Annotated in this window: 42 protein-coding genes (2 of these 42 cut by a window edge); 30 read left to right on the forward strand and 12 right to left on the reverse strand. The window is 72.9% G+C overall.

Annotated features, from left to right (window positions below; all coding sequences use genetic code 11):
- The 3 genes in view from Sco07f_RS09095 to Sco07f_RS09105 are tightly spaced (at most 25 nt apart) and all read left to right on the forward strand, a layout consistent with a single transcriptional unit that may run on beyond the window.
- Positions 1–1310, forward strand: partial view of a beta-ketoacyl [acyl carrier protein] synthase domain-containing protein gene (locus Sco07f_RS09095; protein WP_280524561.1) — the 3' portion only. It extends 1729 nt beyond the left edge of the window; 1310 of the gene's 3039 nt are visible here — the last part of the coding sequence; the start codon falls outside the window, past its left edge; the stop codon is at positions 1308–1310.
- On the forward strand, positions 1307–2482 hold the full coding sequence (gene redW, locus Sco07f_RS09100; protein WP_108987492.1) for an L-prolyl-[peptidyl-carrier protein] dehydrogenase: 1176 nt from the start codon (positions 1307–1309) through the stop codon (positions 2480–2482). The genes Sco07f_RS09095 and redW overlap by 4 nt, the downstream gene beginning before the upstream one ends.
- Positions 2483–2507: 25 nt before the next feature.
- The gene (locus Sco07f_RS09105) at positions 2508–2828 is read left to right on the forward strand and encodes a RedY/HapK family protein (RefSeq protein ID WP_108987493.1); all 321 of its coding nucleotides are present in this window, start codon (positions 2508–2510) and stop codon (positions 2826–2828) included.
- Positions 2829–2904: 76 nt separating this feature from the next.
- On the opposite strand, the gene Sco07f_RS09110 is transcribed toward Sco07f_RS09105, so the two are convergent.
- The 7 genes from Sco07f_RS09110 to Sco07f_RS09140 all read right to left on the reverse strand — a co-directional run bounded on the left by Sco07f_RS09110 (position 2905) and on the right by Sco07f_RS09140 (position 8704).
- The gene (locus tag Sco07f_RS09110) at positions 2905–3507 is read right to left on the reverse strand and encodes a response regulator transcription factor (protein WP_244942012.1); all 603 of its coding nucleotides are present in this window, start codon (positions 3505–3507) and stop codon (positions 2905–2907) included.
- A gap of 304 nt (positions 3508–3811) precedes the next feature.
- Positions 3812–4984 carry a nitroreductase family protein gene (locus Sco07f_RS09115; RefSeq protein WP_108987494.1) on the reverse strand — a complete coding sequence of 391 codons (1173 nt, stop codon included), beginning with the start codon at positions 4982–4984 and terminating at the stop codon, positions 3812–3814.
- 25 nt (positions 4985–5009) lie between these two features.
- Positions 5010–5807, reverse strand: coding sequence for a 4'-phosphopantetheinyl transferase family protein (locus Sco07f_RS09120; protein WP_007445084.1), 798 nt, complete (start codon positions 5805–5807; stop codon positions 5010–5012).
- The gene (locus Sco07f_RS09125) at positions 5794–6684 is read right to left on the reverse strand and encodes a DUF6206 family protein (RefSeq protein ID WP_108987495.1); all 891 of its coding nucleotides are present in this window, start codon (positions 6682–6684) and stop codon (positions 5794–5796) included. The genes Sco07f_RS09120 and Sco07f_RS09125 overlap by 14 nt, the downstream gene beginning before the upstream one ends.
- 7 nt (positions 6685–6691) lie before the next feature.
- A complete protein-coding gene (locus tag Sco07f_RS09130) occupies positions 6692–7132 on the reverse strand; it encodes a DUF6041 domain-containing protein (RefSeq protein WP_108987496.1) in 441 nt (146 codons plus the stop codon).
- A gap of 106 nt (positions 7133–7238) precedes the next feature.
- Complete coding sequence (locus Sco07f_RS09135; RefSeq protein ID WP_007445087.1) at positions 7239–8462, reverse strand: beta-ketoacyl-[acyl-carrier-protein] synthase family protein; 1224 nt, start codon at positions 8460–8462, stop codon at positions 7239–7241.
- Complete coding sequence (locus Sco07f_RS09140; protein WP_007445088.1) at positions 8459–8704, reverse strand: acyl carrier protein; 246 nt, start codon at positions 8702–8704, stop codon at positions 8459–8461. Before Sco07f_RS09140 ends, Sco07f_RS09135 begins: the two co-directional genes overlap by 4 nt.
- A gap of 369 nt (positions 8705–9073) precedes the next feature.
- Between Sco07f_RS09140 and Sco07f_RS09145 the strand changes: the two genes are divergently transcribed.
- From Sco07f_RS09145 to Sco07f_RS09210, 14 genes are all read left to right on the forward strand, one after another.
- Positions 9074–10081 carry a beta-ketoacyl-ACP synthase III gene (locus tag Sco07f_RS09145; protein ID WP_108987497.1) on the forward strand — a complete coding sequence of 336 codons (1008 nt, stop codon included), beginning with the start codon at positions 9074–9076 and terminating at the stop codon, positions 10079–10081.
- Positions 10082–10152: 71 nt separating this feature from the next.
- On the forward strand, positions 10153–10416 hold the full coding sequence (locus Sco07f_RS09150; protein WP_007442211.1) for an acyl carrier protein: 264 nt from the start codon (positions 10153–10155) through the stop codon (positions 10414–10416).
- Positions 10413–12323 carry an aminotransferase class I/II-fold pyridoxal phosphate-dependent enzyme gene (locus tag Sco07f_RS09155; protein WP_108987498.1) on the forward strand — a complete coding sequence of 637 codons (1911 nt, stop codon included), beginning with the start codon at positions 10413–10415 and terminating at the stop codon, positions 12321–12323. Before Sco07f_RS09150 ends, Sco07f_RS09155 begins: the two co-directional genes overlap by 4 nt.
- A gap of 113 nt (positions 12324–12436) precedes the next feature.
- The gene (gene redM, locus Sco07f_RS09160) at positions 12437–14035 is read left to right on the forward strand and encodes an L-proline--[L-prolyl-carrier protein] ligase RedM (protein ID WP_108987499.1); all 1599 of its coding nucleotides are present in this window, start codon (positions 12437–12439) and stop codon (positions 14033–14035) included.
- A 27-nt stretch (positions 14036–14062) separates the two neighbouring features.
- Positions 14063–20971: a type I polyketide synthase gene (locus Sco07f_RS09165; RefSeq protein ID WP_244942013.1), complete on the forward strand. Its 6909-nt coding sequence runs from the start codon at positions 14063–14065 to the stop codon at positions 20969–20971.
- A gap of 3 nt (positions 20972–20974) precedes the next feature.
- Positions 20975–22018, forward strand: a complete 1044-nt coding sequence (locus Sco07f_RS09170; protein WP_108987501.1) for an NAD-dependent epimerase/dehydratase family protein — start codon at positions 20975–20977, stop codon at positions 22016–22018.
- Positions 22005–22847: a thioesterase II family protein gene (locus Sco07f_RS09175; protein ID WP_087789294.1), complete on the forward strand. Its 843-nt coding sequence runs from the start codon at positions 22005–22007 to the stop codon at positions 22845–22847. The genes Sco07f_RS09170 and Sco07f_RS09175 overlap by 14 nt, the downstream gene beginning before the upstream one ends.
- On the forward strand, positions 22835–23923 hold the full coding sequence (locus Sco07f_RS09180) for an SAM-dependent methyltransferase (protein WP_108987502.1): 1089 nt from the start codon (positions 22835–22837) through the stop codon (positions 23921–23923). Before Sco07f_RS09175 ends, Sco07f_RS09180 begins: the two co-directional genes overlap by 13 nt.
- 22 nt (positions 23924–23945) lie before the next feature.
- Positions 23946–26783 carry an undecylprodigiosin ligase RedH gene (gene redH / locus Sco07f_RS09185; RefSeq protein ID WP_087789292.1) on the forward strand — a complete coding sequence of 946 codons (2838 nt, stop codon included), beginning with the start codon at positions 23946–23948 and terminating at the stop codon, positions 26781–26783.
- A gap of 83 nt (positions 26784–26866) precedes the next feature.
- Positions 26867–28087: a Rieske 2Fe-2S domain-containing protein gene (locus Sco07f_RS09190; protein WP_108987503.1), complete on the forward strand. Its 1221-nt coding sequence runs from the start codon at positions 26867–26869 to the stop codon at positions 28085–28087.
- A 42-nt stretch (positions 28088–28129) separates the two neighbouring features.
- Positions 28130–28810 (forward strand): DUF1295 domain-containing protein, encoded by a 681-nt coding sequence (locus Sco07f_RS09195; protein ID WP_007445195.1) that lies wholly within the window; start codon positions 28130–28132, stop codon positions 28808–28810.
- Between the two features lie 109 nt (positions 28811–28919).
- Complete coding sequence (locus Sco07f_RS09200) at positions 28920–29807, forward strand: lysophospholipid acyltransferase family protein (protein ID WP_108987504.1); 888 nt, start codon at positions 28920–28922, stop codon at positions 29805–29807.
- A gap of 366 nt (positions 29808–30173) precedes the next feature.
- Entirely contained in the window at positions 30174–32246 is a 2073-nt protein-coding gene (locus tag Sco07f_RS09205; RefSeq protein WP_007445199.1) for an APC family permease, read from the forward strand.
- 60 nt (positions 32247–32306) lie between these two features.
- The gene (locus tag Sco07f_RS09210; protein ID WP_108987505.1) at positions 32307–33671 is read left to right on the forward strand and encodes a class I SAM-dependent RNA methyltransferase; all 1365 of its coding nucleotides are present in this window, start codon (positions 32307–32309) and stop codon (positions 33669–33671) included.
- A gap of 242 nt (positions 33672–33913) precedes the next feature.
- Here Sco07f_RS09210 and Sco07f_RS09215 read toward each other — a convergent pair whose 3' ends face one another.
- The gene (locus tag Sco07f_RS09215; RefSeq protein ID WP_244942014.1) at positions 33914–34849 is read right to left on the reverse strand and encodes an MBL fold metallo-hydrolase; all 936 of its coding nucleotides are present in this window, start codon (positions 34847–34849) and stop codon (positions 33914–33916) included.
- A 372-nt stretch (positions 34850–35221) separates the two neighbouring features.
- On the opposite strand from Sco07f_RS09215, the gene Sco07f_RS09225 reads away from it, so the two are divergent.
- From Sco07f_RS09225 to Sco07f_RS09235, 3 genes are all read left to right on the forward strand, one after another.
- A complete protein-coding gene (locus Sco07f_RS09225) occupies positions 35222–35428 on the forward strand; it encodes a hypothetical protein (protein WP_087789287.1) in 207 nt (68 codons plus the stop codon).
- Positions 35415–36806, forward strand: a complete 1392-nt coding sequence (locus Sco07f_RS09230; protein WP_108987507.1) for an amidase — start codon at positions 35415–35417, stop codon at positions 36804–36806. The genes Sco07f_RS09225 and Sco07f_RS09230 overlap by 14 nt, the downstream gene beginning before the upstream one ends.
- Positions 36807–36963: 157 nt before the next feature.
- A complete protein-coding gene (locus tag Sco07f_RS09235) occupies positions 36964–37578 on the forward strand; it encodes a TetR/AcrR family transcriptional regulator (RefSeq protein ID WP_439959686.1) in 615 nt (204 codons plus the stop codon).
- Positions 37579–37868: 290 nt separating this feature from the next.
- Here the strand turns inward: Sco07f_RS09235 and Sco07f_RS09240 are convergent, their stop codons facing one another.
- The 3 genes from Sco07f_RS09240 to aztA form a co-directional block, all read right to left on the reverse strand.
- A complete protein-coding gene (locus Sco07f_RS09240) occupies positions 37869–39053 on the reverse strand; it encodes a PP2C family protein-serine/threonine phosphatase (RefSeq protein ID WP_108987509.1) in 1185 nt (394 codons plus the stop codon).
- 172 nt (positions 39054–39225) lie between these two features.
- Positions 39226–39807, reverse strand: coding sequence for a GNAT family N-acetyltransferase (locus Sco07f_RS09245; RefSeq protein ID WP_054102243.1), 582 nt, complete (start codon positions 39805–39807; stop codon positions 39226–39228).
- A 193-nt stretch (positions 39808–40000) separates the two neighbouring features.
- Positions 40001–40744 carry a zinc ABC transporter ATP-binding protein AztA gene (gene aztA / locus Sco07f_RS09250; protein WP_108987510.1) on the reverse strand — a complete coding sequence of 248 codons (744 nt, stop codon included), beginning with the start codon at positions 40742–40744 and terminating at the stop codon, positions 40001–40003.
- A gap of 14 nt (positions 40745–40758) precedes the next feature.
- Here aztA and aztB point away from each other — a divergent pair, with 14 nt between their 5' ends.
- From aztB to Sco07f_RS09295, 9 genes are all read left to right on the forward strand, one after another.
- Entirely contained in the window at positions 40759–41655 is an 897-nt protein-coding gene (gene aztB, locus Sco07f_RS09255) for a zinc ABC transporter permease AztB (RefSeq protein ID WP_108987511.1), read from the forward strand.
- A gap of 10 nt (positions 41656–41665) precedes the next feature.
- Positions 41666–42913, forward strand: coding sequence for a hypothetical protein (locus Sco07f_RS09260; RefSeq protein ID WP_108987512.1), 1248 nt, complete (start codon positions 41666–41668; stop codon positions 42911–42913).
- Positions 42910–43869, forward strand: a complete 960-nt coding sequence (aztC, locus tag Sco07f_RS09265; RefSeq protein ID WP_108987513.1) for a zinc ABC transporter substrate-binding protein AztC — start codon at positions 42910–42912, stop codon at positions 43867–43869. The genes Sco07f_RS09260 and aztC overlap by 4 nt, the downstream gene beginning before the upstream one ends.
- Positions 43870–43956: 87 nt before the next feature.
- Complete coding sequence (gene aztD / locus Sco07f_RS09270; RefSeq protein ID WP_108987514.1) at positions 43957–45159, forward strand: zinc metallochaperone AztD; 1203 nt, start codon at positions 43957–43959, stop codon at positions 45157–45159.
- A 145-nt stretch (positions 45160–45304) separates the two neighbouring features.
- Positions 45305–45526: a ferredoxin gene (locus Sco07f_RS09275; protein ID WP_108987515.1), complete on the forward strand. Its 222-nt coding sequence runs from the start codon at positions 45305–45307 to the stop codon at positions 45524–45526.
- A gap of 130 nt (positions 45527–45656) precedes the next feature.
- On the forward strand, positions 45657–47243 hold the full coding sequence (locus tag Sco07f_RS09280) for an ABC transporter substrate-binding protein (protein WP_108987516.1): 1587 nt from the start codon (positions 45657–45659) through the stop codon (positions 47241–47243).
- Positions 47240–48190: an ABC transporter permease gene (locus Sco07f_RS09285; RefSeq protein WP_108987517.1), complete on the forward strand. Its 951-nt coding sequence runs from the start codon at positions 47240–47242 to the stop codon at positions 48188–48190. Before Sco07f_RS09280 ends, Sco07f_RS09285 begins: the two co-directional genes overlap by 4 nt.
- A complete protein-coding gene (locus Sco07f_RS09290) occupies positions 48187–49047 on the forward strand; it encodes an ABC transporter permease subunit (protein ID WP_108987518.1) in 861 nt (286 codons plus the stop codon). Before Sco07f_RS09285 ends, Sco07f_RS09290 begins: the two co-directional genes overlap by 4 nt.
- The gene (locus tag Sco07f_RS09295; protein WP_108987519.1) at positions 49044–50687 is read left to right on the forward strand and encodes an ABC transporter ATP-binding protein; all 1644 of its coding nucleotides are present in this window, start codon (positions 49044–49046) and stop codon (positions 50685–50687) included. The genes Sco07f_RS09290 and Sco07f_RS09295 overlap by 4 nt, the downstream gene beginning before the upstream one ends.
- Positions 50688–50749: 62 nt before the next feature.
- Here Sco07f_RS09295 and Sco07f_RS09300 read toward each other — a convergent pair whose 3' ends face one another.
- The gene (locus tag Sco07f_RS09300) at positions 50750–52414 is read right to left on the reverse strand and encodes a (2,3-dihydroxybenzoyl)adenylate synthase (RefSeq protein WP_108987520.1); all 1665 of its coding nucleotides are present in this window, start codon (positions 52412–52414) and stop codon (positions 50750–50752) included.
- Positions 52415–52598: 184 nt separating this feature from the next.
- Between Sco07f_RS09300 and Sco07f_RS09305 the strand changes: the two genes are divergently transcribed.
- Positions 52599–57671, forward strand: the 5' portion of a protein-coding gene (locus tag Sco07f_RS09305) for a non-ribosomal peptide synthetase (RefSeq protein WP_108987521.1). Its footprint extends 1680 nt past the window's final position; only the first 5073 of its 6753 coding nucleotides appear in the window; the start codon lies at positions 52599–52601; its stop codon lies beyond the right edge, outside the window.

Below are 57671 nucleotides of genomic sequence, written 5' to 3' on the forward strand. Positions count from 1 at the left end.
GGGACCGGATCGGGCCGCTGCCGCCCGAGTCGTTCGACCGCGACCTCTACCACGCCCCGGGCGCGCTCGCCCGCGGCCGCAGCTACACCGACCTTGGCGCACCCGTCCCCGTGCCGTCGGCGCCGCCCCCCGGGCTGCGCATCCCGCCGCACCGGTACGCCGCGATGGACGCGGCCCAGCGCCTCGGACTCCACGTGGCGACCGAGATGTTCGCCCGCCACGGGCGCCCGTCGCACACGCTCGAGGGCGTCGGAACCGTCGTCGTCGGCAGCAACCTGGGCCTGTCCAGGGAACGCCGGCTGCACACCGGCCTGTGCCTCGACGACCTGGAGGCGGACGTCCGCTCCCTCGCCGCGCTCGGCGCACTGGGGCCGGACGAGGTCGAGGCGCTGACCAAGCTGGTGCGCGACCGGTTCACGGATCCCGGCCCGGTCGACCTGCCGACCACCTGGGACGGCTGCGTCGCCAGCGGCATCGCGGCCCTGATCGGCAACGAACACCGCCTGGACGCCGTGCCGGTGGCCGTGGAGGCCGCCTGCGCCTCCTCGCTGGCGGCGCTCGACGTCGCCGTGGGACGGCTGCGCTCCGGCGCCGCCGACTACGCCGTCGCCGGGGGCGTCGAACTGCCCTGCAACGCCCGGGACATGGTGCTCTGCTCCGCGCTGGGCCTGCTGTCGCACAGCAGGATCACCCCCTTCGACGCGGCCGCCGACGGCTTCACCCCGGGCGACGGCTGCGCGCTGTTCCTGCTCAAACGCCTGACGGACGCCCGCCGCGACGGCGACCCGGTGTTCGGTGTGCTCCGCGCGGTCGGCGCCTCCAACGACGCGAAGTCGCTGATCGCCCCGGACGTCGACGGCCAGACACGGGCCGTGCGGCAGGCCTTCGCCCAGGTGGACTTCGGCCCGGACGAGGTGGACTACCTGGAGGCCCACGGCACCGGTACCCGGCTGGGCGACCGGGTGGAGGTCGCCGCCGCCGCACAGGTGTACGGCACCGGCCGGCGCAGCGCGCCGCTGCACATCGGGTCCGCCAAGTCGTTCCTCGGCCACACCTTCGCGGCGGCCGGCGCGGCCGGACTGCTGCGCACCCTCCAGGCGTTGCGGCGGGCCACCCTGCCGCCCAGCGTCAACCTGAGCGAACTCAGCCCCGACCTCGCCCTGGCCGCCGTACCGGCGCGGGTGGCGACCGAGGCCCTGCCCTGGCCCGCGGGGCACGACCGGCCGCGGCGCGCCGCGGTGAGCGCGTTCGGAACCGGCGGCATCAACTACCACCTGCTCCTCGAGGAAGGCACGGACGCAACGCGATGAACTTCGATTTCGAGGCCGGGTTCGACGCCGAGACGGCGGAGATGCGCGACATGGTCGTGCGCTTCGCCCGGCGCGAGCTGGACTCTCCCGGTTGCTTCGCCGACGCCGAGGACTTCCGGCGGCGCTGGCGGCTGGCCGGCAAACAGGGCCTGGTGGGCACCACCGTGCCGGGCGAGTTCGGCGGCAGCGGGCTGGACGCGGTGGCCGCGGCCGCCACCATGGAGGCGCTCGGGTACGGCTGCACGGACACCGGCTTCGCCTTCTCGGTCGCCGCGCACCTGTTCGCCGCCGTCATGCCGATCGTCGAGTTCGGCACCGAGGAGCAGCGCGGCGCATGGCTGCCGGCCCTCAGCTCCGGCGAGCGGATCGCCGCGCACGCCATCACCGAGCCGGAGGCCGGGTCGGACGCGCTGCATCTGCGCACCCGCGCCCGGGCCGTCGACGGCGGCTACGTCCTCAACGGTGCCAAGTGCTTCATCACCAACGCCCCGGTGGCCGACGTGTTCGTGGTGCAGGCCGCCACCGACCCGCGGGGCGGCTTCTTCGGGCTGACCACCTTCCTGGTCGAGGCGTCCACCCCCGGGCTCACGGTCGGGCAGCCGTACGACAAGGTGGGGCTGCGCGGCTCCCCGACGGCCGACGTCCACTTCGACGACTGTCCCGTCCCGGCCGGAGCGGTGCTGGGGGCGGAGGGCGCCGGGGCGAGCATCTTCACCGGGTCGATGAAGTGGGAGCGCACCTGCCTGTTCGCGGCCTACCTCGGAGCGATGCGCCGGGTGCTGGAGTCCACGGTGGAACACGCCCGGGACCGGGAGCAGTTCGGCACGCCCATCGGGGAGTTCCAGGCGGTCAGCCACCGCATCGTCGACATGCTGGGCCGCTACGAGGGGGCCAGGCTGCTGCTCTACCGCGCGGCGCGGTCACTGGCCGACGGCACGGCGGACGAGATCGGCCCGGCCCTCGCGAAGATCGCGGTCAGCGAGGCGGCCGTGCAACTCGGACTGGACGCCGTCCAGTTGAGAGGCGCGCTGGGGGTGATGGACGGGGAGGCCGAGTCCCTGCTGCGGGACGCGCTGCCCGCCCGGATCTTCTCCGGCACCAATGAGATCCAGAAGAACAACGTCGCGCGAGCGCTGGGCCTGGGGCGCCGGCGTCCCGCGGCACGCCGCTGACCGCACAGCCAGGGAGCTGCGAGACATGGACGTCATCATCCACCGAATCCGTCTGCGCGACGGAGTGGACCCGGCCCGCTTCGAGGCCTGGGTCCGGGACGCCGACTACGCGACCTGTCCCCGGCTGCCCAGCGTGCGCGCCTTCGGCGTGCACCGGGTGAGCACGGAACGGGACGCTCCATTCCACTACTTCGAGATCATCTCGGTGAGCGCACTGGACGCATTCTCCCAAGACATGAAATCGGAGGCCTTTCAGGGTTTGGCCGACGCATTCGACACGATGGCCTCGGTGGTCGAGGAGATGAGCGGCGAACGCGTGGAACCGGGCTACCGGGCACTGCCCTGACGTGACCCGTCCGCTAACGCGGCACGGAGTACGAAGGGGCCGTACGGCGACGAAACCGTACGGCCCCGCGGGGCTCTCAGCGGGACGGGGAGCCGTAGCCCGGGCAGCTGCCCAGGAGCCCCGACTCGTAGGCGATGGCGACGGCCTGTGCGCGGGTCGCCGCACCCAGTTTGCGCAGGACCCGGTGTACGTGGGACCTGACCGTGGTGGCCGAGACGGACAGGGCGCCGGCCATCTCGGTGTTCGTCTTTCCCTGGGTCAATAAGACGAGCACTTCTGTTTCCCGAGGTGTCAGCTCCGGACGCAGATTCTTCGGCGCCTTGCTCCGCCAATAGCGAGTGAGGGCTTCCTGGGCCTCTTCGGGAGCGATAATGGCGTTCACTTCTGTGACGGTTTTGATGACGTGCACCAATTCTTCGACCGAGGTTTCCGCGGACAATACCGCGCGTACGCCCACGCGCAGCGCCTCGAATGCGCGGTGGGTGTTCTCCGGTTTGGTCAGCAGAATGGTCTTGGCGAGTCGGGCGAGTTCCGTGAGCTTGTCGATGTGATCCACGGTCACCAGGGGCGCGACGGCGATGAGTACGTCGGGACCGGTCTCCGTGGCGGTGCTGAGCGAGCCGCGCAGGGTGGTCTCGACCTGCACCTTCAGTTGGTGTCGCTCCAGCAGTGCGCGCATTCCCTCGCCCAGGATGACGCGGTCGCAGCACACCAGGACACGGGTTGTCATACGTGAGCTTTCGGCCGGGAAGGATGTGAATGGCACGGGCGGCGCGGGTCGGGCCCGGCGTTGCCGGGTCGGTGGCACACGCCTTTCTTCGGCATTCCCCCGATATGCGTCATGCCGCCAAACGTAGCACGCATGTGCGTACTTGGAGAGTGGCTTGCGATAGCCGGGTGAGAGCCTGGTACGAAGCTGTTTCACCCTGATGAAGATCTTGTCGGGAATGGTGTGAATGCTGCTGGTCCCGTGCCGGTCCGGCTCAGAACGCCACGTGTCCGGCGGCGTCGGCGCGCCGGTGGGAGCGCGGCGCGGGAGCGCCGGCCACACCGACCCGGCTCACGAAGAAGGTGCGGCCGGGCAGGGACAGTTCCCGCTCCAGCCGGGCGCGCAGGTCCTCGTGCTGGATGACGATGCTGACGGGGTGGAGGGACAGTCCGTGCCGGGTCGCCCGCCACCAGTAGTCGGCCAGCCGGGCTCCGCCCCGGAGCAGGTCCGCACGTCCGGGCGCCCGCCCGGCGAAGCCCATGGTCACCACGGCCGGGGTGCGGCGCACGAGGTCGGCGAGCCCGGCGGCCAGCACCCGGTGGTAGCCGACCTTGCCCAGCAGGTTCATGGTGACCGGCGCCAGCGCGCAGCGCATCGCGGCCCGGCGCGGCCGGGACATCGGGCCGAAGAGCTGCTCCGGCGTGAACCCGTCCCCCCGCGCGGCCGCGTCCGCGAGGTCCCGGCGCAGGAAGGAGTGGGTCTCCCGCCAGGCGGCGCGATGCCCGAAGTCGCGCCCGGCGTGCCGCGCGACGAAGGCCGCGAACGCACGCAGGTCCCGCGGTCCGGTCAGGTGCCGGACGTGGACCGGGTCTGCTCCGCCCTCCGCCGCGTCGGTTTCCGCCAGGTCGCGCAGCAGCCCGGCCGGGACCGGCTGCGGCCGGTAGGGCCCACGGTGGGTGCGGCGGGCGAGCGCGGTCTCGTGGAGGTCGCCCAGCCGTTCCCCGCCCGGCGCCCCGCGACGCAGCGCCACCACGCACAGCGGCGTCCACGCCGCCGGCCACCCGGCACCGAACGGAGAGCCGCCGCCCCCCAACGGCGTGCCGTCGTCCAGGACGCGTGCCGCGGTGGTCGTCCAGCCCTGGGCGGCCAGCCCGCGGAGCAGGATGCGCCAGTAGAGGCCGCAGCTCACCTCCATCTCCACGGCGTGTGCGGCGAGTGCCGTCAGCTCCCGGCCGCGGTCCAGGGCCAGGACCAGGTACTCGTCCGCGTCCTCGCCGGTCAGATCCGCCGCGGCCCGGCGCGCCGTCCCGGTCGTGGCCCGGCCGAGGCCCCACGGCTGGCAGTTGTGCGAGGAGGGGCTCAGCGCCGCCGGTTCCGCCGCCGCCTCGAGCGCCTGGGTGAACGTGGACACCGGCGTGGCGGTCCGGTCCGTCCTGCGGGTCGTCATGACGTCTCCTCTTCGAAGGCCGGGGTCATCGCCCCACGAGGGCCAGGTGGTGGCCGTGGACCGCGCCGGCCCACCCCGTCGGCCGCCGCGTCTCGGCGGTGGGGGCGTGGCGCAGCAGCCCGCCCCCCGGCCGCCAGGTGAAGCGGCCGTCCGGCAGCCACCCGGTCAGCGCCACCTCACGGGCGTCGACCCGCAGTCCGAAGCCGTAGTACTTGAGCACGGCCTCCTTGCACGTCCAGCGCAGCGCCGCCGGCATGGCCGCCAGCCGCCGGGCGTGCGGCGACGGCGCCCGCGGGTCGCACTCCAGGTCGAGCACTCTGGCCAGGGTCGGCGGCATCGGCCGGTCGTGCTCCAGGTCGACGCCGATCGCATGCGGTCCGCACACGGCGAGCGCGAAGTCCCCCGAGTGCGTCAGACCCACCTCCACGGGGGCGTCCACCACCGGCCGGCCGGCCTGGATGCCCCCGACCACGGTGCGCACCTCGACGGCGCGGGGTTCCCGGGCCGAGTCCCAGTGCCGTCGGCCGTGCGCGCTGACGGCGTGTTTGAGCGCGAGCCGGCCGGCCAGCCACTCGTGCCGCCGGCGCGGGGCGCGCAGCGAGGCCGCCTGTTCCGTCTCGGCCGGCGTCAGATACCGCTCCCGGAGCGCGGCGAGGGCCTCGGGACCCTGCCCGCGCAGCCAGCCGATGGACACCACGGCGAGGGTGAGCCGCCGCGACGCCGGCGTGAGGTGCGTGACGCGCAGCGGACGGGACACGTCGAGCACCACCTGGCCCGCGAGGCCGTCCGCCTCCGGGACCGCCGCGGTCTCACCGCGCGACATGACGGGGCAGCAGGAAGGGGTACGGGCGGTGCAGAACCCTGTTGTGGACGAAGCGGTCCGCCCGGCGCAGCCGCTGGATGAGTTCCCACATCCGCGCGTCGTCACGGTAGTAGGCCGCGATCTCCCCGGTGCCCAGCGGCTCATCCAGGCGGGCGTTGGCCTGCTCGACGAAGCGGGGGACCAGCCGTTCCAGGCGCTCCTTGTGCAGGTTGCCGAGGAAGTCGAGGACCACTCCGCGCGGCGTGTAGAACTTGTCGAAGATCGACTTGGTCATCGCCAGCCGCACCAGGTCCCGCAGCAGCCACGGCAGGGAGGTGAAGAACAGCGGCACGTCGAGGAGTTCACGCTCGCGCTCGTCGCGCATGAGCGGGGTGGTCACGTCGAGGTAGACCAGCTCGCCGTCGACCTCGATCCAGTTGGAGGCCTGTCCGTCGAGCCCCAGACGGGGAGTGACGGTCGCCTCGACGCGGTCCAGGAACCGCTCGAAGAACCCCTCGCACCACGCGTCGCCGGAGGTGTGCAGCAGCCGCGAGCACAGCCGCTCCTCGGGCAGCGCCTCCTGGACGCAGTAGGCGACGGCCCGGCCGCCCGGCAGCGGTCGGTGCCACATGCGGGTCTCGGCGACCGTGACGCCGCCCTTGTCCAGCCGCGTGATGTAGTCGTCGACCAGCGCCGAGTGCCGGTCCAGCCGCCCCCGGGACGGGAAGACCGGAAGCCGCTTGCACGCGAACGAGCCCGCGTCGGTCTCCAGCCGCAGCACCAGCGTCACCTCCCCGTAGCCGAGAATGGTGAGGTTCCGGTCGTCGGTGGTGCGCAGCGCCCGCGTGACCTCGTCCTCGAGGACGTCCAGCGCGTCGGAGGGAACGGAGAAGGTCATCGCCGGGTCACCGGGCTTCCGGGGCCGAGCCCGCCGGGGCGGCGGCATCCGTGCCCGGCGACGTGTGGTACCGGTACAGGAGGTAGATCGCGGCGGCGAAGAACGCGGCGTCCATCACCAGGATCTCGGGGACACTGCTCACCAGGATCACCACGAACAGCACCAGCATCAGCAACTGGCCGTAGAGGGCGGCGATCACGAGACCCCGGCGGTTCCACAGCAGGGCGAGGCCGGCCGAGACCATCGCGACGGCGACGAACCACATCACGCCGGTGGGGTACCGGTCCAGCCAGTCGACGGGGCCGGAGATCACGGTTCCGTCGTTGGCTTCCGAGGCGTCGTCGAGGCGCCCTTCCACCGACTCCAGTTGCGGGAAGAACTTGCCTATCCCCGCGAGGATGTAGAGGGCGCCGACGACGCGCTGGAGGATCAGGTTTCTTCCGGTCACGGGACAGCTTCTTCCGGAGGTTGACGAGGGGCGTCCCGAACGGCGGGACACTCGTGAGGGGTTCGGGGTTCGGAGGCTGCGGGCCGGGGGAGCGTGGCCCCGGCCGTCACGGGGAGGCGAAGACCAGGACCGCGTTCTGCCCGCCGAAGCCGAAGGAGTTGCTCATCGCCAGCTCCACCTTCTGCTCCCGCGGAGCGCCGGCGACCACGTCCAGCTCGACGGCGGGATCCTGCCGCCGCAGGTTCGCCGTCGGCGGGACGGTGGACCGTTCGACGCACAGCACGGTCAGCGCCGCCTCGATGGCACCGGCGGCGCCCAGCGTGTGCCCGAGGACACCCTTGGTCGAGGTGACGGTCGCCCCGTCGCCCAGCAGCCGGCCCAGCACCGCGGCCTCCACCGCGTCGTTGAGCGGGGTCGAGGTGCCGTGCGCGTTCACGTGGTCGATGTCGCGGCCGCTCACGCCCGCCTGCCCCAGGGCCGCCTCCATCGCCCGCAGCGCGCCGGCGCCCTCGGGATCCGGTGCGGTGACGTGGTGGGCGTCGGCCGACGCGCCGTGACCCACGAGCCGGGCGCGGACCGTTGCCCCGCGCGCCTCGGCGTCGGCGGTCCGCTCCAGGACGAGCATGCCGCTGCCCTCGCCGATCACGAAGCCGTCCCGGTCCGCGTCGAAGGGCCGGGACGCCGCGGCCGGTTCCTCGGTCCTGCGGGACAGCGCGCCCATCTGCGCGAAGCCCGTGACCATGAGCGGGCTGACCCCGGCCTCGCTGCCGCCGGCCACGACGATGTCGCACGTCCCGTCCTGAAGCAGCCGGGCCGCGGTGCCGAGCGCGGTGCCGCCCGAGGCACAGGCGGTCGCGGTCACCAGGTTGGGGCCGAGGGCCCGCAGATCCATCGCGAGGTGCCCGGCCGCCATGTTGGGCACCAGCATCGGCACCAGCAGCGCGGAGACCGCCTCGGGACCGCGCTCCAGCAACCGCCGATGCTGCGTCTCCCACGTCGACACGCCGCCCAGGCCGCAGCCCACGACGACACCCACCCGGGCGCCGTCCCAGGTCCGCGGATCGAGGCCGGCGTCGGCCACGGCCTCCCGGGCGGCCACGATGGCCAGCTGCACGAAGCGGTCGTGGATCAGGACGCTGCGCCGGTCCACGTGGCGCGCCGGCACCAGGCCCGGCACCGCGCAGGCGATGTCCACGGGCAGTCCGGCGAGCCGGTCGTCCCTGGCTCCCGCCGACTCCCCGCGCAACACCCCTTCCCAGGTGGCGTCGGTGCCCAGGCCGGCCGCGGTCACCAGACCGAGCCCGGTCACGGCGACGGAGCGGTCGGTCATGACGCCGGGGCCGCCGTCTCGTTGTCGACCAGCGCCACCGCGTGGGCGATGGTGTCGGTCGGGACCGCGGCGTCGTCGCTGATCTTCACACCGAACTCGGACTGGATGACGAGGAGCAGTTCCACGAGGAACAGCGAGTCCATCTCCAGCTCTTCGAAGGTCACGTCCGGACGGATCGCAGCGCGGTCCACCGCGAAACCGTCGACCAGCAGATCAACGAGCCTGTCGTAGGTGGTGCTCATCAGTGTGGTCCGCCTTTCCTGGGTGGATCGGTCGCCGAACGCCGTCCCGGCCCGCCGACGGGGTGCTGCGGGGGCGGGTGCGGCGGCGATGCGACGCTCCGGCAAGTCTGGGACGGCGCGCTGACGGCCCGCTGACGGCTCGCTGACCCCCGGGCGGCGCCGGCCGGGCGGGAGCCGCGGTCAGCCGGCCGTCAGCGCCCGGTCAGGTGCCCCGGCCAGACTCGGGGCGGCCGGGGTGCCCGAGTTACTCCCCGCACCCGCCGGCCGCTAAACCGTCCATCACGCGAGGAGCACACACGTGGTTTCCCGTCTCCGCCGCCGCACGTCCCGGCAGCCCGCACACCGGAGCCGCTCCGTGGGCGGTGTCCGGTGACCCGGGCGTCCGTGGTGGCCGGCATCGGCTCCTGTCTGCCGTCCCGGTGCGTCACCAACGCCGAGCTGGAACGGACCATGGACACCTCGGACGCCTGGATCCGGGCCCGCACGGGAATCGCGCAGCGCTACGTCGCCGAGGACGGCACCCACACCTCCGACCTGGCGGTGGGCGCCGCCGAGCGGGCGCTGAAGTCCGCGCGCCTGACCCCGGACGCGGTCGACGCGGTCGTCGTGGCCACCACCACCCCGGACCGGCCCTGCCCGGCGACCGCGCCGACGGTGGCCGCCCGGCTGGGGACCGGCCCGATCACGGCGTTCGACGTGGCCGCGGTGTGCTCCGGATTCCTCTACGGGCTCGCCGCGGGGTCCGGTCTGATCGCCTCCGGTGCCGCGGAACGGGTCCTCGTCGTCGGCGCGGAGACGTTCTCCCGCATCCTCAACCCCGCGGACCGGTCCACCTCGGTGATCTTCGGTGACGGCGCGGGCGCCGTCGTGCTGCGCGCCGGCGAGGCGGACGAGACCGGCGCCCTCGGTCCGCTGCGGCTGGGCAGCGACGGCACCGGCGTGGACCTGATCACCGTGCCGGCCGGCGGCCCGCCGCGGCCGGGCGAGGCGGCACCGGCCGACTCCGCCGACCGCTACTTCACCATGGAGGGCAAGCGGGTCTTCTGGCTCGCCGTCCAGCGCATGGGGGAGTGCGCGGCGAGCGTGCTCGACCGGGCCGGCTGGCGGGTGGAGGACGTGGACTGGCTGGTCAGCCACCAGGCCAACCACCGCATCACCGCACGACTGGCCGACGAGATCGGCATTCCCCGGGGGCGCAGCGTCGGCAACATCGCCGAGGTGGGCAACACGGCGGCCGCCTCCATCCCGCTCGCGCTCGACCACGCGCACGCCCGGGGCACCTTCCGGCCCGGCGACCGGGTCCTGCTCACCGCGTTCGGCGGCGGACTCACCTGGGGTGCCGCCGCCCTGACCTGGCCCGCCATCGATCCGGTCTGAGGGCGGCGGGCCGGCCCCGGAGCGGGGTCCGGTCCCGGCGCGTGCAGACGACCGATGAACCAAGGACGACCATGACTCCTCGGAAACTGATCACCGACTACATCGCCGACGCCTGGATGGGCGGCGACGCCGAAGGCCTGGAGCCGGACACCCCCATCGCGGAGCTCAACATCATCGACTCCGCCGCCATCTTCGACCTCGTCCACTACTTGCAGGGCGAGTTCCGCGTCACGGTGCCCCTGCCGGAGGTCACCCCGCAGAACTTCAGGTCCGTCAACGCGATCTGCGCCCTGGTCGACCGGCTCCGGGACAACGCGGGGGGCGGCGCCGCATGACGAACCCCGTGAGCACCCACCCGGACACCGCGCGGGTCCACGACGGCGTCGTGGAGGTCATCGCCGCCCGCACCCTGTACGACGTCGGTCACCTCCGGCCGGAGAGCCACTTCGAGGCCGACCTCGGCATCGACTCCGTCATCATGGAGTCCGTCCTGCTCTCCGTCCGCGAGCACTTCGCCCTGTCCGCCGAACTGCCCGCCGGTCCGGCCACCATCGGCGAACTCGTCGACGCCGTGCGCGCCGCGCTGGCAGCCGACGCGGGATCCGGCGCACCCGCCCCCGCCGCCACCGACGCCGGGGCCGCCGACCCCGTCACCGAGGCCGTGGTCGCCGCCGCCATGCGGCAGACCCAGTACCAGCGGCACCAACTCGACCTCGACGCCGACCTGGAGGGCGAGCTGGGCGTCGACTCGGTCGTCCTGACCTCCGTCGTCGCCGAGGCCACCGAGCGGCTCGGCCTCACCGGGCCGGCCCCGGACCTCGCCGGCGCCACGACCCTGCGCGCCCTGGCCGACGCACTGCGCGCCTGCGACCCGGCCGTCCGGAACACGGCCACGGGCGCGGAGGCGGCCGGCGGCGCGGGCACGGACACGCCCGAGCCGCGGCGGGCCCCCGGCTCGGCACCCGGACCCGACCCGGACGGCTGGGACCACCGCTCGATGAAGGACTTCACCGAGCAGCGCGACCCCGACCTGTTCGCCAAGACCCGCAGCTTCGCCGGCTACCTGCGCTCCCGCGAGAAGGACCGCCTGTACTGGTACGGCATGCCGCTGCACTCCAAGTGCGGCAACCGCGCTGTCATCTTCGACGAACTGGAGGGCCGCAAACGCGAGTTCCTCATGTTCGCCTCCAACAACTACCTCGGCCTCGCCAACCACCCCGGCGTGATCGAGGCCGTCGTCGACGCCACCCGCACCTACGGCGCCACCCACACCGGCTCCCGGTTCATCGGCGGCACCAACATGCTGCACAAGGAACTGGAGCGCCGGCTGGCCGCCTTCAAGCAGCGGCCCGCCTGCATCGTCTATCCCGGCGGCTACTCCGCGAACCTCGGCGCCATCTCGGCCCTGGTCAAGAGCTACGACACCCTCGTCGTCGACCGCCTCAACCACATGAGCATCGTCGACGGAGCCCGGCTCTCCGGGGCGGTGCGCAAGATCTACCGGCACAACGACATGGCCGACCTGGAGCGGATCCTCAGCCGCAGCGCCGCGGAGGGCACCGGCGGCAGGCTGATCGTCGCGGACGGCGTCTTCAGCATGCACGGCGACGTGTGCGACCTGCCCGAGATCGTCCGCCTGGCCAAGGAGTACGACGCCCGCGTCATGATCGACGACGCCCACTCCACCGGCGTCCTCGGCGTCCGCGGCTCCGGCACCGCCGAGCACTTCGGCCTCAAGGGCGAGGTCGACCTGGAACTGGGCACCATGAGCAAGACCCTGGCCGGCATGGGCGGGTTCGTCGTCGGCGAGGAGGAGGTCGTCGAGTACCTGCGCTACTACTCCAACTCCTACGTCTTCGCCGCGAACATCCCCGCCGGGGTCGCCGCCGGGCTGATCGCCGCCATCGACGTCATCGAGGCCGAGCCCGAACGCCTCAAGCGGCTGTGGACCAACATCGGCACGCTGCGCGGCCGGCTGCTGGAGGCCGGGTTCGACCTGGAGCACTCCGAGAGCGCGATCCTGCCCATCGTCATCGGCGACGAACGCCGCGCGATGGAGATGGGCCGGGCGGTGCGCGCCCGCGGCCTGTTCTGCCAGACCGTCGTCTACCCCGGTGTGCCCCTCGGCGACGCCCGGCTGCGGGTCAGCGTCACCTGCGAACACACCCCGCAGGACCTGGACCTGGCCGCCGAGATCTTCGTCGACGCGGCCCGCGAGACCGGGGTGCTGCCCACCCCGTAGCGGCCGTCTCCGTCCGCCCCGTACGCCCGGCCCCGCCCGGCAGGCCCCCTCCCTGCCGGGCCGGGCCTGGCCCTCGAGCCACCCACGCACGTCAAGGAGAAGGGCCCCACGCCATGAGCGCCACCACTCCCTCCGTGATACGCCTGCCCCAGGACGCGTCCACACAGCACGCGGCCCGGCCCGCCTTCGTCGGCTCCGACCCCCTGACGTACGGCGAGTTCACCGCCCGGGTCGAGGCCGTGGCCGCCCACCTGCTCAGCCTCGGGGCGCGCGTCGGCGACCGCGTCGCGGTCTGGATGGACAAGCAGCCGCGCTACGCCGAGGCGATCGTCGCCGCCCTGGAGGCCGGCTGCGCCTACGTCCCCCTGGACGGCGGCCAGCCGGTGAGCAGGGTGCGGACCATCCTGGCGGACGCCGAACCCGTCGTCCTGTTCACCGACGCGCACCACGCCGCCCTGCTCGGGGACGACGACCTGCCGGCCTCCGTCACCACGGTCGTGGCCGTCGGCGACCGGCTGCCCGACGCCGTGGGCGGCACCCCGGTCGCCCCCTGGGAGAGCTGGGAGAGGGGCCGCGCGGGCGGTGTCACCCTGCTGCCCTCCCTCACCCCCGGCGACCTCGCCGCCCTCCTCTACACCTCGGGGTCCACCGGCACGCCCAAGGGAGTGCAGATCTCGCACGGCTCACTGGCCAACTTCGTGGCGTGGGCCCGCGACGAACTGGACGTCGGCCCCGACGACGTGTTCGCGGGCCACGCCTCCTTCAACTTCGACCTCAGCACCTTCGACCTGTTCACCGCGCTGTCCTGCGGCGCCGCGCTGTGGATCGTCCCCGACGCGGCGACCAAGGACGTGACCGCCCTGGCCGAGGGCATCCGCCGGCACCGGGTCACCGTCTGGTACTCCGTACCGTCGGTCCTGCACCTGCTGACCGCCTCCGCCGCGCTCACCCCCGAGCACGCCGCGAGCCTGCGCCACGTCCTCTTCGCCGGCGAGGTCTTCCCCGTCCCGCACCTGCGCGCGCTGAGCGAACTGCTCCCCGCCGGCACCCCCCTGTACAACCTCTACGGCCCCACCGAGACCAACGTCTGCACCTACCACCGGGTCCGCCCCGAGGACCTGCACCGGGCCACGCCGGTGCCGATCGGCCTGCCGATCCCCGGCGCCGGCACCACGGTCGTCGACGACGCCGGACGCACCGTCCGCGAGCCCGGCGCCATCGGCGAACTCCACGTGTCCGGCGTGTGCGTGACCCCCGGCTACTGGCGGCGCGCCGAGGACCCCGTCTCCGCCGCCCACTGCCGGGGCGTGCACCCCACCGGCGACCTGGTCAGCTACGAGGAGGACGGCCGGCTCGTCTACCGCGGGCGCAAGGACCGCATGGTGAAGCTCTCCGGCTACCGCGTCGAGCTGGGCGAGATCGAGGCGGCGGCGCTGCGCCACCCCGGCATCGCGGACGCCGCCGTCCTGGTCGACGGCTCCGGCCCCCGGGCCCGGCTGCGGCTCTACTACACCCTGCGCGAGGGCGCCGACCGGATCGGCCTGGTGCAGCTCAAGCAGCACTGCGCCCGGCACCTGCCGACCTACATGGTCCCGCACACCGCCGTCCACCTGGACGAGATGCCCCTCAACCCCAACGGCAAGACCGACTACCGCCGACTCGGCGTCGACGCGGCCCCCCGCGCCGCGGCGCCGCTCGGAACGGCCCGCTGAGTGGCCCGGCGATCCATGGAGAAGAACGTGAGTCACGGGCCGGCGGAGCAGATACGCGCGCACTGGCAGGGACCCGAACCGGAGACCGTCACCGCCCTGCTGCGGCACCGGGCGGAGCACACCCCGGACGCCCTCGCCCACCGCTTCCTCACCGACGGCGACGGCACCTCCGTCGCCTGGACCTACCGCGAACTCGACCTGCACGCCCGCGAGGTGGCCGCACACCTGCGGCGCGCCGGGGTGGGGGAGGGCCCGGTGCTGCTGCTGCACCCGCCGGGCCTCGACTACCTCGCCGCGTTCTTCGGCTGCCTGTACGCGGGCGCGGTGGCCGTCCCCGCCTACCCGCCGGACAACGCCCGGTTCGGGCAGACGGTGCCCCGCCTCGCCGCCATCGCCCGCGACTCCGGCGCGACCCACGCCCTCACCACCGGCAAGGTCCGCGAGGCGGTCGCCGCCCGCGGCACCGGCCACGTCGGCACCGAACTCGACGGCGTGCGCTGGCTGGTGACCGAGGACCTCTACACCGGCGACTCCAGCGCCCCCTGGCAGGACCCCGGCCGCACGGCGGACTCCCTGGCCTTCCTCCAGTACACCTCCGGTTCCACCGCCGCGCCCAAGGGCGTGATGGTCGAGCACGGCAACCTGGTGCGCAACCTGCGCTCCATCCACCTCAGGCTCGGCCACGACGCCGGCTCCGGCATGGTGTCCTGGCTGCCGCCGTACCACGACATGGGCCTCATCGGCGGCATCCTCACCCCGGTGTACGGGGGTTTCCCCGCGCACCTCATGGCCCCGGCGACCTTCGTGCGGCGCCCGCTGCTGTGGCTGGAGACCCTCTCCCGCACGGGTGCCTCCACCAGCGTCGCGCCGAACTTCGGCTTCGAGCAGTGCCTGCGCCGGATCAGCCCCGAACAGCGGGCCGGCCTGGACCTCGGCCGCTGGCGCCTCGCCCTGAACGGGGCCGAGCCGATCCGCCCCGACACCCTCGACCGGTTCGCCGAGTACTTCGCGCCGGCCGGCTTCGACCGCACCGCGCTGCTGCCCTGCTACGGCCTCGCCGAGGCGACCCTCATGGTCACCGGCGCCCAACCGGACGAGGCGCCGGTGGTGGAGTCCTTCGACGCGGCGGCCCTGGAGGCGGGCACCGCGCGCCGGGCGGAACCGGGCGGCGCACGCACCACCCGCGTCGTCGGCTGCGGAGCCCCCGTCGCCGACGTCGAGGTCGCACTGGTCGACGCCGCCACCGGCCGCCGGGTCCCCGACGGCACCGTCGCCGAGATCCGGGTGGCCGGACCGAACGTCGCCCGCGGCTACTGGAAGCGCCCCGAGGCCGGTGCGGACGTCTTCGGCGCCCGCGTCGAGGACGGACCCGACGCCGCGTGGCTGCGCACCGGGGACCTGGGGTTCCGCCACGACGGCCAGCTCTTCGTCGTCGGCAGGACCAAGGACGTGATCATCGTCCAGGGCCGCAACATCCACCCGCAGGACGTGGAGCAGACGGCCGAACGCGTCGGCGCGGGCCTGCGTGCCGGGCACGGGGCCGCGTTCGGCATTCCCACCGCGGACGGCGAACAACTGGCGCTCGCCTACGAGATCGGCGGGCCGGGCGCCGGTGACCCGTACGCCCTGCTGGCCCGCCTGCGCACCGCCATCGCCGACGAGCACCGGGTGACGCCGCACACCGTCGTGCTGCTCAGGCGCTCCTCGGTGCCGCGCACCACCAGCGGCAAGATCCAGCGCAGCGCCTGCCGGCAGCAGCTGCTCGACCTCGAACTGCCCGTGGTGGCCGCGAGCGTCGTGCAGGACGGCACACCACCGGACGGCACCCGGCCGCACGACGCCGTCCCCGGCACCCGGGACCGTACGGCCGCCCTCGTCGCCGACGCCCTCGCCGCCTCCGACGCCGCCGAGGGAACCCCGCGCTACCCGCGGCTGCTGACCGTCGTGGAACGGCTGGCGGACGGGCTCGGCGTCCCCCTCGACGTCGGCGCACTCCTGGCCGGCCCCGATCCGGACGGCGCCGACGCCCTGGCCGAACTGTGCCGGACGGCGCTCGCCGACGCCGCACCCGCACCCGCGCCGGGGCGGACGCGGACGGAGGCCGCGACCTGGCTGCGGCGTGCCGTCGCCGCCCGGCTGGGCCTGCGCCCCTCGGTGATCGACCCGACGGTGCCCTTCACCTCACTGGGCCTGGACTCCAAGCAGGCCGTGGCCCTCGCCGCCCGGTTCGGCGACTGGCTCGGCACGCCCGTCACCCCGGCCACCGTCTACGACCACCCGACCGTCGAGTCCCTGGCGGCGCACGTCACCGCCGACGCGACGACCGGCGGCGGGACCCACGTCCCGCACCCCGGCACCGACGGCACCCCGCTCCCGCACCCGCTCCCGCACGGCCCCGCCCGCCGGACCCCCGCCGACGAGCCCGTCGCCGTGGTCGGCATCGGCTGCCGCTTCCCCGGCGCCCCCGACGCCGACAGCTACTGGCGGCTGCTGCGCGACGGCCGGGACGCCGTGGGCGAGGCCCCCGCCGACCGGGCGGCCGGCGTCGCGGGACCCGACGGACGTCCGGGCGGGTTCCTGGACCACGTCTACGACTTCGACGCCCGCTTCTTCGGCATCTCCGCCCGCGAGGCCGAACGCATGGACCCGCAGCAGCGGCTGCTCCTCGAGGTCGCCTGGCAGACCCTGGAGGACGCCGGCATCGCACCCTCCTCCCTGGCGGGCTCCGACACCGGCGTCTTCGTCGGGGTCAGCGGACACGACTACGCCGACCTCCAGATGCCCCACCCCGACGTCGTCGACATGCACTCGGCCACCGGCAACGCCCAGTCCGTCGCGGCGGGCCGGCTCTCGTACTTCTTCGACCTGAACGGGCCGAGCCTCGCCCTCGACACCGCCTGCTCCTCCTCGCTCGCCGCCGTCCACACGGCCCTGCGCAGCCTGCGGGACGGCGAGTGCGGCGTCGCCCTCGCGGGCGGCGTCAACCTGATGCTGACGCCGGGGCTCCCGGCGGCGCTCGCCCGCGGCGGGATGCTCGGCCCCGGCGGACGCTGCCGCACCTTCGACGACGGCGCCGACGGCTACGTGCGCGGCGAGGGCGCGGGCCTGGTGTGCCTCAAGCCGCTGTCCGCCGCGCTGGCCGACGGCGACCGCGTGCACGCCGTGCTCACCGGCTCCGCGCTCGGCCACGGCGGCCGCGCCAACGGCCTGACCGCGCCCCGCACCAGCGCCCAGCGTGCCGTGATGGCCGGGGCGCTGGAGCGGGCCGGCGTCGAGCCCGGACAGATCGACTTCGTCGAGGCGCACGGCACCGGCACCGCCCTCGGCGACCCCGTCGAATGGGAGGCGCTGGCCGGCGTCTACGGCCGGGGCCGCCCCGCCGACGCGCCCTGCCTGGTCGGCTCCGTCAAGACCGGCATCGGCCACCTGGAGGCGGCCGCCGGCATCGCCGGGCTGATCAAGGCGGTGCTCGTGGTGCGGCAGCGGGACGTACCGCCGCTGCTGCACCTGACCACGCCCAACCGGCACCTGGACTGGACGGGTTCGGGCCTGGCCGTGCCCACCGCCCGGCGCGTGCTGCCCGCCGACGGCACGGTCCGCGCCGGCGTCAGCTCCTTCGGCTTCGGCGGCACCAACGCCCACGTGATCGTCGAGTCCGCTCCCGAACCCCCGGCGCCCGCCGGCCAGTCCGGCGCCCCCGACGGTGCGGTGCACGCCCTGTCCCTGTCCGCGCACACCGAGACCGCCCTGACCACCCTGGCCGGCCGGTACCGCACCCACCTCGCGGCCCACCCCGGCGCGTCGCTCGCCGCACTGTGCCGCTCCGCCAACACGGGCCGCTCCCACCTGCCCCACCGTGCCGTCCTCACCGCCGGAACCCCGGCCGAACTGGACGCCGCTCTTGGTGCGTTGACCCGCAACGAGCCCGCCCTCGACGTGGCCCGCGGCGGACCGGCGCACGGCGGCGCACCCACCGTCGCCTTCCTCTTCGGCGGCCAGGGCACCCAGTACCCGGGCATGGGCCGCGAACTGTACGACGCCCACCCCGTCTTCGCCCGCACCCTGCGGCGCGCCGACGAGGTGCTGCGCGGCCTGGGCGAGATCCCGCTGCTCGACCTGCTCTTCGACCCGGAGCACGCCGAGGACCTGGCCCGCACCCGCTACTGCCAGCCCGCCCTGGTCGCCCTCGAAGTCGCCCTCGCCGACCTGTGGGAGAGCTGCGGAGTACGCCCGGCCGCCGTGCTCGGGCACAGCGTCGGCGCCCTCGCCGCCGCGTGCGTCGCCGGCGTCCTCTCCCTGGAGGACGCCCTCACGCTCGCCGTCGTCCGCGGACGGGCCATGGACGAACAGCCCGGCGAGGGCGCGATGATCGCCTGCGTCGGCGACCCCGACACGGTGCGCGGCGCCGCGGCCGGTCACGGCCGGGTGGCCCTCGCCGCCGTCAACGCGCCCCGGCACCTGGTGCTGTCCGGCCCGGCGGACCGGATCGCGGAGCTGCGCGGGGACCTCGAGCGCGAGGGCGTCACCGTACGGCCGCTCGCCGTCTCGCACGCCTTCCACTCGCCGCTGATGGCCGGCGCCGCCGAACCGCTGCTCGAGGCCGCCCGCGCCGTCGAGTTCCACGCCCCGCGCGTCCCCTGGATCTCCGACGCCACGGGTGAACCCGTGGAGCGGGTGGACGCGGAGTACTGGGTCCGGCACCTGCTCGGCACCGTGCGCTTCGCCGAGGGCTTCGCCCGCCTGCGCGACCGGGACGCAGAGCACGGGCCGTTCTGCGACGCCTTCGTCGAGATCGGCCCGCACCCGACCCTGCTGAACCTCGGCCGCTCCGCCGTCGCCGACGCCCCGGCGGGCGACGCGCGCCCGACACTGTGGCTGCCCTCGCTGCGCCGCGGCGCCCCCGACCGGCGCACGCTGCTCCGGTCGCTCGGCGCCCACCACTGCGCCGGCGGAACCGTGGACTGGTCCGCCCTGGACGGCGAGCGCCCGCCCGCCCGGGTCCCGCTGCCGCACACGCCCTTCGAGCGCCGGACCTACCGGTTCCAGGCCCCCACTCCCCACCAGGAAGGCGATCCCATGCCGCCCCAGCCCACGGCGACGGGCACGGCCCTGCCGGACCCGGCGGGCGAGGTCTCCCGCACCGTGCTCGACACCGTCGCCCGCGTCTGCGGATTCCCCGTGGCCGATCTGCCGGTGCACGCCCGGCTGGGCCTCGACCTGGGGTTCGACTCGCTGATGCGGACCGACCTCCACCGCCGGCTCACCGCCCGTTTCCCCCAACGCATCCACAGCTTCCAGGACTTGCCGGAGGACCCCACGGTGCAGGACATCATCGGCCGGCTCTCCCCCGGCGACGACCGCGACGGCGCGGACACCGACGGCGCCCACACCGTCGGTGCCCACACCGACGCGGGCGCACCGGCGGCCCGTCCCGCGGCCGCAGCGGCGGTACCGCCCGCCCCGGCCCCGCAGTACGGCCCCTACGGCGCGTTCCCGGCCCCGCCCCACGGCTACGCCGTCGCCGCCCCGGTTCCGCAGCCCGGCGTGCCGTACCCGTACCCGTACGGCTACCCGCCGCACGGCGCCCCGGCGTACGCCTACTACGTCCCCCAGCCGTACCCGCCGCAGGCGTTCCCGGCCCAGGCTGCCCCCACCGCCGTACCGGCTGGCCCCGCCCCCGTGCCGGCTGCCCCCGCCCCCGTACCGGCCGTGCCCGCCGCCCCCGACCCGGCCCCGGTACCCGCCGCCCCCGTCCGGCAGGAGCGCGCCTTCGAGGACTGGGCGGAGTACGCCGAACTCCAGGGCAGGCTCCGGCAGACCGAGTCCAGCGGCTCGAACCCCTACGGACGCACCCACGAGGGCTTCAACTCCGCGCTCGCCACGGTCGACGGCACCAAGGTCGTCAACTTCGCCGCCTTCAACTACCTCGCGCTCTCCCACCACCCGCGGGTGCGCCAGGCCGCCAAGGACGCCGTGGACCGCTACGGCACCTCGGCCTCCGCCACCCCGCTCCTGTTCGGCGAGACCCCGCTGCACCACGAACTCGAGGCGGAGATCGCCGGGTTCGTCGGCGCCGAGGCGGCCATCGTGTTCTCCGGCGGCCACGCCACCAACGTCGCCACCGTCGGCCACCTGTTCGGCCCGGAGGACCTGGTCGTGCACGACGCCTGGATCCACGACAGCACCGTGCGCGGCTGCATCCTCTCCGGCGCCCGGCGCCGGTCCTTCCCGCACAACGACTGGGCCGCGCTCGACCGCATCCTGGCCGGCGCGCGGGCCTCGCACCGCCGGGCGCTGGTCGTCATCGAGGGCGCCTACAGCCAGGACGGCGACATCCCCGACCTGCCGCGTTTCATCGAGGTCAAGAAGCGGCACGGCGCGATGCTGATGATCGACGAGGCGCACTCCATCGGCGTCCTGGGCCGCACCGGCCGCGGCGTGGGCGAGCACTACGGCACCGACCCGGCCGACGTCGACCTGTGGATGGGCACCCTCAGCAAGGCGCTGGGCAGCCTCGGCGGCTACATCGCGGCCCGCCGCCCGATCATCGAGTACCTCAAGTTCACCGCGCCGCTGCACATCTTCTCCACCGGCATCTCCCCGGCGAACGCCGCCGCCGCGCTGGAGGCGCTGCGCGTCGTCCAGGACGAGCCCGAGCGGGTCGCACGGGTGCAGGAGCTGGCCGAGTTCTTCCGGGCCGGCGCCCGCGCCCGCGGTCTCGACGTCGGCGTCTCCCGCCTCTCCGCGGTGATCCCCGTGATCACCGGCGACTGGGAGAAGACGATGGCGCTCTCCAACTCGCTCCTCGAGCGCGGCGTCAACGTCATGCCGATCGGCTACCCCGCCGTCCCGCGCGACCAGTGCCGGCTCCGTTTCTTCATCAACGCGGACCACAGCGAAGCAGACCTCGAACACTCCCTCGACCTCCTGGTGTGATCCATGTCCTCACTCAGCCAAGACAGCCCGTCCGCCGCCGCCCCCGACATCCTGGTCACCGGTGCCAGCGGCTTCATCGGCGGTCACCTGGTGCACCGCCTGGCCGAGCGCGGGCACCGCGTCCGCGTCCTGGCGCGCTCCACCAGCGACCGCGCCGCCTTCGCCGGCGCCGCCGCCCAGGTCACCATCGGCGACCTCGGTGACACCGACAGCCTGCGCCGCGCCACCAGCGGGGTCCGCCACGTCTACAACTGCGCCGGGCTGTCGGCCGACTGGGGCCCCTGGGACCGGTTCCGCGCGGTCAACGTGGACGGCGCCAAGAACCTCGTGGACGCGGCACACGAGGCCGGGACGGTCGAGCGCCTGGTCCACCTCAGCACCACCGACGTCTACGGCTACCCCGAGCGGCCCTGCGACGAGACCACCGCCCCGCGCGACATCGGCCTGCCCTACAACCGCAGCAAGATGCTCGGCGAGCGCGCCGTGCGGGCCGCCGCGGAGCGCACCGGCCTGCCGGTCACCGTGGTCCGCCCCGTCTCCGTCTACGGCCCCGGCAGCAAGGACTTCGTGATCGAGATCGCGAACCTGCTGCTGGGCAAGCAGATGGTGTACATCCGCGGCGGCCGGGTGCCCGCCGGACTGCTCTACGTCTCCAACGCCGTGGACGGCATCATCGCCGCCGCGACCGGCGAGCACACCGCCGGCCGCGCCTACAACCTGCGCGACCCGCACGACACCACCTGGCGCGCCTACGTCGAGGCACTCGCCGAGGGCCTGGGCGTGAAGGCCCCCTGGCTGAGCCTGCCCACCCCCGTCGCGACCGCCGTCGCCACCGTCTCCGAGAAGCTGTGGGGCGCCCTGCGCATCAACTCCCGGCCCGTCCTGACCCGGCACGCCGTCCACCTCTTCGACCGCGACCAGTCCTACCCGATCGGGCGCGCCCAGGAGGAGCTGGGCTTCAAGGGCGAGGTCGACTTCCAGGAGGGCATGCGGCGCACCGTCGCCTGGCTCGACTCGCCCGAGGGACGCGCCCATGTCGCCCGCTGACCTGCTCTCCCAGCGGTCCGCCTGGTTCCCCCGCCCGGTGGCGGCACCGGCCGCCGAGCCCCCCGACCCGGCCACCGCCCCGCTGCGCCTGGTCTGCTTCCCCTACGCCGGGGGCACCGTCTCCGCGTTCCGCGGCTGGCAGGAGCACCTGGGCGACGAGGTCGCCGTCGTGCCCGTACAACTGCCCGGCCGCGGACTGCGCCTGCGCGAGAACCCGTACGACACCATGGAACCCCTCGCCGAAGCGGTCGCGGACGCCCTGGACGAGCACCGACTGGCCCACGACTACGCCCTGTTCGGGCACAGCATGGGCGCCCTGCTCGCCTACGAGGTGGCCTGCGTGCTGCGCCGGCGCGCACGGCCCACGCCCCGGCACCTGTTCGTCTCCGGCAGCCGCGCCCCGCACCTGTACGGCGACCGCGCCGACCACACCCTGTCCGACGCCGCGCTGCGCGAGGTGATCCGGGACCTGGGCGGACTCGGCGACGCGGACACCCTCGGCGCCGCCTACTTCGACCGCAGGCTCCCGGTGCTCCGCGCCGACCTGCGCGCCTGCGAGCGCTACGGCTGGCACCCCCGGCCGCCGCTGGACTGCCCGACGACCGCGTTCTCCGCCACCGCCGACCCCATCGCCACCCCGGAGATGGTCGAGGCCTGGCGGCCCTACACCACCGGCTCGTTCCTGCGGCGCCACCTGCCGGGCAACCACTTCTTCCTGAACGGCGGCCCGTCCCGCGACCGCCTGCTCGCCCACCTGGGCACCGAACTCGACGCCCTCGGCACCACCCCGCACAGGAAGGCAACAAGGGAAGCAACATGGACATTCTGAGCCTGGCCAAGAGCGTCGGCAGCCGCGTCGAGGCGCCGCTGACCGACCTGCGCACCGTGACCAAGGTTCTCGGCAACCCGCACATGCCCCTGCTCCTCGCCCTGTCCAAGGGCTTCGTGGAGCCGGTGTACCGGGCCGCCTTCCTGGCCTCGGCGGCGAGTTCGGGCGTGCTCGCCGCCCTCGCCGTACGCCCCTGCGACCTGGAGTCGCTGGCGGAACGGCTCGGCGTCGCCGACGAGGACCTGCCGCGCCTCAAGGAGTGGCTGGACATGGGCATCCGCCTCGGCGACCTCACCAAGCGCGAGGGCTGCTACAAGCTGCGCAGCCTGCCCGCCAAGGCGCTCGCCCAGCCCGGCAACGACGCGATCGCCGCGGCCCTGGAGGAGGTCCTGCGCTTCCACGTGCCCGCCCTGCTCAACGGGCCCCGCATGCTGCGCGAGGGCCGCCGCTTCTCCCTCGACGACCAGGACGGCCTGGTCATCGCCCGCTCCACCCGGGTGATCCAGCCGCTGGTCGAGGAGGCCATCGCCCGCACCCTGGACCGGGACGCGCCCGTCCGGCTCCTGGAGGTCGGCTGCGGCAGCGGCGCCTACGTCCGCTACGCCGCCGAGCTCAACCCCCGCCTGTCGGCGCTCGCCGTCGACCTCCAGCAGGACGTGGCGGACAGCGCCGCGGCGAACATGGCCGAGTGGGGACTGACCGACCGGGTCGAGACCCGGCAGGCCGACCTGCGCACCCTCGACGCGCAGCCCCAGTTCGACCTCGTCACCCTGCACAACAACATCTACTACTTCCCCGAGGCCGAACGCGTCGACGCCCTGCGCCGGGCCCACGACCTGCTGGCACCCGGCGGCAGGCTGCTGCTCACCACCTCCTGCAAGGGCGGCAACGTCGGCCTCGAGGCGCTCAACCTCTGGTTCACCTACGCCGACTTCGGCGGCCCGCTGCCGCAGGCCGACGCGCTGGCGGACCAGCTCCGCCAGGCCGGGTTCGACGACGTCGAGGCCACCCGGATCGTCCCGGGCGAGCAGTTCCACGCCTTCACGGGCACCAGCAAGCGCGTCGCGCACGCCTGACCGCCGAGGAGACACACCCGCCATGGACACGCACGTCAGCGACTCGACGACCGCCACGGAAACCGGCACCCCGGTCACGGACCCGGCCGGCCACGCCGCCTGTGTCGTCACCCTGGGCACGGGCGCCCCGGCCGGAGGCCACCGGGGGGAACTGGGCGGCAAGGGCACCCGCCTCGCAGAGCTCTCCGCCGCCGGACTGCCCGTCCCGCCCGCGTTCTGCCTGACCACCGCCCTCTTCGACGCCTACCTCCGGGAGACCGGGATCGCCGCCGAGGCACCGGGCGCCGACCCCCGCACGATGCGCGAGCGCATCCTGGGCACCCGGATGCCCGCCCCGATCGCGGACGCCGTCCTCGACGCCTACGGCGGCATGGGCCGCCCCCGTGTGGCGGTGCGCTCCTCCGGACTGCGCGAGGACTCCGCCGCTCAGTCCTTCGCCGGCCAGCACGACACGGTCCTCGACGTCTGCGGCGACGAGGACGTCCTCGACGCGGTCCTGCGCTGCTGGGCCTCCCTGTGGTCCGACCGCGCCACCGTCTACCGGGACACCGACGCCCCCGACTCCCTCGCCGTGGTCGTCCAGGAGATGATCCACACCGACGTCAGCGGCGTGATGTTCACCGTCGACCCGGTCAACCCCCGCCCGCACCGCCTCGTCGTGGAGGCCTGCCAGGGCCTGGGCGAAGGACTGGTCTCCGGCCAGGTCTCCAGCGACTTCTTCGTCGTCGACGACGAGAAACTGGAGGTCGTCGAGGAACGGGTGCGCTACAAGGTCACCAAGTGCGCGCCGCTGGAGCCCGGCCGCATCGGCATGACGAAGGTCGACGCCGCGTCCCGCAGCGTCCCCTGCCTCACCCACGACCAGCTGCGCGAACTCGGCGCCCTCGCCGTCCGCATCCGCGACCTCTACGGCAGCGAGCAGGACATCGAGTGGGGCGTGCGCGACGGCGTCTTCCACCTGTTCCAGACCCGGCCCATCACCACCCGCCCCGTCGCTCCCGCCGCCCCGTCCGGCGCGCTCAGCCCGTACGTCGCCCCGCAGCCGGAGCCCGTCCTGAACGGCACCCTGTGGTCGCGCATGGACATCGGCGAGATCTTCGTCGGCCTGATGTCCCCGCTCGGCCTCAGCTTCGCCCGCTACTACCAGCGCAACGTCCACACGGACTGCGCCGGCGCCCTCGGCGTGCGCGACACCGGCGAGGCCGACCTGCACATGGGCTTCTACCAGGGGCACGTCTACCTCAACATCTCCTACAGCTCCTACCTGCTGGCCCAGTGCCTGCCCACCCGCGACCAGCGCCACTTCACCAGCCGCTTCGTCAGTGAGGAGGTGGACCTCGCCTCCTACGAGAACCCGTTCGGCACCTTCCCCGGCGGCATGGAGGACCTGCGGTCCGCCGTCCACTGGCTCCAGCACACGGCCCGTGAGATGACGCAGATGAAGTCCCGCTCGCAGCAGATGGTCGACGCCCGCCTCTACGAGTTCGACCGCGCCCGCGGCCTCGACCTCACCCGGATGAGCCGGCGCGAGCTGCACGGCGAACTCCACCGCGATCTGGCCTGGTTCCACGACATGCACGTCGGCTACATGCCGTACTACATCAACGCGTTCGCGTTCTACGGCCTGCTCACCGAGCTGTGTGCCCGCTGGCTCGGCAGCGACGGCACCGGCCTCCAGAACCGCGTCAAGACCGACATGTCCAGCCTGCGCACCGTCGAGTCGGCGAAGGAGGTCTGGGCGGTCGCCCAGGCCGCCAAGAACGACCCGGCCGTCCTGAGGATCATCAAGGACGAGCCGCTGGAGGACATCGCCCGGCTGCTGCGCGAGGACCCCGCCGGACAGCGCTTCTGGGACCGGCACATGGAGCCCTTCCTGCGCGCCAACGGCACCCGCGGCCACCAGGAGATGGAGATCACCCACCCGCGGTGGATCGACGACCCGTCGTACATCTTCCAGATGATCCGGCGCTACGTCGCCGACGGCTTCTCCATCGACGACATCCTGCGGCGCAGCAGTGCCTGGTCCGACGACTCCCGCGAGGTGCTGGACCGGCTGCCGATGCCCAAGCGCCAGATCCTGGACACCGTCATCTCCCTGTACGCCCTGTGCAGCGAGCTGCGGGAGACCACCCGGATGTCCATGATCACGTCCATCTGGCTGGTGCGGAACGTCGTCTACGAGGTCGGCCGGCGCCTGGTCGCCGACGGCGTCCTGCACTCCCTGGACGAGGTCGCCCACCTGGACTTCGAGGACGTACGCCGCTACCTCGCCGGCGACGAGGACGCCGTACGCGTCTTCGACCGGGCCCGCGTCGACGCGGCCCGCCGGCTGCACGAGCACAACAAGCGGCTGCCGGAACCGCCGTTGACCTTCGTCGGCGTGCACGACATCACCGCCTCGGTCCGGCCCGCCGCCGACGGTGCCCGGCTCGAGGGCCTGGCCGCCAGTCCCGGACGCATCGTGGGCCGCGCCCGCATCGTCGAGGACCTGGTGTGGCAGGCCGACGAGTTCGAGGCCGGGGAGATCCTCGTGACCCGGTACACGGACGCCTCCTGGACGCCGCTGTTCGCCATCGCGGGCGGCGTCGTCACCGACATCGGGTCGATGCTCTCGCACAGCTCCATCGTGGCCCGCGAGTTCCACGTGCCGTCGGTGGTGAACACCAAGGACGCCACCCAGCGCATCCACACCGGCGACCTGATCGTCGTCGACGGCGACGCGGGCACGGTCGAGGTCGTCGAGAACGCGGACGCCGAGACGGGCCAGAGCGCGGACGCCGAGGCGGGCGGGAGCGCCGACACCGACCCGCGGAGCACGCCCGTGGCCGACCGGGCCCCGGCCGGAGCCGGCGGCGACTGAGCGCCGCCCGCGCCGCAACGCAGACCACGGCCGCCCCGCACGGGGCGGATTCAAGGAATCCCACCCAGACGGGAGACGACCCGATGATCCCCAACCAGTGGTACCCCATCGTCGAGACGCAAGAGGTGCGCAACGACAAGCCGCTCGGTGTGCGCCGCATGGGCCAGGACCTCGTGCTCTGGCGCGACATCGACGGCAACCTCGTCTGCCAGGGCGCCCGTTGCCCCCACAAGGGCGCCAACCTCGGCGACGGCCGCATGAAGGGCAACACCATCGAGTGCCCGTACCACGGCTTCCGCTACGGAGCCGACGGCGCCTGCCGGGTGATCCCCGCCATGGGCGCGCAGGCCCGCATCCCCGGCTCGCTGCGCGTGGCCACGTACCCGGTCCGGGAACAGTTCGGACTGGTGTGGATGTGGTGGGGCGACGAGCGCCCCACGGCGGACCTGCCGCCGGTCCAGGCGCCGCCCGAGGTGACGGACAACCAGAAGCTGTACGCCACCAAGCGCTGGACCCGCCCGGTGCACTACACCCGTTACATCGAGAGCCTGCTCGAGTTCTACCACGTGACCTACGTGCACCGGGACCACTGGTTCAACTACATCGACTACCTGCTCCTGTACGGCACGCCGAGCAAGCTCGGCCTCGACGGCCGCGAGCGCTACCTCGCCGCCACCCGGATCACCAACCACCACGTGGAGACGGAGGCGGAGGGGCAGACCATCCGCTACTCCTTCGACCACTGCCAGGAGGACGACCCCGCCAACACCACCCACTACGTCATCACGTTCACCTTCCCGTGCATGGTGCACGTGCAGACCGAACAGTTCGAGACCACCTCCTGGCTGGTCCCGATCGACGACGAGAACACGGAACACATCCTGCGCTGGTACGAGTACGAGCAGGTCAAGCCGGTCCTGCGGATCGAACCGCTGCGCCGGCTGCTGCCGTGGGCGTCCCTCTACATGGAGAAGTGGGTACAGGACCCCCAGGACGTCCGCATCATGGAACACCAGGAGCCCAAGATCAGCGCCGGCGGCGTGAACAAGTTCATCCCCGTCGACGAGATGAACGCCAAGTACGTCTCGATGCGCGCCAAGCTGATCGCGGACGCCACCGCGGCACGGGAGCCGGCACCGGCGCCGACGACCCCCTCGGCCGGGGAAGCGGCCCGGGAACCGGCGCCCGCACCGGACGAGGCCGGGCGCGAGGGGGCCACGGCCCGGGCCAAGGCCGCGGGCCGGGGAACCGGCGGCGGACGGCGCGGCACCAAGCCCAGGGAGGACGCCGCCGCGCGCCCGTAGACCCGAAGACGGGGGACGGACAAGAGAGAGCGAGAGTGAGAGATGTACGGCGGATACGACGCGTCGACCGGCCCCAAGACGCTGGTGACCACCTTCAACACCGTCGCCGTGGCCGGCGCGGTGTGGTTCCTCTTCGGCGGCGCGGACACCGTGGCCGACTGGTTCGGCACCGACTTCGACGAGGCGGCGACCCTGCGCCGGGCCCTGCTGGCCGCGTTGTCGGTGCTCTACCTGCTGCGCTTCATCGCCACGAACTTCGTGATGCTGCAACGGAAGATGGACTGGTCGGAGGCGTCCACCATCGGCGTCTGGGTCCTGGTGATCCACGGCACGATGGCGTACTTCGGCGGCACCAACGACGCCGGCGTGAGCGTCTTCACCTGGCTGGGCGTCGTGCTGTACCTCCTCGGCTCCTACCTGAACACGGGGTCGGAGTACCAGCGCAAGCTCTGGAAGAAGCGCCCGGAGAACAAGGGCAAGCTCTACACCGAGGGCCTGTTCAAGCACTCCATGCACATCAACTACTTCGGTGACGCCGTGCTCTTCTCCGGGTTCGCGCTGGTGACCGGCACGGTGTGGGCGTTCGCCATCCCCCTGATCATGGTCTGCATGTTCGTCTTCCTGAACATCCCCATGCTCGACAAGTACCTCGCCGAGCGCTACGGCGAGGCGTTCGACGCGTACGCGGCACGGACGGCGAAGTTCGTCCCCTACGTGTACTGACACCACCCGCACACCCGTCGCACGGGTACGGCGGCCCGCCCCGGGCGAGGCGGGCCGCCGTACCGGGTGCGACACCCGACCCCACCCACAGATCCGAGACGAGGCACGCATGACCGGAGACATCCCCTTCGGAGAGGCCGAGGCGTCCCTGACCGCCGAGGTGCTGCGCGAGGTCCTGGCCGGCGGCGCGGACGCGTTCGCCCGGCTGACCTCCGACGAGGGCGCCGTCGACGACTTCGGCTTCGACCCGGAGCTGACGGACGACTACCTGCTCCCCGTCCTGCGGCTGCTGTACGAGAAGTACTTCCGGGTCGACCTGGAGGGCATGGAGCACGTGCCCGCCGACGGGGGAGCGCTCCTGGTCGCCAACCACTCCGGCACCCTGCCGCTGGACGCCCTCATGCTCCAGGTGGCCCTGCGCGACCACCACGGCGCACACCGCAGGCTGCGGCTGCTCGCCGCCGACCTGGCCTTCGACCTCCCCGTCGTCCGCGACCTCGCGCGCAAGGCGGGCCATGTCCGGGCGTGCCCCGAGAACGCGATGCGGCTGCTCGGCTCCGGCGAACTGGTCGGCGTGATGCCGGAGGGGTACAAGGGGCTCGGCAAGCCCTTCGAGGAGCGCTACCGGCTCCAGCGCTTCGGCCGGGGCGGCTTCGCCGCGGTCGCGCTGCGCTCGCGGCGCCCGATCGTGCCGTGCTCGATCGTCGGCGCCGAGGAGATCTACCCCATGATCGGCTCGGCCCCGACCCTGGCCCGGATGCTGAAGCTGCCGTACTTCCCGATCACCCCGACGTTCCCGCTGCTCGGCGTGCTAGGCCTGATCCCGATGCCGACCAAGTGGACCATCCGCTTCGGCGCCCCGATCCACACGGACGCCTTCCCCGAGGACGCCGCGGAGGATCCGCTGGTGGTGGAGAAGCTCGCGGGCGAGGTGAAGGACACCATCCAGCACACGCTGAACGAGATGCTGGAGGGCCGCGACTCCCCGTTCGCCTGAGCCGCCCGCCTGAGCCGCCCGCCTGGGCCGCTCGCGTCAGCCCTCCGCCGACGATCCCCGCCGGCCGATGCTGCGCACGCTGGCGAAGGCCAGGATGCCGAGACCGACGAGCGCGACCACGCCGCCGATCAGCTCCGCGGACAGATGCATGGGATCTCCCTCACAGGGCGACGGGCGGTGTTCGTCATATAGCCATGCGAACGCCGCCACCCGCTCCATCCGCTGCCGCACCGCCCCGCGAATTCACCCGGAGAGCAGACGGAGGGCGGACGGAGGCCGGACGGAGATCGGTCGAAGGTCGGTCGAAGGCCGGCACGGGGGTGGCGGTTGGGTGGTCGCGCGTTCGAGCCCTTACGATCCTCTGTTGTGTCCAAACTGACCGACGTGCCCAAGCGGATCCTCATCGGGCGCGCACTGCGCAGCGACCGGCTGGGGGAAACGCTCCTGCCGAAGCGCATCGCCCTGCCCGTCTTCGCGTCCGACCCGCTGTCCTCAGTGGCGTACGCCCCCGGCGAGGTGCTGCTCGTCCTGTCCATCGCGGGTGCGTCGGCGTACCACTTCAGCCCTTGGATCGCGGTCGCGGTCGTCGTCCTCATGTTCACCGTGGTCGCCTCCTACCGGCAGAACGTGCACGCCTACCCGAGCGGCGGCGGCGACTACGAGGTGGCCACCACCAACCTGGGCCCGAAGGCCGGTCTGACCGTGGCCAGCGCCCTGCTGGTGGACTACGTCCTGACGGTCGCGGTCTCCATCTCCTCCGGCATCGAGAACCTCGGCTCGGCGATCCCGTTCGTCGTCGAGCACAAGGTCCTGTGCGCCGTCGCCGTCATCCTGCTGCTGACGCTGATGAACCTGCGCGGGGTCAGGGAGTCGGGCACCCTGTTCGCGATCCCGACGTACGTGTTCGTCGCGGGCGTCTTCATCATGATCGTGTGGGGCGCGTTCCGCGGTCTGGTCCTGGGCGACAGCATGCGCGCCCCGACCGCCGACTTCGAGATCAAACCGGAGCACGGCGGCCTGGCCGGCTTCGCCCTGATCTTCCTCCTGCTGCGCGCCTTCTCCTCCGGCTGCGCCGCCCTCACCGGCGTCGAGGCGATCTCCAACGGCGTCCCGGCCTTCCGCAAGCCCAAGTCGAAGAACGCGGGCAACACCCTCGCGATGATGGGCCTGCTCGCCGTCACCATGTTCTGCGGCATCATCGCGCTGGCCTCCGCCACCGACGTGCGCATGTCCGAGAACCCGGCCACCGACCTCTTCCACAACGGCGTCGCCGTCGGCGCGGACTACGTCCAGCACCCCGTGATCTCCCAGGTCGCCGAGGCGGTCTTCGGCGAGGGCAGCTTCCTGTTCGTCATCCTGGCCGCCGCCACCGCCCTGGTCCTCTTCCTCGCGGCCAACACCGCCTACAACGGCTTCCCGCTGCTCGGCTCGATCCTCGCCCAGGACCGCTACCTGCCCCGCCAGCTGCACACCCGCGGTGACCGCCTGGCCTTCTCCAACGGCATCGTGCTCCTCGCCGGCGCCGCGATGCTCCTGGTCGTCGTCTACGGCGCCGACTCGACCCGCCTGATCCAGCTCTACATCGTCGGCGTCTTCGTCTCCTTCACGCTGAGCCAGATCGGCATGGTCCGGCACTGGAACCGCAACCTGGCCGGCGAACGCGACCAGGCCAAGCGCCGCCACATGATCCGCTCCCGCGCGATCAACGCCTTCGGCGCCTTCTTCACCGGCCTCGTCCTGGTCGTCGTCCTGGCCACGAAGTTCACCCACGGTGCCTGGGTCGCGCTGCTCGGCATGTGCATCTTCTTCGCGACGATGACGGCGATCCGCAAGCACTACGACCGCGTCGCCGAGGAGATCGCGGCCCCCGAGGACCCCGAGGAGACGCCGAGCGACGACATGGTGCGCCCCTCCCGCGTCCACTCGGTGGTCCTCATCTCCAAGATCCACCGACCCACGCTGCGCGCCCTCGCCTACGCCAAGCTCATGCGCTCCGACAGCCTGGAGGCGCTCAGCGTCAACGTCGACCCGGCCGAGACCAAGGCGCTGCGCGACGAGTGGGAGCGCCGCGGCATCGCCGTACCCCTCAAGGTCCTGGACTCGCCGTACCGCGAGATCACGCGGCCGGTCATCGAGTACGTCAAGAGCCTGCGCAAGGAGTCACCGCGCGACGCGGTCTCGGTGATCATCCCCGAGTACGTGGTCGGGCACTGGTACGAGCACCTGCTGCACAACCAGAGCGCGCTGCGCCTCAAGGGCCGCCTGCTGTTCACGCCGGGCGTCATGGTCACGTCCGTCCCGTACCAGCTGGAGTCCTCCGAGGCGGCCCGGCGCCGTGCCCGCAAGCGCCAGAACTGGAACGCCCCCGGCGCGGTCCGGCGCGGCCCGGCCCAGCACTCCCACCAGGACCGTCCGAAGGACTCCTCCTCGTCCACGTAGACTGGACGGCTGTTGTCCTTTGTCGCGCCCGTCGCCCCCGTTCTCTGGAGTCACCCCGCCATGCAGGCAGAACCGAACAAGTCGCAGGCGGAGAAGCGAGCCGTGTCCGAGGCGGTCTCGCTGGTGGGGGAGGAGTACGAGGTCGAGGTCGGCCCCGTCGCCCACGGCGGACACTGCATCGCCCGCACGTCCGAGGGCCAGGTCCTGTTCGTCCGGCACACGCTGCCCGGTGAGCGGGTCGTCGCCCGGGTGACGGAGGGCGAGGAGGGCGCCCGCTTCCTGCGCGCGGACGCGGTGGAGATCCTGGACCCCTCCAAGGACCGCATCGAGGCACCTTGCCCCTTCTCCGGCCCCGGCCGCTGCGGCGGCTGCGACTGGCAGCACGCCAAGCCCGGCGCCCAGCGTCGCCTGAAGGGCGAGGTCGTCGCCGAGCAGCTCCAGCGCCTGGCGGGCCTCACCCCCGAGGAGGCCGGCTGGGACGGCACGGTGATGCCGGCCGAGGGCGACAAGGTGCCCGCCGGCCAGGTCCCGTCGTGGCGCACCCGCGTGCAGTACGCCGTGGACGCGGACGGCCGCGCCGGCCTTCGCAAGCACCGCTCCCACGAGGTCGAGCCGATCGACCACTGCATGATCGCGGCGGAGGGCGTCAGCGAGCTGGGCATCGAGGGGCGTGACTGGCCCGGCATGGCGTCCGTCGAGGCGATCGCGGCGACGGGCTCCCAGGACCGCCAGGTCATCCTGACCCCCCGCCCCGGCGCCCGCCTCCCCCTCGTCGAACTCGACCGCCCGGTCTCGGTCATGCGGGTCGGCGAGAAGGACGGCGGCGTCCACCGCGTCCACGGCCGCCCCTTCGTCCGCGAGCGCGCCGACGGCCGTACCTACCGGGTCGGCTCCGGCGGCTTCTGGCAGGTTCACCCGAAGGCCGCCGACACCCTGGTCACAGCGGTCATGCAGGGCCTGCTGCCCCGCAAGGGCGACATGGCCCTCGACCTCTACTGCGGCGTCGGCCTCTTCGCCGGCGCCCTGGCCGACCGCGTCGGCGACCAGGGCGCGGTCCTCGGCATCGAGTCCGGCAAGCGCGCCGTCGAGGACGCCCGCCACAACCTCGCCGCCTTCGACCGCGTCCGCATCGAGCAGGGCAAGGTCGAGTCCGTCCTGCCCCGCACCGGCATCGACGAGGTCGACCTCATCGTCCTCGACCCGCCCCGCGCGGGCGCCGGCCGCAAGACGGTCCAGCACCTGTCGTCCCTGGGCGCCCGCAGGATCGCCTACGTCGCCTGCGACCCGGCGGCACTGGCCCGGGACCTCGGGTACTTCCGGGACGGGGGGTACCGGGTGCGGACGCTTCGGGTGTTCGACCTGTTTCCGATGACGCACCATGTGGAGTGCGTGGCGATCCTCGAACCGGCCGCGAAGGACGTCTGACCTGCGGTTGTGCCGCCCAGGAGGGTCGCTCGACCTGCTTTCTTCCGTACAGCGGGTCGGGCGCACTCACTCTTGTTCAAACTCGCCTGACTTGCGGTTACAGGGTGTGGCGGGGGTCGTACGGATGATTTCGGCGACGCCCTAGCCGCTCCCGGGCCGTCCGGTCGCGGACGCCCAGGACGTCACCCGCATGGACTCGGTGCGCCTCGGTGCGCGGCACGTCCCGGGTGCTCCGATCCGCTTCAGCCGCCGATGGGCGTGACCCCTGAGGGAGCCGGGACCAGTCGGTACCCGCCGTCCTCGCGTAGCACGTGTCCGGCGGTCGGCGCCGGGAAGTGGCTCCCCAGCAGGAGAGTTGACGTACCGGCCAGTGAGCCGAGCACCCGGTTCCGGGTCCTGGCCGCGAGTTCGGGGGCGACGTCCACACAGCTGCAGAGTTCCGGATGCGCCATCTGGACCGGGTGGTGGATGCTGTCACCGGTGACCAATGCGGTCTCGCCACGGCTGTTCAGTTCCACCGCTACCTGGCCCGGTGTATGGCCGGGGGTGGGCAGCAGACGGATGCCGGGTGCGACGTCCGTGCCCTCCTCCGCGACATCGATGAGGTCGAGCAGTCCTGCTTCCCGGACGGGATGGACCGAGTCCCGGAACATCTGCCGGCGCGCCTCCTCCATGTCGACACCCGCCCAGTAGTCCCACTCGGTGCGTGAGGCGATATAGCGCGCGTTCGGGAAGGTGGGTACCCAGGCGTCGCCCTGGGCACGCGTGTTCCACCCCACGTGGTCGGCGTGGAGGTGGGTCAGGACCACGAGGTCAACGCTCTCCGGCGCGAAGCCCGCCGCCCGTAGCCGTGCTTCGTAATCGCTGTTCAGGTTGTGCCAGGCGGGGTTGGCGCGCCGCTTCCCGTTTCCGATGCCGGTGTCCACCAGCACCCGCATGCCGTCCACCTCGACGGCGAAGCTGTGGCTCGCCAGGCGCAGGACGCCTTGTTCGTCGGCGAATTCGGGGCTCAGCCAGGGAGTCCGGCTCACGAGGTCGGTGGTTGCCCCGGGCAGCAGCCACGGACCGGTCCGGGCGGGCAGGACCACTTCGTCGATGCGTCGTACGGTGTGGTTGCCCACCGTCCAGGAAGAGGTGGAGGGAGTAGTGGACTTGGTGGTGTGCGATGAGGTGAACACGGTGGCCTTTCCTGCCTGTTGTGGGTTGCGAGGGCGGAAATGTCTGGAGCGGGTGTGTCGGGTGAGGCGGATGTGTAGTTGTTCGTCGCCGGGCGGGGGTGGGTGTCCGGGGACGGTGTCCGGCGCCGACCGCGCAGCGGCGCGGTCAGCGTCGCGACTGCGACGGTCGCCAGTACGGCCACACAGCCGGCATAGGCGTCCGGACGGGAAGGTGCGCTCCGCATGAGGGTCCTTCCAGTACTAAAAGCGATTGGTTTGCTTTAAGGCACCGTAGGTCCTACGATCGACTAAAGCAAACAGTTTGCTTTTGTGGTGGGCGGAGGTCCTGTACCAACCCCGGCCCGTCGCGCCGCACGGATCCGGAAGGAAGCCATGACCAGCGAACTCACCCCCCAAGAAACAGCCCGAGGGGCGCTGCGGGCGGGGCTCCCCCTCGGGGAGGGCCGACACGAAGGAGTGGCCATGACGGCCAACTACATCCACTCCGTGATCAGCACCTTGCGCGAGCTCGACTTCGGCGAGACCCCTCCCGCGTCCTCCTACCGAGCCGGACAGGGGAACGCCGATGCAACCGTTTGAGCTGTCGCTGACCGAAGCCTCCCGTGCGGTGCGCGCACGGGAGCTGTCCCCCGTCGAACTCACCGAATCGGTACTCGCCCGTATTGCCGCCGTCGAAGGACGGCTGGGCGCCTACGTCACCGTCGCCGCCGACGCGGCCCTGGCCGCAGCGGTCCGCGCCGAACGGGAGATCTCCGGAAGCGGACCGCGCGGGCCGCTGCACGGGATCCCCATGGCGCTCAAGGATCTGATCGACGCGGAGGGGATGCCCACCACGGCGAGCTCGCACGTCCGGGCAGGGCACGTGGCGGAACGTGACAGCCGGGTGGCCGAACGGCTCGGCGCCGCCGGGGCCGTCCTCCTGGGCAAGACGCACACGCACGAGTTCGCCTACGGCCTGACCACTCCGCAGACGAACAACGCCTGGGACCACAGCCGGGTCGCGGGCGGGTCGAGCGGCGGCTCGGCGGTGGCTGTCGCCGCCGGCGGGGCGACGTTCGCCATGGGCACGGACACGGGCGGTTCCATCCGGGTCCCCGCTGCCCTGAACGGCGTGGTGGGCCTCAAACCGACCTACGGCCTGGTCCCACGCACAGGCGTGACCTCGCTGTCCTGGTCCCTGGACCACGTGGGCCCTCTCACCCGCACCGTCGAGGACGCCGCGCTGGTGCTGTCGGCGACCGCCGGCCACGACCCGCGCGACCCGGCGAGCGTGTCCGGCCCGATGCCGGACCGCTTCCCGGGAGGCGACCTGCGAGGACTGAAGGTCGGCGTACCGCGGAACCACTACTTCGACCGGGTCGTGCCCGAGGTCGAGGAGTCCGTACGCGACGCGATCGAGCGGCTGGCGGAGCTGGGGGCGGAGCTCGTCGACGTCGAGATCCCGATGGCGCGTTACATCCAGGCCGTTCAGTGGGGGCTCATGGTTCCCGAGGCCACCGCCTACCACGAGCGGTCGTTGCGGGCCACCCCCGACCTGTACGCGGCGGACGTTCGCATCCTGCTGGAGGCCGGTGAACTCACCTCTGCGGGCGACTACCTCCGCGCCCAGCGGGCCCGCACCATGATGCGAGACGCCTGGGCTCGCATGTTCGACGGAATCGACGTCCTCGCCGCGCCGACGGTGCCGATGACCGCCGCCGAGGCGGGGCAGGAAACCGTCGAGTGGGCCGATGGCACGACCGAGGCCGTGTCGGACAGCTACGTCCGCCTCTGTGCCCCGGCCAACATCACCGGCGTCCCGGCCCTCACCCTGCCGGTCGGTCACGACCGCGCCGGACTGCCGATCGGTATGCAGCTGATGGCGCGCCCCTTCCGCGACGCGACGGTGCTCCGTGTGGGCCGGGTCTACGAGGAGTCGGTGGCCGGCGCGGGGCGGCTTGCTCCCCTCGCTGCCTGAGGGAAGGCGGACGTTCCAGCCGGCATGCGGTCGCGTCGTTGCAGAGGCGTCCGCCGTGCTCGGCCGCCCGGACACGCAGCCCCGCGGGTCGCCGACGCCGGCCACCTCCTAGAAGCAACAAAATCGCATTAAGGTGGTTCGCATGAGTCCCAAGCCCATGGTCCGCCCCGGCGGGCGCAGCGCACGCGTACAGGAGTCCGTCCATGCGACGGTACGTGCACTCGTAGGGGAGGTGGGCCGCGACGCGCTCACGGTCCCGATGGTGGCCGCTCGCGCGGGCGTGACCCCCTCCACGATCTACCGTCGCTGGGGCGACCTGCAGGAACTCCTGTCAGACGTGGCCGTCGAACGACTGCGCCCGGAAGCGGATCCGGCCGATCTCGGAAGCCTGCGGGCCGATCTCGACGCGTGGGCGGAACAGTTCGTCGACGAGATGGCCTCGCCGCCCGGGCGCGCCTACATCCGGGACGCCCTGCTCGGCGACCCCGACGGAACCAATGCCGGTCGGTGTTCGGCATATGCCGCGGAGCAGATCGACGTCGTGCTGGCCCGTGCGGTGCAGCGGGGGGAGCCGGTGCCCGAGACGGAACTGCTGATCGACCGTGTCGTGGCGCCGATCATGTACCGCATCCTCTTCCGCCCCGGCCGGCTGGACGCCGCGTACGCGCGCGAGCTCGTGACGAACGCCGTGTGCGCCCAGCAGGCCGAGGCCGGCGCTCACCCCACCCGGGCCGCCGCCCCTCGGCGCTCGAAGAAGAAGCCCGACAACTGACCACTTCGCTCGTCGGGCGGTCCGGCCACTGGGCCGTGGAGGCCGAGCGGTCGGCCGTACTGGCAGGGGTCATGAATCCCTCAGCGATGACGCTCGTATGATGCTCCGAGGTTTGGGCAAGGTGCCCAAAGCGCCGACTCACTTGCGTTCACCTGCGGTTTCATGGGTCCTTCAGGTGGGTCGCTGGTGCTCGACCTGCCTCCCGCGATTCACCGCGTGGTCGGAAAACTTGGGGGCGCGCAGAAGTGGTCGCCCATGCCTTGCGGATCGTCACCCGGGCCGACGCCGGCTCACGCTGCCGGAGCCGTTCCGAGGGGCGATGACGCCGACGTACTGCTGATTCGGTGCGGTGAGCGGCGTACGGCGAGTACGGCCAGGTCGTCCTGCTGCGGTCCCTCGGCGAAGGCGTGGACGTCGTCGACGAGTGCGTGGGTGAGGTGGCCCGCGGTGATGTCGACGCGGCCGGCGAGGCGTGCCTCGAGCGGGTAGAAGGCGCCGGAGGGGGAGCGGGCCTCGGTGAGACCGTCGGTGCACAGCAGCAGCGTCGCCCCGGCGGGGAAGGGGAACCAGGACACCGTGCGCGGCTCGTCGACGAGGTCCCCCAGGCCGAGTGGCGCATGCTCCGTCCCGCCGTCCACGGCGGAGACGGTCCCGTCGTGCAGCAGGTAGGGCGGGACGTGTCCGCATGTGACCAACTGGGTCTCGGTACCGGCGTCCACGCCCAGGACGACGGCGGTGACGAACCGTTCCGGCTCACCGCGCTGTTCCGCGTAGCCGTTGTGGCGGACCACCGCTGCCTCGAGCGAGTCCACGAGCGCGGTCACCGTCGGTTCGCGGTGGGCGGCCTCACGGAAGGCACCGACCACGTCGATCGCCATGCCGATGGCGGCCAGCCCCTTTCCCTGGACGTCGCCGATCAGGACCCGGGTGCCCCAGGGGGTGGCCGCCACGTCGTAGATGTCGCCCCCGACGAGTTTGTCCTGCTGCACCGGCTCGTACACGCCGTCCACGAGTACGTCGTCGGTGAGCAGCGGCAGCGGACGCAGGATCTGCCGCTGCATCGCGGCGGCGGTCGACCGCAGACTCACCAGCGCACCCTCGCGAGTGATGCGCAGCGAGGATCCGCAGACGGCCAACGCGCCGAAGCCGAGGGCGAACAGTGCCAGGGTCACCCGGTCGGCGAGCTGCTCCGTGGACAGGGCCACGGGCACGATGACGACGACGCTCACCCAGGCGGAGACGAACGCCGTCTGACGCGGTGTGCACAGTGCGGAGGCGAACGCGGGGAGAAACACCAGCAGCCCGATCAGCAGCACGGCGGTTCCGGTCACCGCGCCGAGGACGACCGTCACCACCGTCACCGCGACCGTCACCAGTGCGACAGCACGGGTGGGAGGCGTGCGGATCGAGGTGCTGTCGTCCCGGTCCGCACGGCTTCCCGCAGGAACCGGCGCCGCACGCAACGAGCGGAACATGCGAGCATCCTCCAGTGGCGGTGTGATCGGACGGGCCCGTGCCGCACTGTGGCGACAGGCGGACGGCCTCGATCATCCAATCTGCTGGACACGCCGGAGGGAGGCTGGCCGCACCGCCCCGAAGTGCGTCCAGCTGGGTGATACAGAGGTGAGGCCGGCCGGCCGGGCGGGGCTACCGGACGTCGTGGGCGCGGCGGGTGATGGTCTGGGGGACCGCGTTGCCGTTGGCGTCGGTGAAGGTGGCCTCGACCGATGCGTTCCTTCGTTCCAGCAGCGTGACGGCGACGCCGGGCGCGATCCGGCGTTCTCCGACGGGTCTGAAGCCGCGCCGACGATAGAGCTCGACCGCGGGCAGGTTGGCGGTTCCGGTGGAGACGACGGTCAGTTCCGCGGGCTCGATCGAGTCCAGCGCGTCGAGCAGTGCCGTTGCGACGCCGCGGCGATGCGCGACGGGATGGACCACGAGGCGGCAGATGTCCAGAACCCCGTTCCCGGAGCGGGTCCACGCGACCGCTCCGACAAGTCGCCGCTCGTCGCGAACTCCGATGAAGGACTCTTCGCATGCGCGCAACTGCTCGAGGGACTCGTGCAGGGGCGGGATGCCGTCGAAGCCGATGAGCCGGGCTTCGACCGCGTAGGAGGCCCGCTGAAGGTCCCACAGATGACGCAGGGTGTCGGGGTCGGACAGGTCGAGCCGGACCGGTTCGGCAAAGGACCGGTGGGATTCGGTGGCGGTGCGGCGTTGGCCGTTCATGCTGTGATCCTCTCAGAACGCTCGGCCAGGACGCCGTGCTCGAACGGGGCGGCCGTGCGGACCGGGGGCACCAGGCGGGCTCCGGTGCTCGCGCGCCAACGTTCCCGGGCGGCTTCGGCCCGGTCGCCGTTGTCACGGTGCGGGGGTGGTGACGGCCGTTTCGCACCACCAGGTGGCGGCCGACCTCGTCCTTTCACGCCGGCTGCCAGATCCGGGACAGGGTCGCCGGGGTGAGTACGTGCTCGGGTGGGCCCTGCCCGAGCAGTCGTCCGTCGCTGAGGAGCAGGCAGGCGTCGGCCGAGCGGGCGGCCTCGAGGTCGTGCGTGGCCTGGACGACGGTCGTGCCGTCGGCGACCAGTTCCGTCAGCAGCGCCGTGATGCGTTCCCGGGCCTCGGGGTCGAGCCCGGTGGTCGGCTCGTCCAGGAGCAGCAGGTCGGACTGCTGGGCGAGGCCCTGGGCGATGAGGACGCGCTGGCGCTGCCCGCCGGACAACTCGCCGAGCTGGCGGTCGGCGAGGCCGGCGACGCCCAGTCGGTCCATGGCGGAGTCGACCGCGGTCCGGTCCCGTCGGGTCGGCCGCCGCCACAGCCCCCGCTCTCCCCAGCGGCCCATCTCCACGGTCTGCCGTGCCGTGAGGGGGAGTGCGTCCCCGACGGCGCCGCGCTGCGGGACGAAGGCCGGTGGGCGGCCCTCCGCGTACTGGAGCCGTCCGGATGTGGGGACGATCACTCCGGCGAGGACGCCGAGCAGGGTGGACTTCCCGCTGCCGTTCGGCCCGACGAGCGCGGTCATGGCCAAGGACGGTATGTGCGCGTCGAGTTGGCGGAGTACGGAACGGCCCGGGTAGCCCGCGTCGAGGTCTCTGAACCGGACGCGCTCATTGCCCGGTTCGTCGTCCAGCGGCTCCGGGCGGTGTTTATTGAACATGATTGTCATTGTAGGGTCCTCGTATGGAGTGGTTGACGGCCCCCTTCGAGGTGGCCTTCGTGCAGCGGGCCCTGTGGGCCGGGATCCTGGTGTCGGCGATATGCGCCCTCGCGGGGACGTGGGTGGTGCTGAGGGGGATGGCCTTCCTCGGTGACGCCATGTCCCACGGCCTTCTGCCGGGCGTCGCGGTCGCCGCGCTGCTCGGGGGCAACCTGCTGGTGGGCGCGGTGGTGAGTGCGGTCGTCATGACGGCCGGTGTCACCGCCCTCGGCCGTACACCGAGGCTGTCCCAGGACACCGGTATCGGGCTGCTCTTCGTCGGCATGCTGTCGCTGGGTGTCATCATCGTGTCGCGCTCGCAGTCGTTCGCCGTGGACCTCACCGGGTTCCTCTTCGGTGACGTCCTCGCCGTACGCGAGAGCGACCTGGTCCTCCTCGGAGTGGCGCTGCTGCTGGCGCTGGCCGTCTCGGTGCTCGGTCACCGTGCCTTCCTGGCCCTGGCGTTCGACGAGCGCAAGGCCCGGACGCTCGGCCTGCGCCCCCGACTGGCGCACGCCGTGCTGCTCGGTCTGCTCGCGCTGGCCATCGTCGCCTCGTTCCACATCGTGGGCACGCTGCTCGTCCTCGGCCTGCTCATCGCCCCGCCGGCGGCAGCCCTGCCCTGGGCGCGCGGTGTGCGTGGCGTCATGGTCCTCGCCGCGGTCCTCGGCGCGACCGCCACCTTCGGCGGCCTGCTGCTCTCCTGGCACCTGAGCACCGCGGCCGGCGCGACCGTCTCGGCCCTCGCGGTCAGCCTCTTCTTCCTGTCCCACCTGGTGTCCGGGGTCCGGCACCGGCGTCGTGCACGCCGCGCCGCTCTCCCCGTCCGTGCCGCCACGGTCACCGCTCACGCCCCCACGACCCGACCGAACGAAACCTGAGGCGATCTCCTTGTTCGTCCGAAGAAATGTCACCCCCCTGGTGCCGGCGCTCCTGTCCGCGGCCCTGCTGTCCGCGGCTTGCGCCGGCCAGGACGACGCCAAGTCCAGCCCGAACAGCGCTTCTTCTCCCGCCACCCCCCACGGCTACGTCGAGGGCGCCACCGAGGCCGCCGAGCAGCAGTCCCGGCTCCTGCTCGGCGACCCCGGCACCGGCGACACCCGAGTGCTGGACCTGATCACCGGAAAACTCCACGACACCGCGCGCAAGGCCGGCGTCACCGCGCTCACCACCGACGGCCGTTTCGGCTACTTCCACGGCGCGGACGGCACCCACGTGCTCGACAGCGGCGCCTGGACGGTCGACCACGGCGACCACGTGCACTACTACAGCGCGAAGATCAAGGAGGCGGGCGAACTTCCGGGCGGCCCCGGCGCGAGCGTCCGCGGTGACGCGGGGGTGACGGTGGTCACGACGGCGGACGGCAGGGCGGGCGTCCACCCCCGTGCCGATCTGGAGAAGGGCGCCCCCGGCCCCCTCGATGCCCCGGACCGGCTCCCGGGCACCTACGCCGGGCCCGTCGTACCGTACGCGGAACACCTGATCGGCCTCACGCGCGACGGTGACGCCCCCGCGAAGGTCGTCGTGCTCGACCGGTCCGGCAAGCGTGTCGCCGCCCCCGAGTCCGTGTGCGAGGACCCGAAGGGCGACGCGGTCACCCGGCGGGGGGTCGTCCTCGGCTGCGCCGACGGCGCCCTGCTCGTCCACGAGAAGGACGGCACCTTCACCGCCGAGAAGATCCCCTTCGGCGAGGACGTGCCGAAGACGGCGTGGGCCACGGAGTTCCGGCACCGTCCGGGCAGCACCACGCTCACCGCACCCGCGGGGGCGGACGCCGTCCACGTCCTGGATGTCACCGAGCGCGCCTGGAAACGGATCGAGACCGGCCCCGTGGTCGCCGCCAACACCGCCGGTGAGGGCTCCCCGCTCGTCGTCCTGGAGACCGACGGAGCCCTGCACGGCTACGACCTGTCCACCGGCAAGGAGACCGCGGTCACCGAACGCCTGCTGAAGGACGTCCCCGAGGCCGCCACCGGCGAAGCCGCGGCACCGGTGATCGAGGTCGACCGGAGCCGGGCCTACCTCAACGACCCGGCGGGCAAGCGCGTGTACGAGATCGACTACAACGACGACCTCCGTGTCGCCCGCACCTTCGACCTCGACATCCGGCCGTCCCTGATGGTGGAGACGGGCCGATGAGCGTACGGGTGGGGGCCGCGCGGGTGCGCGCCCTGCTGCTGTCCCTGGTCACCTTCTTCGTCGTCGCCGGTACGGCGACCGGCTGCTCCGGCGGCGACGAGCGGCCCAGGGTGGTCGTGACGACCAACATCCTCGGTGACATCACCCGGGAGATCGTCGGCGACGAGGCGGACGTCAGTGTCCTGATGAAGCCCAACGCCGACCCGCACTCCTTCGGCCTGTCGGCCGTACAGGCCGCCGAACTGGAGAACGCGGACCTGGTCGTCTACAACGGCCTGGGCCTGGAGGAGAACGTCCTCCGGCACGTGGAGGCGGCCCGCGCGTCGGGAGTGGCCACCTTCGCCGCCGGCGAGGCGGCCGATCCCCTGGCCTTCCACACCGGCGAGGAGGGCGGTCCCAACGACGAGGCGGGCGAGCCCGACCCGCACTTCTGGACCGACCCCGACCGGGTGCGCAAGGCGGCCGGCCTGATCACCGACCAGGTCGTGGAACACGTCGACGGCGTGAACGAGAAGGCCGTTCGCGACAACGCCGCACACTACGACGGCCAACTCGCCGACCTGACAACGTGGATGGAGAAGTCCTTCGCGACCATCCCCGAGGGCCGCCGTGCCCTGGTGACCAACCACCACGTCTTCGGGTACCTCGCCGACCGCTTCGGCTTCCGCGTGATCGGCGCGGTCGTCCCCAGCGGCACGACACTCGCCTCACCCAGTTCCTCCGATCTGCGCTCGCTCACCCGGGCCATGGAGCAGGCCGAGGTGCGCACCGTCTTCGCGGACTCCTCCCAGCCCACCCGGCTCGCCGAGGTCCTGCGCCAGGAAATGGGCGGTGACGTGGACGTCGTCCCGCTGTACTCCGAGTCGCTGACCGAGAAGGGCGAGGGCGCCGACACCTACCTGCGCATGATGCGCGCCAACACCTCGGCGATGACCGAGGGCCTCACCCGCGACTGACCGGCTTCCCCGAGGGCCGGCGTACGGATCGCCGGCCGCTCCACCACACGATCCCGTGCCCTGAGGGCCGGAGAGGACAGACACACCATGAACAGGTCGACACGCGCCAGCATGCTCACGGGCACCGCCCTCGCCGTGACGGCGTCCCTGGCGCTGACCGCATGCGGCGGCAGCGACGACGCCTCGTCCGACGCCGAACCGGAGAAGCAGACGAAGAGCAGTGCGGCCACCGCGGTCGAGAACCCGCTGGTCGCCTCCTACGACGGGGGACTGTACGTCCTCGACGGCGAGACCCTGAAGCCGGCGAAGACTATCGAGCTGCCCGGCTTCAACCGGGTCAACCCGGCGGGCGACGAGGACCACGTCATCGTCTCCACCGACAGCGGCTTCCGCGTGTTCGACGCGGCCCGACAGACGTTCACGGACGCCGAGTTCAAGGGCGCGAAGCCGGGGCATGTGGTGCGGCACGGCGGCAGGACGGTGCTGTTCACCGACGGTACGGGAGAGGTGAACGTCTTCGACCCCGCGGACCTGGCCGGCGGGAAGCAGCCGAAGGGCCGCACCTACACCTCCGCCGAGGCCCACCACGGTGTCGCCATCGAACTGGCCGGCGGCGAACTCGTCACCACCCTGGGCACCGAGGAGAAGCGCACCGGGGCCCTCGTCCTCGACAGGAACAACAAGGAGATCGCCCGCGCCGAGAACTGCCCGGGCGTGCACGGCGAGGCCGCCGCCCAGGGCGACGTCGTCGGCCTCGGCTGCGAGGACGGCGTACTCCTCTACAAGGACGGAGAGTTCACCAAGGTCGACGCCCCCGACGACTACGCCCGCACCGGCAACCAGGCCGGCAGCGACGTCTCGCCGATCCTCCTGGGCGACTACAAGACCGACCCCGACGCGGAGCTGGAACGGCCCACGCGCATATCGCTGATCGACACCCGCACGGCGGAGATGAAGCTCGTCGACCTCGGCACCAGCTACTCCTTCCGCTCGCTCGCCCGCGGCCCGCACGGCGAAGCTCTCGTACTCGGCACCAACGGCGTCCTCCACGTCATCGACCCGGAGACCGGCAAGGTGGAGAAGAGGATCGAAGCGGTCGGCGACTGGACCGAGCCCCTGGACTGGCAGCAGCCCAGGCCCACCCTCTTCGTCCGCGACCACACGGCCTACGTCTCGGAACCGGGCAAGCGCCAACTGCACGCCTTCGACCTGGACTCGGGCGAGAAGCTGACGTCCGTGACGCTGCCGAAGGCCACCAACGAACTCTCCGGAACGGTGGACGGTCACTGACCGGACCTCGTCGTTCCTTCCACATGTCCGTCGAGAGACACCGGTCGGTTCCACCGTGCGCTCTTGTTGAATATGGAAGTCATTACCGACTACTGTCTGACTGCCGAACAGGTGGCCGCCGGACGGCGGCAGGGGAGGGGCCCTCATGACCGTGGCAGGCCGGGCGTCCGAAGCCCGGAGGATCAGTGTCGAGCGGGACCGGTGTGTGGGAGCGGGGCAGTGTGTGCTCGCCGCGCCGGCCGTCTTCGACCAGGACGAGGAGGAAGGGCTCGTCCTGGTCCTGGACGGGGAGCCTCCCGCGTCCCGGTCGGATGCGGTGCGTGAGGCCGTGCGGGCCTGCCCGTCCGGCGCCCTGACCCTGCGGTAGTCCGCAGGCATCGCGGTGGTCCACGAGCGCTGCCGGCCTGCCGGTCCCAGCTCTCCCGTCGGGCCCCGCATCACACGCCGTGCGAGTGCCACGGCTTCCTGATCAGCCCAGCAGAACGTCAAGGAGAAGCATGTCCAGACAGATCGATCGCCGTGCCTTCCTGCGCCGCGGTGCGGCGGGAGCCGCGGCAATGGCGGTGGGCCCCGGCCTGCTGGCGGCGTGCTCCACCGACGAGCCCGCATCGGACCGCGAGTCCGGTCTGGGTTCCTCACCCCGCTCGGGCGGCACGCTGCGGGCCGCCTTCGTCGGAGGCGGCGCCTCGGAGACGCTCGACTTCTTCAACGGCCCGTCCGCCCTCGACCTGGTGCGTGCCCGCGCCTGGCACGGCACGCTGGGCAACCTGGACCCCAGCGGCCCCGACGGGGTGCGCTACGGCGTGCTCAAGGGCATCGACATCGCCGACGACCTGTCGGCCTACACCCTGCACGTGCGGCCCGGCGTCCGTTTCACCGACGGCTCCCGGCTGACCGCCGCCGATGTCCTGCACTCGCTCAGCACCCTCGCGGCCAACAGCAAACTGCCCGTCTACCGGCTCGCGGCCGCCAACTTCGACCTGGCGCACGCCAAGGCCGACGGTGACCTGAAGGTCGTACTGCCCACCCTGCGGCCCATCGCCGACGGCCGCATGATCCTCTGTCAGGGCAACTTCCTCGTCGTCAAGGACGGCACCAGGAACTTCCGCAAGGGCATGCCCAGTTGCGGCCCCTTCCGGCTGACGGAGTTCACGGCCGGCCAGGGCGCGGCGTTCGAGCGCTACGACGACCACTACGGCCACGTACCCCACCTGGACGGACTGGAGCTGCGGTCGATCGCCGACTCGACCGCCAGGTCCGGAGCGCTCACCGGCGGTGAGATCGACTTCGCACACGACCTCTCACCCGTCACCGCGCGCACCCTCGGGGACAACGGGAACGTCGAACTCGTTCCCACGCGGAGCCCGTACCTGGTCGGCCTGTCCTTCCAGATGAACATGAAGGTCAAGCCCTTCGACGACCCCCGGGTGCGCGAGGCGTTCAAGCTCGCGGTCGACCGGCAGGCCATGGTGAAGACGGTGTTCTACGGCAAGGCCGAGATCGGCAACGACCTGCCCTCCATCGGCTTCCCCGACTACGCGGAGGGCCTGCCCCAGCGGGCCCACGACCCGGAGCGGGCCCGGGCGCTGCTCAAGGAGGCCGGGGCCAAGGGGATGAAGGTCACGCTGACGACCGGCCCGGAGACGCCGGGCATGGTCGAGATGGCCACTCTCTTCGTCGAGGACCTCAAGAAGGCCGGTGTCGGGGCGTCGGTGCGTGAGCTGCCGGCCGGACAGCTCTACGCGGACTTCCCCGCCTACGCGGCGCTGCCGCTGGCGGGCTCGTACCAGATGCCCATTCCCGCGCTGTCGACCTACCAGATGAGCACGGCGGGTGGATCGCCGTCGGCGTTCGGCTGGCAGGAGTCCGCGACCGACACCCTCGTGGCGAAGGCCCGCGCCGAGCGCGACCCGGCCGAGGCCGGGAAGCTGGGAACGCAGGCGCAACGCACGCGCTGGGAGGACGGCAACCAGGTGCTGCCGGTCTTCAAACCGAACCTGAACGCCCGGGCCAAGGGCGTCCGTGGGATACGTGACGATCTCTTCGAGCAGTTCCCCGGCTTCTCGCAGGCGTCGCTGGCGTGAGCCTGATCGCGTTCGCCGGTCGTCGCCTCGTGGGGGCGGCCGTCCTGCTCGTCGTGCTGTCGGCCGTCGTCTTCGCGACCACGGCGGTCCTTCCGGGCGACGCGGTCAGCGCGGTCGCCGGGGTGGACGCCTCGGCGGCGCAGCGCGCCGAGGTCCGCGCCGAACTCGGGCTGGACCGGCCGGCCGCCGAACGGTACGCGCACTGGGTGGAAGACGCCGTCCGGGGGGATCTGGGCCACGGCTTCGTGGGGGACCGGCCGGTCACCGACGTCCTCGCCACCCGCCTGCCCAACAGCCTGCTCCTCGCCGGACTGACGCTCGCGGTCACCGCGCCACTGGCCGCGCTGCTGGGCCTGTGGACCGGGCTGCGCGGGGGCGGCGCCGACCGCTTCGTCTCGACGGCCGCCCAGATCCTGGCCGCCGTACCGGAGTTCGTCGTCGCCGCGCTGCTCGTCGCGGTACTGGCGGTGTGGCTGGAGCTCCTGCCGCGTGTCTCCGTCATCCCCCTGGGCGGTACGCCGCTCGATGTGCCGCACGCGCTGATCCTGCCCGTCCTGACGCTCAGCGCGGTCGGACTCGCGGTGGCCACCAGGCTGCTGCGGGTCTCCGTCGCGGACGCTGCGGCCACCCCCTACTGCGAAGCCGCACGGCTCAACGGAGTGCGCGGGATACGGCTCGCCGTCCGCCACATCCTGCCCAACGCCGCGGGGCCCGCCGTCCACGCGCTCACTCTCACCACAGGCGCCCTGGTCGGCTCGGCGGTGGTGGTGGAGAACGTCTTCGACTACCCGGGCATCGGCCGGGAACTGCAACTGGCCGTCGCGGCACGGGACATACCCATGGTGCAGGGCATCGCCACCGTACTCGCCGGGGTGATGCTCGTGGTGCTGCTGACCGGCGACATCTGCGCCCGCCTGCTGGGCGCGCGGGAAGGACACGGCCGATGACGACCGTCCTCACACCACCGGGGAAGCGGTCACGCGCCGCCCGGACGGGCGTCCTCCGGCGCCGCAGGCCGCCCCTGCTCACCGGAGCGGGCACCCTGCTCGTCCTCCTGCTCGCCCTGCTGGGGCCGCTGGTCGCGCCGCACAGTCCCACCGCGCAGCTCGCCGCGCCCTTCCAGCAGCCCGACGGCCGGTTCCTCCTCGGTACCGACGTGCTGGGCCGGGACGTACTGAGCCGGGTGCTCGGCGGCGGCCGCACCATCGTGCTCACCGCGCTGGCGGGTACGGCCGCGGCCGGAGCCGTCGGGACGGCCGTCGGCGTTCTCGCGGCCATGGTGTCCCGCCGGCTGGGCGACCTGCTGCTCCGCTGCGTCGACGCCCTGGCCGTCCTCCCCGCTCTCCTCGTCGTCCTCGTCCTCGCCGCGGGGTTCCCCGGCAGCGCGACGGCCCTGGTGGCAGCCGTCGCCCTCGCCACCGCCCCGTTCTCGGCCCGCGTGCTGCGCGCCGCGGCGGACACGGTGCTCAGCAGCGGGTACGTCGAGGCCGCCCTGGCCCGGGGCGACACGCGGCTGGCCGTACTGCGCCACGACGTGCTGCCGAACATCGCCGGACCGGCGCTGATGGACACCGCGCTGCGCCTGGTCGCCTCCCTCCACCTCACCGCCACCGCGGGATTCCTCGGTCTCGGACCGGGCGGGGCGACGCCGGACTGGGGCCGCATGGTGAGTGAGAACGTTCCCGGCACGACGCTGGCCGCCACGCCGTTCCTCGCCCCGGCACTGCTGCTGGTGCTGCTGTCCGTCTGCGTCGGCCTGCTGGCCGGGCGGCTGGCGGACACCGTGGGGAGGGGAGCCGCATGACCGGCCGTGCCCCCGCTCCCCTCTCCGCTCCCCCTTCCGCGACCGGTGCGCTCGCGGAGATCGACGCCCTGACGCTGGGTCCCGCGGCCGGTGGGCCGCCCGTCGTGCACGACGTCGGATTCTCGGTGTCGCACGGGCAGGTGCTGGGGATCGTCGGCAGGTCGGGATCGGGCAAGAGCAGTCTGGCGCACAGCCTGCTCGGTCATGTGCGCCCCGGCCTGCGACTCCGCGGCGGAACCGTCCGGGTGGCCGGCCTCGATCCCTTCGACCGGGCGGACGCCCGCCGGCTGCGTGGCCGGGTGGTGTCGTTCCTCGGGCAGGACCCGGCCTCGTCACTCAACCCCGCACTCCGGATCGGCACACAGCTCGCCGAGGCGGTGCGGCTGCGCCGCTCCTCCGTGACGGGGAGAGCCGAAGTCTCCCAGCAGGTGGAGGAGTTGCTGACGTCCGTGCGGCTGCCGGCCGACCGGGCGTTCCGGCGGCGGCTGCCCCGGCAACTGTCCGGGGGACAGGCCCAGCGGGTCGCCCTCGCCCTGGCGCTGGCGGGCCGGCCCGCCCTGCTGGTCCTCGACGAGCCCACCAGCGGCCTGGACCCGGTCCTGGCGGACGGTATGCGCGGACTGCTGGCCGAGGCCCTCTCCGCCGGGGACCGCGCCGCGTTGCTGGTCAGCCACGACCCGGAGTGGATCGCGTCCGTGACGGACGACGTCATACGGCTGGAGCAGGGCCGGATCACCGCGCGCGAGAAGCCCGGGCCGGCGCCGGCCGTCCGCCCTTCCGGGATCCCCCGGGCCACCGGCCCCCGCTCCGAGGCTCTCCGCGCCGCCGCCGCGGACCTCACCGCCTCCGGCGGGCTTTCCGCCCGGGGCCTGCACGAAACCGCCTCCGGCGGGCTCACCGCCCGGGGCCTGCACGCCGTCCACGGGCGGGTCCCCGTGCTGCACGACGTCTCCCTCACCGTTCCGGCGGGTTCCTGCACCGCCGTCGTGGGTGCGTCGGGGTCGGGGAAGACCACCCTCGCCCGATGCCTCGCGGGACTGCACCGGCCGGTGCGGGGGAGCGTCGAGTGGCGTGAGGGCGGCGCGCCGCACGGACGCGGGGCCGCGGTGCACCTCGTCGCGCAGGACTCCCGCGGGGCCCTCAACCCGCGCGAGTCCGTGGCCGACGCGCTCACGCGCCCACTCAGGGGGCTGCGCAGCCGGTCGGCCCGGGAGGCGTCCGAAGAAGCCGTACGGCTGCTGGGACTGGTCGGGCTGCGGGACGACGTACTGACGCGCCGGCCCGGGGAGTTGTCCGGCGGGCAGCGTCAACGCGTCGCGCTGGCCCGGACGCTGGCCGCCGAGCCGCGCGCCCTCGTCTGCGACGAGGTCACCTCGGCGCTCGATCCGGAGACCGCGGACCGGGTCCTGGAGCTGCTGGACTCCCTGCGGCGCACGCTGGGCCTGACGGTCGTCATGGTGACGCACGACCTGACGGCCGTCGCCGCCCGCGCGGAGCAGGTCGTCGTCCTGGACGCGGGACGGGTCGTCGAAGCCGGACCAGCGGACCGGGTCCTGGCGGACCCCGGGCACCCCGTCACCCGAGGACTGCTCACCCGCGTGGGCCGTCCCGTCCTCGCCGTGCCGGAGCAGCCGGGGTGAAGGGCGTCTTACGGGCGTCGGGAGGAGCGCCCCGCCCCGTGGGCGCTCCTCCGCGACACGTCTCACGGCCGGAGCGACGTCCGCGCCAGCGCTGCCTTGTCGATCTTTCCGACCGCGGTCAGCGGGAGGCCGGCCACCCGGACGACCTCGTCCGGGCTCTTGTATCCGGCCAGCCCGCGCTCCCGCAGGTGCGCGGCCACCTCCCGCACGCCGGGAGCCTCGCCGTCGCACACCACGAAGGCGACGGTCCGCTCGCCCCAGCGTTCGTCCGGCACGCCCACCAACGCCGCGGCCGTGATCGCCGGATGCGTGAGCAACTGCTCCTCCACCTCGACGGCGGCGACCTTCTCACCGCCGCGGTTGATCTGGTCCTTGATCCGGCCCACCACGACGAGGTGTCCGGTCGGCAGCCGGCGCACCACGTCGCCGGTCCGGTAGTAGCCGTCCGGGGTGAACGCCGTGCGGTTGTGCTCGTCGGCCCGGTAGTAACCGCGCAGCGTGTACGGGCCCCGGGTGAGCAGTTCGCCGGCCGTACCGTCCGGCACGGGCCGGCCGTCGGTGTCCACCACCAGGATCTCGTCGTCGGGGGATATCGGCCGGCCCTGGGTGGCGCAGACGAGGTCCTCGGGGTCGTCGAGGCGGGTGAGGTTGATCAGTCCCTCCGCCATGCCGAAGACCTGCTGCACGGTCGCCCCGAGCGCCGGACCGAGCTTGCGGGCGTGCTCCTCCGGCAGCCGCGCCCCGCCGACCTGCACCACCGAGAGGCTGCCGAGGTCCCACGAACCGGAGGCAGCCTCGTCCACCCAGTGGGTGACGAGCGGCGGGGTCAGCGAGGTCAGGGTCACGCCCTCCCGCTCGACGAGCGCGAACGCCGTCTGCGGGCTGGGATCCGGGGCGATCACGACGGTCCCCCCGGCCATGAGGGTGCCCAGCACACCGGGGCAGGCGAAGGTGAAGTTGAACCCGACCGGCAGCACCGCCAGGTAGACGGTCCGCTCGTCGAGGGCACAGACCCCGGCACAGGCACGGGCGTTGTAGGCGTAGTCGTCGTGCGTCCGCGGGATGAGCTTGGGCAGGCCGGTGGTGCCGCCGGACAGCAACAGAAGGGCGACGTCTGCGGAGTCCGCTCCGCCGTCGTCGGCTCCCGGCGCCGGCCGGGCGTCCGGCGCGGTACGGCCGGGCACGGACGGCGGGGCCGCCCGCAGTGCCTCGAACGGGACGAAGCCGCTCTCCGAACCGGGATCACCGACCACGACGACCGTCCGGAGCGAACCGCCCGGCCCCTGCTCCGCCCGTACCTCGCGCATCAGCTCCCGGTGGTCGAACCTGGCGTGCCGGTCGGGCACGACACAGGCCACCGCACCCGACACGCGCACCAGATGACCGATCTCCCGGCGCCGGTGGCCGGGCATGGCGTGCACCGGGACCGCCCCGAGGCGCTGCAGCCCGAACCAGACGAGGACGAACTCGGCGCAGTTGGGGAGCTGGACGACGACGCGGTCGCCCCGCTCGACACCGAGCCCCCGCAGTCCGTGGGCGACGCGGTCGGCCTCGGTGTCCAGATCCGCATAGGTCCACCGCCGGTCCCCGTCGACCAGGGCGGCACGGTCTCCACCGTCGGTGCCCGCTCGACGCAGGCGGGCACCGAAGGTGACCCCCTCCCAGTGGCCGACGGCCCGGTAGCGCGCCGACTCCGCGTTCGACCAGCCGTTCTGCTTCTCGGTCATGTGGTTCCGCCCTCTCTCCTTCGCTCCCGGGCCCTGGTGCCGCGGCCCGTTGTGTGACTACGATGTGAAGTCTAGAAATGATAATCATTTCAACCTAGAGTGGCGCTACGGCCCGGCGGACGAGAGTCCCGTTTCGGACGCCGGCCCTCAACTGGCCACCCCATCCGACCGGAAGGTCCCCTCAGTGAGCGATGAAGCAGCCGTCCAGGCGCGGACGGCGGAAGGCGACGGAACCCTTCACGCGCCGGCCACAGTGCGCGAAGCGGTCGCACGCGCACTGCGGACGGCGCCCCACGAGCTGGACGACGACCGGGATCTCTTCGAACTCGGTCTCGACTCACTGATGTTGATGTCCCTGGCCGGCACCTGGCGGCGCGAAGGCAGCACGGTCACCTTCCAGGACCTCACCCGCACCCCGACCCTGGCCGCCTGGACAGCCCTGCTGGGACGGGGAGAACCCGCCGAGGCAGCCGCCACCGCACCACCCGTGCCGCTCGACGCGGTGACGGGCGAAGGGCCGACGGAGACGTTCCCCCTGGCGGCGATGCAGCACGCCTACTGGATCGGCCGCCAGGACGGACAGCCCCTCGGTGGCGTCGCCGCGCACTTCTACGTCGAACTCGACGGCCACGACGTCGACCCCGTCCGGCTCGACACCGCCGTGCGTGCGCTCGTGCTGCGGCACGGCATGCTGAGGGCGGTCTTCGACGAGGAGGGACGGCAGCGCTTCGGCGCGCCGGGTGCTTCCCTCACCGTCCACGACCTGCGTGAGTACACCGCCGCCGACGCCGCGGCCGAGCTGGAGCTGCTGCGCGAGCGCAACACCCACGCCCGCCCCGACATCACCTCCGGCGACGTCTTCCGCGTGGCCCTCTGCCTGCTCCCCGACGGTGGGACCCGGTTGCAGATCGACCTGGACATGATGGCCGGTGACGCGCTGAGCCTGCGGGTCCTCCTGGCCGACCTGCGCCGCTTCTACGAGTCTCCCGACGAACCGCCCCGTGAACTCGCCCTCGACTACCGCCGGTACCTGGCGGAGCACGACGCCCGACGACGGGCGGAACGCGAGCGGCACGCGGCCTGGTGGCGGGAGCGGCTGCCGGGCCTGCCCCGCGCTCCGCGCCTGCCGACGACCGTCGACCCGCTGACGCCGGTGAGCGCCGACGACACCGTGCTCACCCACTCCCGCCGCCTGCACCACTGGCTGGGTCCCTCCGGCAAGGCGGCGCTGATCAACGCGGCGCGCCGGCACGGCATCACCCCCGCCGCAGCCCTCGCCACCGCCTTCGCCGAGGTCATCGCCACCTGGAGCGGCAGCCGGCGCTTCCTGCTCAACCTCCCGCTGTTCGACCGGGAGATGTTCACCCCGGACGTCGCGGGCCTGGTCGGCGACTTCAGCGGCTCGGTCCTGCTGGACGCGGACATGAGCGCGGCCCTTCCCTTCTCCCGGCAGGCCCGTGGCGTGCAGGAACGCCTCCAGGAAGGCATCTCCCACGGCGCCTACGGCGGGGTGGAGGTGCTGCGCGACCTCGCCCGCGCCGAGGGGGCCCCGGTGCTGGCCCCGGTTGTGTACACCAGTGCCATCGGACTGGGGGAGATCTTCGAGCAGGACGTGCAGAAGTCCTTCGGCCGCCCGTCCTGGATCATCTCCCAGGGCCCCCAGGTCTACCTGGACGCCCAGGTCACCGAACTCGACGGCGGCCTGCTCCTCAACTGGGACGTGCGCGACGGTGTGTTCGAGGCCGGTGTGCCGGACGCCGCGTTCGACGCCTACCGCCGCCTCGTCACCCGCCTGATCACGGACCCCGACGCGTGGGCCCGGCCGGTGGACGGCCTGCTCGCCCCCGACGTCCTGCCCCGGCGCGCGGTGGCGGCCCTGCCCCCCACGCCGGTCCCGGACCGCGCCCTGCACACCCGCTTCTTCCGGCTCGCCGAGACCGAGCCGGGCCGCACCGCGGTGGTCCGTACCACCGGCGACACCCTCACCTACCGCGAACTCGCCCACGCGGCCCGGCGGATCGCCGCGCTGCTGCACGCCCACGGCGTGCGGGAGGGCGACACCGTCGCCGTGACCCTGCCCAAGGGCGCCGACCAGATCACCGCGGTCCTCGGCATCCTGGCCGCGGGCGCGGCATACGCTCCCGTCGGCGTGGAACAGCCCGCCGTACGCCGGGAACGCATCCATTCCGTGGCCGGCGCGTCCGCCGTACTCACCGACCGGGACCACGCCCCCCTCTGCGCGGACGCCCCGGCCCCGGTGCTGCTCCTGGAGGACGCGACGGGGCTCCGGCCCGCACCGGTCGTGCGGCCCGACCCCGCCCTGCCCGCCTACGTGCTGTTCACGTCGGGCTCCACGGGACTGCCCAAGGGCGTCGAGATGTCGCACCGGGCGGTCGTCAACACCGTCGAGGCGATGGAGGAGCACCTCGGGCTAGGACCCGCCGACCGCACCCTCGCGATCTCCGCGCTCGACTTCGACCTGGCCGCGTGGGACATCTTCACCCCGCTGTCCCTCGGCGGCCGGGTGGTCACCGTCGGACAGGACCACCGCCGGGACGCCCACCACTGGGCGCGGCTGATCCGTGAGCACGGGGTGACGCTGGTGCAGTGCGTGCCCGCCCTGCTCGACCTGCTGATGGCCGCGGGCGAGGACGAGGGCCTCGGGGACTCCGTGCGCATGGTGCTGCTCGGCGGGGACTGGGTCGGGCTCGACCAGCCCCGCAGGCTCCGCGCGCTCGTGCCCGGCTGCCGCTTCGTGGCGCTCGGCGGCATGACGGAGGCCGCGGTCCACTCCACGGTGTTCGAGGTGCGCGAGACCGACCCGGCCTGGAAGTCCGTCCCCTACGGCGTCCCCCTGCGCAACATGCGGGCACGGGTCGTGGACGGACGGGGACGCGACTGCCCCGATCTCGTCCCCGGCGAGCTGTGGATCGGCGGCCCCGGTGTGGCCAACGGCTACCGTGCGGACCCCGGGCGCACGGCGGAACGCTTCGTCGAGTACGACGGCGAGCGCTGGTACCGCAGCGGCGATCTGGCCCGGTACCGGTCCGACGGAGTACTGGAGTTCCTCGGGCGCGCCGACCACCAGGTGAAGATCGGCGGCCACCGCATCGAACTGGGCGAGGTGGAGTCCGCGCTGGAGGACGACCCCGCGGTCCTGCACGCGGTCGCCACCGTCCTCGACACACCCGGACGGCACCTGGCCGCGGCCGTGTCCGCACGCGGCGAGGCACCCGGCCCGGACGAGGTCCGTCTCCGGGCGGCGCGACGACTTCCCGCCTACATGGTGCCCGAGCGCGTCCTCGTCCTGGCCGACCTGCCGCTGACCGCCAACGGCAAGCTCGACCGGACGGCGGTCCACCGGGCGCTGACCGAGGCCGCCGGGCAGGAGGGGCCGCGCGCGTCGGCGCCGGACGACCCGGTGGAGAGCGCCGTGGCGGCCGAGTGGGCCGAGCTCCTCGACGTGCCCGAAGTGGGCCGGGAGAGCAGCTTCTTCCTGCTGGGCGGCGACTCGCTCGTCGCGACCCGGATGATCGGCCGGCTGCGCGCCGCCGGATTCCCCGGCGCCCGCGTGGCCGACCTGTTCGCCCACCCCGTGCTCCGGCACTTCTGCGAGACCCTGCGCCCCACGGCGGCCACCGGAGCGGAGGCGTCGCCCGTCGCCGCGCCCGCTCTGGTGCCCGACCCGGACCACGCCCACGAGCCCTTCCCGCTCACGGACGTCCAGACCGCCTACCACACCGGTCGCGACCCCCGCTTCACGCTCGGCGGCGTCGGCACCTGGCACTACACGGAGTTCGACGGCACGGACGTCGACCTGGAGCGGCTGGAGCGTGCCTGGAACACCCTCGTCCGGCGGCACGGGATGCTCCGCGCGGTCGTGGAGGACGGGCACCAGCGTGTCCTGCCCGACGTGCCGCCGGTGCGCGTACCGGTGGAGGACGCCCGCCCCGGCGAAGCGGCCGAGGCGCTGGCCGGTCTGCGCGCCCGCCTGTCCCAGCAGGTCCGCGACCCCGCCCGGTGGCCGCTCTTCGCCCTCGAGGCGGTGCGCTACCGCGAGGACGGGGACGCCGGGAAGAGCGAGGACGGGGACGCCGGGAAGAGCGCCGACGAAGTACGGACCCGTATCGGCGTCGGCCTGGACTACCTCGTGCTCGACGCGCTCTCCATCACCACGCTCTACGCCGAACTGAACACGCTCTACGCCGACCCGGATCACGAACTGCCGCCCGTGGACGTGTCGTTCCGCGACTACCTGACCCGCCTCCCCGCCGACCCGGAGTCGACCGCCCTCGCCCGCGCCCACTGGCAGGCCCGCCTGTCCGAACTGCCGCCCCCGCCCGCCCTGCCCTTCGCCCGGGACCCGGCGGCACTCGACGCGCCCGTCTTCACGCGGCGCCGGCTGAGCCTGCCCGCCGAGGACTGGCGGGCGGTCAAGCGCGAGGCGGCACGGCACGGCCTGACCCCCTCCACCGTCCTGCTGGCCCTGTACGCGGAGGTCCTGGAGACCTGGAGCGGGACCGACGCCGTGACCGTCACCCTCACCCTCTTCAACCGGCGGGACGTCCACCCCCATGTCCAGCGGGTGCTGGGGGACTTCACGTCCCTGTCACTCGCGGGGCACCGGCGCGAAGGCACGTCCTGGCCGGCCGCGGCAGCCGCCCTCCAGCGGCGTCAGGCGGCGGACCTGGACCACGCGGACGTGCCGATCGACTGGCTGCTGCGGGAGTTCGGCCGCCGCACGGGCACGGTGGACGCCGCCGCCCCCGTGGTGTTCACCAGCGCCATCGGCGTCGGGGACGCGACGCTGGCCGGACCGGGCACCGGCTTCCCCGCGAAGGTCTGGGGCATCTCCCAGTCCCCGCAGGTCTGCCTGGACAACCAGGTCACCGAGGAGTCCGGAGACCTGGTCGTCACCTGGGACGCCGTCGACGAGCTCTTCCTCGAAGGGGTGCTGGACGCGATGTTCGGCGCCTACGAGCGGCTGCTGCGGTACGCCGTCGCCGGTGACTGGGACGCACCGCTGCCCGGCCTGCTGCCCGCCTCCCAGTACGAACGGCGGGCCGCGGCGGCACGCGAGGCCGCACTGGACCCGGTGACGCCGCGCCCCCTGCACCAGTCGTTCTTCACCCGCGCGACGGCCACCCCCGACCGCACCGCCCTGGTCACGACCGCGGGGGAGGAGACGACGTACGGAACACTCGCCGACCGGTCGCTGCGGACGGCTGCCGCGCTCGTGGACGCCGGCGTGCGGCCG

It is taken from the genome of Streptomyces coelicoflavus (assembly GCF_003112555.1).
Taxonomy (GTDB): domain Bacteria; phylum Actinomycetota; class Actinomycetes; order Streptomycetales; family Streptomycetaceae; genus Streptomyces; species Streptomyces coelicoflavus.

What these genes read in the sequence shown, in the direction of transcription:
- Sco07f_RS09275 (WP_108987515.1), top strand. Translation starts at nt 45,305, where the DNA reads ATGACCGTGGCAGGCCGGGCGTCCGAAGCCCGGAGGATCAGTGTCGAG.
- Sco07f_RS09150 (WP_007442211.1), top strand. Translation starts at nt 10,153, where the DNA reads ATGACTCCTCGGAAACTGATCACCGACTACATCGCCGACGCCTGGATG.
- Sco07f_RS09135 (WP_007445087.1), bottom strand. Translation starts at nt 8,462, where the DNA reads ATGACCGACCGCTCCGTCGCCGTGACCGGGCTCGGTCTGGTGACCGCG.
- Sco07f_RS09295 (WP_108987519.1), top strand. Translation starts at nt 49,044, where the DNA reads ATGACCGGCCGTGCCCCCGCTCCCCTCTCCGCTCCCCCTTCCGCGACC.
- redH (WP_087789292.1), top strand. Translation starts at nt 23,946, where the DNA reads ATGGACACGCACGTCAGCGACTCGACGACCGCCACGGAAACCGGCACC.
- aztA (WP_108987510.1), bottom strand. Translation starts at nt 40,744, where the DNA reads ATGACAATCATGTTCAATAAACACCGCCCGGAGCCGCTGGACGACGAA.
- redM (WP_108987499.1), top strand. Translation starts at nt 12,437, where the DNA reads ATGAGCGCCACCACTCCCTCCGTGATACGCCTGCCCCAGGACGCGTCC.
- Sco07f_RS09170 (WP_108987501.1), top strand. Translation starts at nt 20,975, where the DNA reads ATGTCCTCACTCAGCCAAGACAGCCCGTCCGCCGCCGCCCCCGACATC.
- Sco07f_RS09290 (WP_108987518.1), top strand. Translation starts at nt 48,187, where the DNA reads ATGACGACCGTCCTCACACCACCGGGGAAGCGGTCACGCGCCGCCCGG.
- Sco07f_RS09225 (WP_087789287.1), top strand. Translation starts at nt 35,222, where the DNA reads ATGACCAGCGAACTCACCCCCCAAGAAACAGCCCGAGGGGCGCTGCGG.
- Sco07f_RS09180 (WP_108987502.1), top strand. Translation starts at nt 22,835, where the DNA reads ATGGACATTCTGAGCCTGGCCAAGAGCGTCGGCAGCCGCGTCGAGGCG.
- Sco07f_RS09235 (WP_439959686.1), top strand. Translation starts at nt 36,964, where the DNA reads ATGGTCCGCCCCGGCGGGCGCAGCGCACGCGTACAGGAGTCCGTCCAT.
- Sco07f_RS09190 (WP_108987503.1), top strand. Translation starts at nt 26,867, where the DNA reads ATGATCCCCAACCAGTGGTACCCCATCGTCGAGACGCAAGAGGTGCGC.
- Sco07f_RS09210 (WP_108987505.1), top strand. Translation starts at nt 32,307, where the DNA reads ATGCAGGCAGAACCGAACAAGTCGCAGGCGGAGAAGCGAGCCGTGTCC.
- Sco07f_RS09240 (WP_108987509.1), bottom strand. Translation starts at nt 39,053, where the DNA reads ATGTTCCGCTCGTTGCGTGCGGCGCCGGTTCCTGCGGGAAGCCGTGCG.
- Sco07f_RS09115 (WP_108987494.1), bottom strand. Translation starts at nt 4,984, where the DNA reads ATGACGACCCGCAGGACGGACCGGACCGCCACGCCGGTGTCCACGTTC.
- Sco07f_RS09280 (WP_108987516.1), top strand. Translation starts at nt 45,657, where the DNA reads ATGTCCAGACAGATCGATCGCCGTGCCTTCCTGCGCCGCGGTGCGGCG.
- aztC (WP_108987513.1), top strand. Translation starts at nt 42,910, where the DNA reads ATGAGCGTACGGGTGGGGGCCGCGCGGGTGCGCGCCCTGCTGCTGTCC.
- Sco07f_RS09175 (WP_087789294.1), top strand. Translation starts at nt 22,005, where the DNA reads ATGTCGCCCGCTGACCTGCTCTCCCAGCGGTCCGCCTGGTTCCCCCGC.
- aztB (WP_108987511.1), top strand. Translation starts at nt 40,759, where the DNA reads ATGGAGTGGTTGACGGCCCCCTTCGAGGTGGCCTTCGTGCAGCGGGCC.
- Sco07f_RS09300 (WP_108987520.1), bottom strand. Translation starts at nt 52,414, where the DNA reads ATGACCGAGAAGCAGAACGGCTGGTCGAACGCGGAGTCGGCGCGCTAC.
- Sco07f_RS09200 (WP_108987504.1), top strand. Translation starts at nt 28,920, where the DNA reads ATGACCGGAGACATCCCCTTCGGAGAGGCCGAGGCGTCCCTGACCGCC.
- redW (WP_108987492.1), top strand. Translation starts at nt 1,307, where the DNA reads ATGAACTTCGATTTCGAGGCCGGGTTCGACGCCGAGACGGCGGAGATG.
- Sco07f_RS09245 (WP_054102243.1), bottom strand. Translation starts at nt 39,807, where the DNA reads ATGAACGGCCAACGCCGCACCGCCACCGAATCCCACCGGTCCTTTGCC.
- Sco07f_RS09140 (WP_007445088.1), bottom strand. Translation starts at nt 8,704, where the DNA reads ATGAGCACCACCTACGACAGGCTCGTTGATCTGCTGGTCGACGGTTTC.
- aztD (WP_108987514.1), top strand. Translation starts at nt 43,957, where the DNA reads ATGAACAGGTCGACACGCGCCAGCATGCTCACGGGCACCGCCCTCGCC.
- Sco07f_RS09230 (WP_108987507.1), top strand. Translation starts at nt 35,415, where the DNA reads ATGCAACCGTTTGAGCTGTCGCTGACCGAAGCCTCCCGTGCGGTGCGC.
- Sco07f_RS09125 (WP_108987495.1), bottom strand. Translation starts at nt 6,684, where the DNA reads ATGACCTTCTCCGTTCCCTCCGACGCGCTGGACGTCCTCGAGGACGAG.
- Sco07f_RS09105 (WP_108987493.1), top strand. Translation starts at nt 2,508, where the DNA reads ATGGACGTCATCATCCACCGAATCCGTCTGCGCGACGGAGTGGACCCG.
- Sco07f_RS09120 (WP_007445084.1), bottom strand. Translation starts at nt 5,807, where the DNA reads ATGTCGCGCGGTGAGACCGCGGCGGTCCCGGAGGCGGACGGCCTCGCG.
- Sco07f_RS09155 (WP_108987498.1), top strand. Translation starts at nt 10,413, where the DNA reads ATGACGAACCCCGTGAGCACCCACCCGGACACCGCGCGGGTCCACGAC.
- Sco07f_RS09195 (WP_007445195.1), top strand. Translation starts at nt 28,130, where the DNA reads ATGTACGGCGGATACGACGCGTCGACCGGCCCCAAGACGCTGGTGACC.
- Sco07f_RS09110 (WP_244942012.1), bottom strand. Translation starts at nt 3,507, where the DNA reads ATGCGCGCACTGCTGGAGCGACACCAACTGAAGGTGCAGGTCGAGACC.